The organism is Dokdonella sp. (genome assembly GCF_044227025.1).
In the GTDB taxonomy this organism is placed as follows: Bacteria; Pseudomonadota; Gammaproteobacteria; order Xanthomonadales; family Rhodanobacteraceae; genus Dokdonella_A.
This window is the reverse complement of sequence record NZ_JBGAFX010000005.1, coordinates 166,974-224,644: the sequence shown is the minus strand read 5'-3', so window position 1 is coordinate 224,644 and position 57,671 is coordinate 166,974. Positions and strand designations below refer to the sequence as shown.

The 57,671-nt window shown below is 66.3% G+C and carries 33 protein-coding genes, 3 tRNA genes and 1 pseudogene (1 of these 37 only partly in view); 15 read left to right on the top strand and 22 right to left on the bottom strand.

What is annotated here, in order from left to right; translation table 11 throughout:
* The 3 genes from ACILRJ_RS13500 to ACILRJ_RS13490 all read left to right on the top strand — a co-directional run.
* Positions 1–36, top strand: partial view of a hypothetical protein gene (locus ACILRJ_RS13500; RefSeq protein WP_395683716.1) — the 3' end only. The gene continues 450 nt to the left of window position 1, outside the view; only the last 36 of its 486 coding nucleotides appear in the window; its start codon lies off the left edge, out of view; the stop codon is at positions 34–36.
* 133 nt (positions 37–169) lie between these two features.
* Positions 170–2,086, top strand: coding sequence for a M2 family metallopeptidase (locus ACILRJ_RS13495; RefSeq protein ID WP_395683715.1), 1,917 nt, complete (start codon positions 170–172; stop codon positions 2,084–2,086).
* 97 nt (positions 2,087–2,183) lie between these two features.
* Positions 2,184–2,429 (top strand): hypothetical protein, encoded by a 246-nt coding sequence (locus ACILRJ_RS13490; RefSeq protein WP_395683714.1) that lies wholly within the window; start codon positions 2,184–2,186, stop codon positions 2,427–2,429.
* 74 nt (positions 2,430–2,503) lie between these two features.
* Here the strand turns inward: ACILRJ_RS13490 and ACILRJ_RS13485 are convergent, their stop codons facing one another.
* Both ACILRJ_RS13485 and ACILRJ_RS13480 read right to left on the bottom strand, forming a co-directional pair.
* A complete protein-coding gene (locus ACILRJ_RS13485) occupies positions 2,504–3,718 on the bottom strand; it encodes a multidrug effflux MFS transporter (protein ID WP_395683713.1) in 1,215 nt (404 codons plus the stop codon).
* 218 nt (positions 3,719–3,936) lie between these two features.
* Positions 3,937–7,239, bottom strand: coding sequence for a proprotein convertase P-domain-containing protein (locus ACILRJ_RS13480; RefSeq protein WP_395683712.1), 3,303 nt, complete (start codon positions 7,237–7,239; stop codon positions 3,937–3,939).
* 242 nt (positions 7,240–7,481) lie between these two features.
* Between ACILRJ_RS13480 and crcB the strand changes: the two genes are divergently transcribed.
* The gene (gene crcB, locus ACILRJ_RS13475) at positions 7,482–7,868 is read left to right on the top strand and encodes a fluoride efflux transporter CrcB (RefSeq protein WP_395683711.1); all 387 of its coding nucleotides are present in this window, start codon (positions 7,482–7,484) and stop codon (positions 7,866–7,868) included.
* Between the two features lie 74 nt (positions 7,869–7,942).
* Here crcB and ACILRJ_RS13470 read toward each other — a convergent pair whose 3' ends face one another.
* Together ACILRJ_RS13470 and ACILRJ_RS13465 are read right to left on the bottom strand one after the other, a co-directional pair.
* Entirely contained in the window at positions 7,943–9,475 is a 1,533-nt protein-coding gene (locus ACILRJ_RS13470) for a hypothetical protein (RefSeq protein ID WP_395683710.1), read from the bottom strand.
* Positions 9,465–11,918 carry a right-handed parallel beta-helix repeat-containing protein gene (locus ACILRJ_RS13465; protein WP_395683709.1) on the bottom strand — a complete coding sequence of 818 codons (2,454 nt, stop codon included), beginning with the start codon at positions 11,916–11,918 and terminating at the stop codon, positions 9,465–9,467. The genes ACILRJ_RS13470 and ACILRJ_RS13465 overlap by 11 nt, the downstream gene beginning before the upstream one ends.
* A 119-nt stretch (positions 11,919–12,037) precedes the next feature.
* Here ACILRJ_RS13465 and ACILRJ_RS13460 point away from each other — a divergent pair, with 119 nt between their 5' ends.
* The 3 genes from ACILRJ_RS13460 to ACILRJ_RS13450 are packed head-to-tail and all read left to right on the top strand — an operon-like array spanning position 12,038 to position 18,187.
* On the top strand, positions 12,038–14,608 hold the full coding sequence (locus ACILRJ_RS13460) for a protein kinase domain-containing protein (protein ID WP_395683708.1): 2,571 nt from the start codon (positions 12,038–12,040) through the stop codon (positions 14,606–14,608).
* Positions 14,609–14,657: 49 nt separating this feature from the next.
* Complete coding sequence (locus tag ACILRJ_RS13455; protein ID WP_395683707.1) at positions 14,658–15,224, top strand: ECF-type sigma factor; 567 nt, start codon at positions 14,658–14,660, stop codon at positions 15,222–15,224.
* On the top strand, positions 15,221–18,187 hold the full coding sequence (locus tag ACILRJ_RS13450) for a protein kinase domain-containing protein (protein ID WP_395683706.1): 2,967 nt from the start codon (positions 15,221–15,223) through the stop codon (positions 18,185–18,187). The genes ACILRJ_RS13455 and ACILRJ_RS13450 overlap by 4 nt, the downstream gene beginning before the upstream one ends.
* A gap of 42 nt (positions 18,188–18,229) precedes the next feature.
* Here the strand turns inward: ACILRJ_RS13450 and ACILRJ_RS13445 are convergent, their stop codons facing one another.
* Together ACILRJ_RS13445 and ACILRJ_RS13440 are read right to left on the bottom strand one after the other, a co-directional pair.
* The gene (locus ACILRJ_RS13445) at positions 18,230–18,703 is read right to left on the bottom strand and encodes a hypothetical protein (RefSeq protein ID WP_395683705.1); all 474 of its coding nucleotides are present in this window, start codon (positions 18,701–18,703) and stop codon (positions 18,230–18,232) included.
* A gap of 89 nt (positions 18,704–18,792) precedes the next feature.
* On the bottom strand, positions 18,793–19,635 hold the full coding sequence (locus tag ACILRJ_RS13440) for a hypothetical protein (RefSeq protein WP_395683704.1): 843 nt from the start codon (positions 19,633–19,635) through the stop codon (positions 18,793–18,795).
* A 560-nt stretch (positions 19,636–20,195) separates the two neighbouring features.
* Between ACILRJ_RS13440 and parC the strand changes: the two genes are divergently transcribed.
* A complete protein-coding gene (gene parC / locus ACILRJ_RS13435) occupies positions 20,196–22,436 on the top strand; it encodes a DNA topoisomerase IV subunit A (RefSeq protein WP_395683703.1) in 2,241 nt (746 codons plus the stop codon).
* Positions 22,437–23,100: 664 nt separating this feature from the next.
* On the opposite strand, the gene ACILRJ_RS13430 is transcribed toward parC, so the two are convergent.
* The 5 genes and pseudogenes from ACILRJ_RS13430 to ACILRJ_RS13410 form a co-directional block, all read right to left on the bottom strand.
* Entirely contained in the window at positions 23,101–26,169 is a 3,069-nt protein-coding gene (locus ACILRJ_RS13430; RefSeq protein ID WP_395683702.1) for a BACON domain-containing protein, read from the bottom strand.
* Between the two features lie 718 nt (positions 26,170–26,887).
* Positions 26,888–31,744: pseudogene (locus tag ACILRJ_RS13425) on the bottom strand (ExeM/NucH family extracellular endonuclease); the annotation flags it as partial.
* A gap of 983 nt (positions 31,745–32,727) precedes the next feature.
* On the bottom strand, positions 32,728–33,957 hold the full coding sequence (locus tag ACILRJ_RS13420) for a DegT/DnrJ/EryC1/StrS family aminotransferase (RefSeq protein ID WP_395683701.1): 1,230 nt from the start codon (positions 33,955–33,957) through the stop codon (positions 32,728–32,730).
* Complete coding sequence (locus ACILRJ_RS13415) at positions 33,938–34,330, bottom strand: DMT family transporter (protein WP_395683700.1); 393 nt, start codon at positions 34,328–34,330, stop codon at positions 33,938–33,940. Before ACILRJ_RS13415 ends, ACILRJ_RS13420 begins: the two co-directional genes overlap by 20 nt.
* Positions 34,327–34,683, bottom strand: a complete 357-nt coding sequence (locus ACILRJ_RS13410; RefSeq protein ID WP_395683699.1) for an EamA family transporter — start codon at positions 34,681–34,683, stop codon at positions 34,327–34,329. The genes ACILRJ_RS13415 and ACILRJ_RS13410 overlap by 4 nt, the downstream gene beginning before the upstream one ends.
* Before the next feature lie 147 nt (positions 34,684–34,830).
* Between ACILRJ_RS13410 and ACILRJ_RS13405 the strand changes: the two genes are divergently transcribed.
* The 5 genes from ACILRJ_RS13405 to ACILRJ_RS13385 all read left to right on the top strand — a co-directional run bounded on the left by ACILRJ_RS13405 (position 34,831) and on the right by ACILRJ_RS13385 (position 40,742).
* Entirely contained in the window at positions 34,831–35,094 is a 264-nt protein-coding gene (locus tag ACILRJ_RS13405) for an acyl carrier protein (RefSeq protein WP_395683698.1), read from the top strand.
* A 20-nt stretch (positions 35,095–35,114) separates the two neighbouring features.
* Positions 35,115–36,329: a beta-ketoacyl-[acyl-carrier-protein] synthase family protein gene (locus ACILRJ_RS13400; protein WP_395683697.1), complete on the top strand. Its 1,215-nt coding sequence runs from the start codon at positions 35,115–35,117 to the stop codon at positions 36,327–36,329.
* A 262-nt stretch (positions 36,330–36,591) separates the two neighbouring features.
* Positions 36,592–37,518, top strand: coding sequence for a sulfate adenylyltransferase subunit CysD (cysD, locus tag ACILRJ_RS13395; RefSeq protein ID WP_395683696.1), 927 nt, complete (start codon positions 36,592–36,594; stop codon positions 37,516–37,518).
* Complete coding sequence (gene cysN / locus ACILRJ_RS13390; RefSeq protein ID WP_395683695.1) at positions 37,518–39,416, top strand: sulfate adenylyltransferase subunit CysN; 1,899 nt, start codon at positions 37,518–37,520, stop codon at positions 39,414–39,416. Before cysD ends, cysN begins: the two co-directional genes overlap by 1 nt.
* A 111-nt stretch (positions 39,417–39,527) precedes the next feature.
* The gene (locus ACILRJ_RS13385; RefSeq protein WP_395683694.1) at positions 39,528–40,742 is read left to right on the top strand and encodes an NAD(P)/FAD-dependent oxidoreductase; all 1,215 of its coding nucleotides are present in this window, start codon (positions 39,528–39,530) and stop codon (positions 40,740–40,742) included.
* A gap of 48 nt (positions 40,743–40,790) precedes the next feature.
* On the opposite strand, the gene ACILRJ_RS13380 is transcribed toward ACILRJ_RS13385, so the two are convergent.
* Positions 40,791–40,877 (bottom strand) — tRNA-Leu (locus tag ACILRJ_RS13380).
* Between the two features lie 2,898 nt (positions 40,878–43,775).
* On the opposite strand from ACILRJ_RS13380, the gene ACILRJ_RS13375 reads away from it, so the two are divergent.
* A complete protein-coding gene (locus tag ACILRJ_RS13375) occupies positions 43,776–49,697 on the top strand; it encodes a GH36-type glycosyl hydrolase domain-containing protein (protein WP_395683862.1) in 5,922 nt (1,973 codons plus the stop codon).
* Between the two features lie 329 nt (positions 49,698–50,026).
* On the opposite strand, the gene ACILRJ_RS13370 is transcribed toward ACILRJ_RS13375, so the two are convergent.
* The 9 genes from ACILRJ_RS13370 to ACILRJ_RS13330 all read right to left on the bottom strand — a co-directional run bounded on the left by ACILRJ_RS13370 (position 50,027) and on the right by ACILRJ_RS13330 (position 55,613).
* Positions 50,027–50,100 (bottom strand) — tRNA-Cys (locus ACILRJ_RS13370).
* Positions 50,101–50,183: 83 nt separating this feature from the next.
* A tRNA-Gly gene (locus ACILRJ_RS13365) sits at positions 50,184–50,259 on the bottom strand.
* A 90-nt stretch (positions 50,260–50,349) separates the two neighbouring features.
* The gene (gene pgsA, locus ACILRJ_RS13360; RefSeq protein ID WP_395683861.1) at positions 50,350–50,910 is read right to left on the bottom strand and encodes a CDP-diacylglycerol--glycerol-3-phosphate 3-phosphatidyltransferase; all 561 of its coding nucleotides are present in this window, start codon (positions 50,908–50,910) and stop codon (positions 50,350–50,352) included.
* Between the two features lie 16 nt (positions 50,911–50,926).
* The gene (uvrC, locus tag ACILRJ_RS13355) at positions 50,927–52,828 is read right to left on the bottom strand and encodes an excinuclease ABC subunit UvrC (RefSeq protein ID WP_395683693.1); all 1,902 of its coding nucleotides are present in this window, start codon (positions 52,826–52,828) and stop codon (positions 50,927–50,929) included.
* A gap of 87 nt (positions 52,829–52,915) precedes the next feature.
* On the bottom strand, positions 52,916–53,116 hold the full coding sequence (locus tag ACILRJ_RS13350) for a CsbD family protein (protein ID WP_395683692.1): 201 nt from the start codon (positions 53,114–53,116) through the stop codon (positions 52,916–52,918).
* A gap of 43 nt (positions 53,117–53,159) precedes the next feature.
* On the bottom strand, positions 53,160–53,495 hold the full coding sequence (locus ACILRJ_RS13345) for a BON domain-containing protein (protein ID WP_395683691.1): 336 nt from the start codon (positions 53,493–53,495) through the stop codon (positions 53,160–53,162).
* A gap of 137 nt (positions 53,496–53,632) precedes the next feature.
* Positions 53,633–53,902 (bottom strand): hypothetical protein, encoded by a 270-nt coding sequence (locus ACILRJ_RS13340; protein WP_395683690.1) that lies wholly within the window; start codon positions 53,900–53,902, stop codon positions 53,633–53,635.
* A gap of 123 nt (positions 53,903–54,025) precedes the next feature.
* The gene (locus tag ACILRJ_RS13335; protein ID WP_395683689.1) at positions 54,026–54,757 is read right to left on the bottom strand and encodes a Crp/Fnr family transcriptional regulator; all 732 of its coding nucleotides are present in this window, start codon (positions 54,755–54,757) and stop codon (positions 54,026–54,028) included.
* A gap of 151 nt (positions 54,758–54,908) precedes the next feature.
* Complete coding sequence (locus ACILRJ_RS13330; protein ID WP_395683688.1) at positions 54,909–55,613, bottom strand: Crp/Fnr family transcriptional regulator; 705 nt, start codon at positions 55,611–55,613, stop codon at positions 54,909–54,911.
* Between the two features lie 388 nt (positions 55,614–56,001).
* Here ACILRJ_RS13330 and ACILRJ_RS13325 point away from each other — a divergent pair, with 388 nt between their 5' ends.
* Entirely contained in the window at positions 56,002–56,199 is a 198-nt protein-coding gene (locus tag ACILRJ_RS13325) for a hypothetical protein (protein WP_395683687.1), read from the top strand.
* On the opposite strand, the gene ACILRJ_RS13320 is transcribed toward ACILRJ_RS13325, so the two are convergent.
* The gene (locus ACILRJ_RS13320) at positions 56,200–57,444 is read right to left on the bottom strand and encodes an acyl-CoA desaturase (protein WP_395683860.1); all 1,245 of its coding nucleotides are present in this window, start codon (positions 57,442–57,444) and stop codon (positions 56,200–56,202) included.
* Positions 57,445–57,671: the final 227 nt, after the last annotated feature.

The following is a 57,671-nucleotide window of genomic DNA, read 5'->3' as shown; positions in this document are numbered from 1 at the left end:
TGGCTGGTCGAACGGGGCCTCTTGCCGCTCTCGTAGAACGCCGCCTGCTCCGCGGCTTTGCGTGGATGAGCCGAGCAAGCCCGGCTTGCGACGTCGCCTGCGGCATCGCACCTTGCGGCACGCACGACCCGACACTAGGCTCGCAGATTCGGCCTTCCGCGGAGCTCCCATGAAATTCCGTCTGCTGTCCATCGCCCTCATCCTTGCAACGGCCTCGATGGCGGCGTCTGCCGCGAAGACGAAAGGTGTCAAGGGAGCGACGCCCGCCGACGCGCACGCATTCGTCGAGAAGATGAATGCCGAGTTCAAGGCGCAGTACCTCCAGGCCAACGCGGCGGAATGGGTTGCCGAGACCTACATCACCGACGACACGCAGATGCTGACCGCGCGCGCGAACGAAGCGATGCTGAAGTGGCTGTCGGCGAAAGTGGACGAATCGCGCCGCTTCGAGAAGGTCGCCGGCATCGACGCCGGGGACAAGCGCGCGATCGAACTGCTGAAGCTGCAAACCGCGATGCCCGCCCCGAAGGATCCCGCGCACCTGACCGAATTGACCAACCTCGCTTCCAAGCTCACCGCCGCGTACGGTTCCGGCAAGTACTGCAAGGACGAGAGAGACCCGAAGAGCTGCCGCAACCTCGACGAGCTGTCGGAAGTGCTCGCCAACGACCGCGACTGGGACCATGCGCTCGACGCGTGGAGCGGCTGGCATCGCGTGGGTCGTGGCATGCTCAAGGACTACCAGCGCTTCGCGCAGTTGCTCAACGAGGGCGCCCGCGACCTTGGCTACGACAACGTCGGCACCATGTGGCGCGCCGGCTACGACATGCCGCCGGCCGACTTCGCGAGGGAAACCGATCGCCTCTGGAACCAGGTGCAGCCGCTGTACGGCCAGCTGCAGTGCTACGCGCGCAACAAGCTCGCCGACAAGTACGGCGAGCGCATGCCGAAGGACGGCACGATCCCTGCGCACATCACCGGCAACATGTGGGCGCAGGACTGGGCAAACCTGTATCCGCTGCTGCAACCGTACCCCGGCGCGGGCAACCTCGATGTGAACCAGCGCCTCGAAGCGCAGAGGAAGGCGCAGTACGACGGCCTGCGCAAGGGGTTCAAGGGCAGGCCGATGCCACTCGACGTCGCCGCACTCGAACACGACGCGGACATGAAGAACGCCGTAGCGATGGTGCGCCGATCGGAGGACTTCTATGCCTCGATCGGCTTCCCGCCGCTGCCTGGATCGTTCTACGAAAAGTCGATGCTGTTGCGGCCGCGTGATCGGGACGCGCTGTGCCACGCGAGCGCGTGGCCGATGGACCTCGGCAGCACCGACATGCGCATCAAGATGTGCATTAGGCCGACCGAGGAAGACCAGTACACGATCTATCACGAGATGGGCCACATCTATTACTACGTGGCCTACAAGGACATCCCGCCGATCTTCCAGGGCGGCGCCAACGACGGCTTCCACGAGGCGATCGGCGACACCATCCGCCTCAACATCACGCCGGCCTATCTCGCGCAGATCGGCCTCGCCGGCAAGGCAGGCAGCGACGACAAGGCGATCCTCAATGCACAGATGAAGCTCGCGCTGGAAAAGGTCGCATTCCTGCCGTTCGGCTTGTTGATCGACAAGTGGCGCTGGGGCGTGTTCGATGGTTCGATCGCACCGGACAAGTACAACGAAGGCTGGTGGCAGTTGCGCCGCAAGTACCAGGGCCTGTCCTCGTCGGTCGCGGCGACGCCGGCGGATTTCGATCCAGGCGCGAAGAACCACGTGCCCACCAACGTGCCGTACATGCGCTACTTCCTTGCGGACATCCTGCAATTCCAGTTCTATCGTTCACTGTGCGACGCGGCCGGCTACAAGGGCCCACTTTCACAGTGTTCGATCTACGGCAACAAGGAAGCCGGTGCGAAGTTCTGGAAGATGCTTTCGCAGGGCGCGCAGCAGCCGTGGCAGCAGACGCTGAAGGAGCTTACCGGCAAGGAGGAAATGGACGCGAGCGCGATCATCGACTACTTCGCGCCGTTGTACGCGTGGTTGCAGGAGCAGAACAAGGGCAAGACGTGCGGCTGGCAGTGAGCCCGGGAATCGGGAACCGGAATTTGTTAGACTCCCCGCGCAGTGTTCCGGATTTTTTCGAATCCCCGATCCCCGATCACCAATACCGGCCATCCCCATGCAACGCTGGATCAAGCTTCCCGATGGCCGTTTCATCGACGCCGGCGCGATCGTCTACATCAGCCGGCCCGAGACCTATGCACGCACCGACGAGGACGGTAACGACCTTGGCATCGGCTATTCCGTCAACATCGGAACGGGCGTTCAGCGCGACACGCAGATCACCGTGACCGGCAGCAAGGACGAGGTGTTCGCCGTGCTGCGCTCGATCCTCGGCCAGCAGAGCGCGCCGGCCGCGCTGTAGGCGCTACGCGCACAACGCACGTGCCGCTTGCGGTTGTCGTGGGTTGCGACTCACCGCGGTGCGGCTTGATCCGCCTATGAAGACCGGCTTTCGGTGCGCGCGATGCGCCGGAACACCAGCCACATGCCGGCACCCAGCGCGGTCGAAGCGAGCGCTGCGCCCGCGAGCCAGCCGGCATGGCGCGACAGCACCGGCGCCAGCAAGCCCGCGATCGTCGCGCTGATCACGAGACTGATGAACGCCTGGACCGACGAAACGGCGCCGCGGTGCTGCGGGAAACGATCGAGCAACAACAGGGTCAGGGTCGGAAAGTTCATGCCGATCCCGATCGCGTGCAGGCCGATCGGGATCACCGACCACGGCACGCGCGGCTGCGGCAACAGCAAGGTCACCAACACGTTGATCGCGGACGCAGCGAGCATGATCGTGTAACCGAGGCGCACCGTCGCCGCCGCGGTCATGCGCCCGGCCATGCGGCCGGACAGGAACGCGCCGAACATCATGCCGCTGATTGCGGGCACGAACAGCCAGGCGAAATGCTGCGCGTCGAGCTTGAGCAGGTCGAGCACGAACGCCGGCGCGGACGAGATGTACACCCACAGCGCGTTGAAGTTCAGCGAGCCGGCCAGCGCAAGCGGAAGAAACGCGCGATCTCGCGCGATCAGGCGCCAGGTCACGCCCAGTTCGCGCAGGGACAGCGGCAGGCGTCGCGCGCGCGGATGCGTTTCCGGCAGCAGCCGGACGCAGACCAGCCATAACGCAAGCGCGAAACCGGCGAGCAGCCAGAAGATCATCGGCCAGCGCGCGAAGCCGATCACCCAGCCGCCGACGATCGGTGCGACCGCCGGCGCGATGCCGAAGATCATCGATACCGTCGACATCAGCTTTTGCGCTTCGACGCCGTCGAAGCAGTCGCGGATGATCGCTCGCCCGACGATCAACCCCGCACCGGCGGACATGCCCTGCAAGGCACGGAACACGAGCAACGTCTCGATCGAACCGGCCCGCGCGCAGCCGATCGACGCGAGCGAAAACACGACGACGCCGACGAGGATCACGCGCCGGCGACCGAGCGCATCCGAGAGCGGACCGTGCAACAGCGACATGCAGGCGTACGCGATCATGTAGATGCTGATCGTCTGCTGCATCGCAAGCGGGCTTGCGTACAGGTCGGCCTCGATAGCCGGGAACGCGGGGAAGATCGTGTCGATCGAGAACGGACCGAACATCGCCAGGGCGGCGAGCAGCGGCGCGAGCAGACGGCGGGGATGCGAGGTGACGGCGGTCATCGGAGTGCGCGATGCGGTCGCACATGCTACATGGAAGCCGCGTACGCGTCGCGAGTGCGCGCGGGTTTTCCGACCGGAAGGCCGCAGGTCGCTTCCGACCGTTCGCGTTGGGCGCGGCGAACGCAGTCGAAACCCTTGCAGCGCCTTCGATCCCGAACGCAATTGCCCGGTGAAAGTGATCGGCCGGACCCGAGGGTCCGACCGATCACCGAAACGTCTTACGGTGTTTCGAATCCGTCCGCGAAGATCACGTCGCTGACGACGTTCGTGCAGGCCACGCCGACGTTGGTCACGTTCGCGCCGGCAATCGTGCCGCTGCCGTTCGTGATCGCGCAGGTCTGGCCCGCCGGCTCGGTGCCGACGGTGACCGCGTAGCCCGTGCCATTGGCGAGGCCGGTCGGGAACGTGAAGCTGCCATTCGCCGCGACCGGCAGGGTCTGTGAGCCGCTGTTGAGCGAGAGCACGAGGCCCGCACCCGACAGGCCGCTGACGTTGCCGCCGACGGTGAACGTCGTCGGACCCGCGCAGGTGACCGCGACGTTGGTGACGTTCGCACCGCTGATCGTGCCGCTGCCGTTCGCGACCGTGCAGATCTGGCCAGTCGGCTGCGTGCCGACCGTGACCGCGTACGGCGACAGGTCGGCGAGACCGGTCGGGAACGTGAAGCTGCCGTTCGCGGCGACGGGCAAGGTCTGCGCGCCCGCATTGAGCGAGAGCACCAGGCCCGCACCCGTCAGGCCACTGACGTTGCCGCCAACCGTGTACGTCGTCGGGCCGCCGCTGGTGGCCGGCACGAGGCACCACTGGTCGAGCGTGCCGGTGTCGCCGCCCGCGTTGTCGGAGGCATTCAGGGTCCAGGTGCCCGCGAGGGTCTGGCCGATGAACGGAGTCGCGAGCGGATTGTTCGGCTTGACGTTGCCCGACAGCGCCGGCGGGCTCGCGTTGCACTGGCCTTCGACCAGCACGCCCGAACCGTCGTCGATGACCACGTCGATGTTGTCGCCGCTGCAACCGAAACCGCTACCGGTATAGCCCGGACGGTCGATCACGATCGAGCTGCCCGCGCCCTTGCTGAGCGTGAACTTGAGGTCGCCCACCCAGGTGTGGGTCGCCTTGATCACGAGCTTGAGGTCGGTCAGCGTACCCGGACCTGCAGCGACCAGGCTGTCATTGATGCCTGCCGGAAGGTTGTCGGTGATCGCCATCGCCGGCGTGCTGCAGATCAGATTCGCGGTGGTGAAGCTGAAGGTCGGCGAAGCCGCACCGGCGCCGCAGGCGTTGGTCGGCGTGACGCGCCAGAAGTAGGTCGTGTTGGCACTGAAGTCGGTCGTCGGCGTGAACGTCGTGCCCGTTACGACCTGCGTCAGGATGATCGAACCGAAGCCCGCGTCCGTGGCCACTTCGAGCTTGTACGTATCGGTGTTGCTGCCACCCCAGCTGAAGACCGGACGCAACGCCACCCCATTCACGCCATTCGCGGGCGCAGTCAGCGTCACCGCACCGGGTTGGCCGGACGCGATCTGGACGTTGAGCGTGATTTCCTTTTCCGTCGCCGGGACCTGGTCGTCAATGCCATGCACGACCACCGGATGGCTGCCACCGCTTGCGCCCGCCTGCGTGCCAAGCGTCAGCACGGAGGTCAGGAAACCATCGGCCGGAGGCGTGACGGGATTGGGCGAGAACAGGCCGCCGCTGTACACCGCGCCGTCCAGCCCCGGGAGGCTGAGCGTGACCGGATGCGAATAGCCGCTGAGGGACGAAACCTTGATCGACACCGGCGTGATCGACGATCCGGCGCAGACGTACTGGACGTCGCTCGGCGCCTGCAGGGCGTAGTCCGGCCCCGGCGAATCGGCGAAACCGCCAATGCCCCATACGTCGCCGTTGTTGACGGCGCGGTTGTCGGTGTAGATGGCGATGATGTCGTTCATCGCCATGTCCATGCCGTTGTAGTCGCCCCACTCCATCGACGTGTTGATCTTCGGCGAGGTTACCGTCGTCAGGCGACGCGGCGCTTCCCATGTCTGCGCGCCGTCGAGCGACACCGAGTAGTAGAGATCCACGCCGGTACGCCCGCTGCTGTGGCGGGTGTCGTAGTAGACCACGTGCACGCGGCCCCACTCGTCGACCTTGAGCCATTGCTGGTAGCGATCGACGGTCTGGCCGTCGGCCGTCGGATGCGGCGTGGTGACGGTCCAGGTGGCGCCGCCGTCACGCGAGTAACCGACCTGCACGCGCGCATGGTTGTTGGCCGGCGTGCCGCTTTCCGGGCCGTAGGTGTCGGGCCATGCGACATACAGGCTGTTCGCGTAGGGTCCGTTGCTGAGATCTGCGTCCGCGGCGGCGTAGATGAACGCGTTGCGCGTCGACATCGACGGCAGCGGGAAATCGAACGAGGCCACCGTGTTCGCGACCGTCACGCCACTGGCGGCAAACGTCGCGCCGCCATCGGTCGACTTGACCACGCGGATGTTGCTGCCGGTCGTCGACGGGAAGAAGTAGTAGACGTTGCCCAGCTTGTCGGTCGTGATGTCGCTGCCGATGCCCTTGAACGCGGAATCGAGCGTCACCGGCGTGCTGAACGTCAGGCCCTTGTCGGTCGAGCGCGCGAACTTCTGCACGTTGCTCTGGTGCCACGACACGTAGATGTTGTCCTTGAACGGCGAACCGGCGAACGAATCGACGTGCAGGTATTCCTTGTCCGAGCCGCTCGCGACGAGACCGGCGGTACGTGTCCAGGTCGCGCCGTTGTCGAGCGAGCGGAAGAAGTCGACGCCGCAACCGGAGCCGCCGCAACTCATCAGCGACGAAGTGTAGGCAATCAGGCCATCGGTGGACCAGCCGACCGTGGCGTCGCAGCAGGTGGCACCGGGCAGGTTGATTGCACTGCTCCAGGTCGCGCCGCCGTCGGTCGAGCGCCACATCTTCTGGCCGCTGCCGGGGCCGTTGCTGCCGGCGATCACGTAGTTCGTGTTGATCGGGTTGACCGCGATCGCGGTTTCCTCGGCGCCGACCGGGGTGGTGATCTTGACTTCGGTGCCGAGGAATTTCGGCCAGCCCTCACCCATGTCCTCGAGCTCTTCCTCGTCGAAGACCTCGAAACGATTGCCTTCGATGCGGTTGATGCCGCGGTAGGTGTGGCCATCGATGCGGATGCCGTCGAAGCGCTGCAGGAACGTGTTGACGGCGCTGCGCGGATACTGCGCCGGCCCGCTGGTCGGCAGTGGATGGCCTTCGGCCATCGCGGCCTTGCGAGCCCAGACCCGGTAGAACGCGGGCAGCGGATCGCGCGCCTCGGTTTCCGCCTTCGGCAGAAAGGCAAGGTCGGCCGCGGTCAGTGCATAGTTGCGATCGTCCCACGGGCCGTATTCGACAAGCTGTGCATAGTCGACGCTGGCATCGACGCCCTTGGCCTGATGGATCTCGACATTGATGATTCGCGCCTCGGCGACACCGCCGACGGCGAACGCAAGCAGGAGAGCGAGCCCGCAAAGGGCCCGTTGCAGTTTGAACACTCGCATGATTACCCCAGTGATCGGTTCGGAAACGGTCCAGAAGGTGGCGCACGCCCCAGCGTCACGCCCGTCCAGTCCTTGATGCGGAGTACCGCATGCGCCCGCGGACGGAGCCAGGGCACTCCCGCCATTAAAACGGCATCCGCCGCAGGACGCAACCCGAAGGATGGTCGCGCACGTGGGACCGGCCGCGTCCGGCGCATTTCGGCTAGCATCGCCACCCGCTTCCGCGACGGGATGATCGTTGGATGAACCTCGTTTCCGTGCTCGCCGTCGGTTTTGGCGCATTCGTCGGCGCGATCCTGCGCTGGATGCTGGGCCTTGTACTGAATCCGCTGTTGCCGGCGTTGCCGCTTGGCACGCTCGCCGCAAACCTGCTGGGCGGTTTCATCATGGGCATCGCGATGGGAGCGTTCTCGCACTTCGAAGCGTTGCCGATCGCCACGCGCCTCGCACTGACCACCGGCTTCCTCGGCGGCCTCACCACGTTCTCGACGTTCTCGGCGGAAACGGTCACGCTGTTCCTGCGCCAGCAATATGCCTGGACCGCAGCGATCATCGCGACCCATCTGTTCGGATCACTGCTGATGACGCTCGCCGGAATCGCACTGATGCGCCTGTTGCTGCGCGCGTGAAGCCGAGACAAACCATTGTGCCTGGCGGCTATCGCGCTCCGCGCTGAGCGCGGACGCTGCCGCTGCCGTCGGCCTCAGTCGAAATCGTCCTCGAAGATCACGTCGAACGCGGGTGAGAATTCGCTCGTGTGCCCGCCCGCGTCGGTGGCGGTTGCGACGAACGGGATCGCGCGCGCGCCGGCCGGCACCAGCAGGGTGATCGTGCGTTGCTGCTGCGCGCTGGCTTGCGGGTAGGTGTCCTGGGTCAACCATTCGCCGCTGCCGCCCCGCACATCCGCGTAAAAGTCGACGCGCAACGGGTAGCTCGCATTCGCGAGCGCCGTGTCGACACGATAGGTCACGCTCAGCTGGTTGCCGATCTGGCTCGACGCGATGATTTCGGGCCAGTTCTGCTGACCGTTCGCTCCGCCATCCGCATCGTCGAGGTCGTTCGGCGTTGGCCCGAACGCGCCGATGTCGAGGTTTGCATGGCCGACACCGCGGTTGTGGTGGATTGCATTGGCGCGACTGTCGAACGCCTCGCCGGCGCTGTTGCTCGAGGCGAAGATGCCGGCTCCCCGGTTGTACGCGATCAGATTCGCCTCGCCCTGGGCGTATCCTCCGATCGGTATCGCGGTCGGATTGCTCATACCGTTCTGGATCTGGATGCCGCCACCGTATTGCGCTGCATTCGGGGCCTCGAATCCATTTGGTACCGGCCGGGTTCCACTCCAGTCGGTGCCGATGTAGTTGCCCTTGATTTCGAATCCGGTCGGAGCGCCGGAAGCGCCGAACGAAGCCCAGATTGCAATGCCCAATGGCCGGTTGCCGGAAATCACGTTGCGCGATGCCGAATCGGAGCCCCCGATGCGTACATCCGTGCGACTGCCGAGGACGATGCCGCCCCAGTTGGCAGCGATGCCGTTGGGAATCGCGGACGTGCCGCTCGCGTCGGTGCCGATCAGGTTGCCTTCGATGACTGCGGGGCCTCCAACCAGCACGCCCGCACCGCCATTGCCGGACAGCAGGTTGCGCTGCCACGCCTGCGTGCCACCGATCTGTGCGCTGGTGAATCCGCAACGCACGCCACTTGCGCCGTTGCCATTGCCGGGCAAGGCCGTACCGTCGAGGGCCGTGCCGATGAAATTGCCGTAGACACGCAACTGTGAGGCGTCCGGTCCGCCGCCATTGCCGGCGATCGCATCGCCGAAGCCGTGCAGCGCCAGCCCCTGCAGTGTCAGCGACGCATTCGCCTGCAACCAGAAGCCGACGCCGCCGTTGCCGACCAGCTCGACCATCAACTGCGTGTCGAGTCCGCCCTGCTCCGGCGTGTGCGTGTTCATCACGCTGCCCGGTTGGCTGTAGCCGTCGATCACGAGGCTGCCACCAATGCCCGGCAATGCGCTCGCAAGCGTGATGGTGTGCGGACCGGCGCCGCTGATCGCGAATGTGACCGTGTTGCTGCCGCCGGCCGCGTTGGCGTCGGTGATGGCTTGACGCAATGAACCTGGCCCATTGTCGGCGGCACTGGATACCGCGAACGTCGCAGCACTCGCAGGGGCAGCCGCCGCGAGCAGAACGACGAGCGCGATCGATCGATCGCGTCGCCGGTTGAAGTCATGGTGCACAGCTGTCTCCCTCTGCGTTGTCGTAACCGTTGCGGAAGATCACGTCGCACACGTACGGCTGGCTGAACGAGAACTCCGACGTGTTGCCGTTCGAATCGATGGCGGTCAACGCAAAGCGGCGCCCTTTCAGCGCGACGCTCGGGCTCGAGAACGCGATGCGGAAATTCGCGTGGCCGTTCTGCCCCGTGGGGGCACTGAAGATCGAGGCGAGGCCACTGCGCAGGTACACCTCGCCCTCGCCGTTCGGTTCGTTGTCGGCCAGCGCCGAGGTGAATACCTGGATCAGGTAGGAAGCGGGTATCGAGTCGAGCGAACCCTCGACCCAGCCGGCGTGGTTGCCGCCGTAGACGCGCGCAATGTCCGGATAGTTGACACCACGGTTCGGCTGGTTCTGCGCCGCGGGCGCGGCGTCGTTGTCGTTGAGGCCGGAACCATCGAGATCGATGCCGTACTGCGCGCTCTTGTACACGGAGTTCGCCGACAGCCGGTTGCCCTTGCCGCTGCCGCCGACCGAGATACCCATCTGCGCGCTGTTCCAGACACTGTTCAACGAAACGACGTTGTCGTGCGCGTCGCCGGCGATGCGCACGCCGTGGCGCAGGTTCGGCGCCGAGTCCGCGAAGCAATGCGGTACCGGGATCGGAATGCAGATCGTTTCGACCCGACCGATGCGGTTGCGCTCGATCGTGTTTCCGTTCGCGGATGCACCTTCCAGGTGCACGCCGTCGAGCGTACTGTTGACGATCATGTTGTCGCGCACCGTGTTGCCGCTGGTGCCGAGCCAGATGCCCGTGCCGTTGCCCGCAGCGATCGTGCCGGCGCCGTAGGCACCGATGAGGTTGTTGACGATCTCGTTGCCGGTCGACGAGAAGAAGCTCACCGAACCGGTCACGATGCCGTTGCCGCTCGAGCCTGCAATGACGTTGCGCTGCACGACCGCGTCGCCGCCGATCGATGCCGATGTCGCGATCGAGGTCAGCACGATGCCGCTGCCGTTGCCGGCCAACGACGTCGCACCGACCTTGCCGCCGAACTGGTTGCCCCACACGAGATCGTCGGTACCGCCGGACAGCCGCAGGCCTGCGCTCGTGAAACCGCCGATCGCGATTCCCTGCAACCAGAACTGGCTCGAACTCGCGCCGCCAAAGGCGAGGCCGGTGGCGACTGCGCCTCCTCCAGCGAGTATCACGCAGCGCGTCGCATTGTCGCCGGTGGCGTGCGTGTTCGCGACGCTGCCAGGCTGGGTGTAGGCGTCGATCCGCACACCCTGCGTGATCGTCGGCAACGCACTGGCAACTGCGATCGTCTGCGGACAGCCACCTGGAATGTCGAAGTTGATGAAACTGTAGTCGGGGTTCGCATTCGCATCGAGGATCGCCTGGCGCAGCGAACCGGTGCCGCTGTCGTTGGTGTTCGTCACCGTCAGCGTGGTCGGGATGGTGTCGTCGACCAGCGCCTCGTAGGCGCCTCGATCGGGCGCCGAACCGATCACGCGCGCGTGTCCGTCGAGGTCGACGCCCGCGCTCGGATTCACCGTCGCGCCCGAGTTGACGCCCGGCGATGCAGGTTTCAGGCGGAAATTGCTTGCGCCCACGAATTGCGGATCGTCGTGCAGCGTGCCGTACGAGCCCGCCCCTTCGTCACCGTAACGGTCGCCGTACAACATGTCGTAGTAGCGCGCTTCGCCGGGATTCCCGTCGGTGTCGCCGTCGATCCAGACATCGCGCGTCGGGTTGTTCCACACCACGTTGTTCGCCAGCGTATTGACGCCGTCGCTCTCGATGTAGATCCCGCGTTCGCCGCTGTTGACGATCGTGTTGTTGGCCAGGTACACGAACACGTTCGAGCTGTAGCCTTCCAGCGCGCCGAAGCCGTCGTATGGCGCGCCACTCACGAGGTTGTTGACGAATTGCACGTCGATGCCGTCGCCGTCGTAGCTGGTGGTGAAAAAGCCGATACCGAGGAATTCGTTGCTGAAGATGTGGATGTCCGAGTCTTCGGTACCGTCCCAGGTATCGATGAAGACGCTGCCGCCGTTGCCGCTCATGTTCTGGAAACGCAGACCCTCGATGCGGAGGTCGCCGTGCATGCGCAGGCCGTCCATGTGGCCGCCGTCACCGTCGATGATCGTGTTGGCGGGGCGCACGCTGCGATCCGAGCAATCGGCGTTGTAGCCACCGAGCCAGCGCATCGCGTTGTACTCGTGCCAGTTCATCAGGAACGAACCGCCGACGTGGTAGGTGCCCTGCTTGAGCTTGATCATGATCGTCTGCCCGGTCGGCGACGTCGCAACCGTCAGGGCGGTGGACAGCTCGTCGACCGAACCGACGCAGTACTCGATCGCCGCTGCCGCCGGTCCGGCCGCCAGGGCCAGGCCGAGGCCGAACAGCCAGCCAACCACCGCGGCACGCGCACGCGGCCTAGTCCGATCCGACGGCTTCATCGACTCTCTCCGGTTCCCATGTCCCAGGGAAACGCAACGCCGCGCGATTGCCGACAGCAGCGGCTGCGCTATGCTCGACGCCGCAGCGCGCCGCGCACTCGGCGTTCCCGGGGGGCTGGATGGATCACGACAAGGTGCCCCTGTTCGGGCCGGAACGCTGGCGCGACCTGCGCGCGCTGATCGCCGACCTCGAAGACCTGCTGCCGGCAGACCAGGCGCCCCGCCTCGAGCGCGTTGCACGCGAGGATCCCGAACTCGCCGCTGCCGCGCGTGCGCTGCTGCAACCGCCCGCCGCGACGACGGCGACCGAACGCATCGATGCGGTGCTGACGCGGATGCTGCCGCCCCTGTCCGCGGACATGCCGGGGCGGATCGGCCCGTTTCGCCTGCTCGCGCGAATCGGCGTGGGCGGCATGGGATCGGTCTACCTCGCGCAGCGCTGCGAAGCGGATTTCACGCAGCGGATCGCGCTGAAACTGCTCGATCGCAACACGCACGACGCCCCGGCGATCGCCGCGCGCGAGCGTCGCGTCCTCGCCAGTCTCGTGCACCCGAACATCACCGCGTTCATCGATGCGGGCCATGACGACGGCCGCCCCTGGCTTGCGATGGAGTATGTCGATGGCCAGCCGCTGCTCGAATATTGCCGCGAACGCGATCTCGGCGTTCGCGAACGCGTCGGATTGTTCGCGCAGATCTGCGCGGCGGTGGCCCACGCGCATGCGCAACTGGTGGTGCATCGTGACCTCAAGCCCGCCAACGTCATGGTCACGGGCGAAGGAACCGCCAAGCTGCTCGATTTCGGCATCGCGCAGGTGATCGAACCGAACGACACGGACGCGCCTGCAACGCGCGTCTTCACACCCGAATACGCTGCCCCCGAACAGTTGCGCGGCGAACGGGCGACGGCCGCGACGGATGTGCACGGCCTCGGATTGATCCTCTACGAACTGGTCGCCGATTGCCGCCTGCCGATGCTCGATCGTGCCGAGAACCCGCACGAATGGACCACCGGCGAACTGGCGCGCAATGCGACGCGCGTGCGCTCGGCATCGGGCAACGCCCCGACCTTGCCTCCGGCGCACGATGCGGTCGCGATGACGCGCGTCCTGCGCGGAGACCTCGGGCGGATCATCGTGCATGCGCTGGCACCCCAACCGGCCCAGCGCTACGTGTCGGCGGCGTTGATGCGCGAGGACATCCGCCGCTGGCTCGAGCATCGACCGCTCAGCATTGGCAGACCGGGCTTGGGCTATCTCGCCAGCCGCTTCGTGCGCCGCAACCGCGCGCTGGTCCTGCTCGGTGCGACCGCGTTTGCGGCCCTGCTTTGTCTGAGTGGCGTCGCGTTGTGGCAGGCGCAACGCGCGCGCAGGATGGCCGCCGACGCCGAGCATGCGCGTGCATTCCTGTCGAATCTGTTCGCGAGCGCGGATCCGTTCAAGGTCTCGAGTGGAGGCGGCAAGGCCGTCGACCTGCTGCATGCAGCCGCCACCCAGGTCGACAAGGAATTCGGCAATGCGCCGCAGATGCAGGCGCAGCTGCGCGCGACAATCGCCACCGCCCTGCTCAACTCGGGCGACCAGGCGCAGGCCCTGGCGCTGCTCGAACGCAGTGTCGCCCAGCTGCGCGCGCTGCCGCAGAGCGAACCCGCCCGCATCGGTGCGATCCTGACCCTGCTGGCGCGTGCGCGGGAGGACAACCGCGACATCGAGGGTGCGCAGGCCGCATTCACCGAGGCGCACGCGCTGCTGCAGGGGAGTGACGCGTCCTACCGCAACGATCGCATCGATGCCGTGACCGGCCTCGCCAAGATCGCGAACCTGCATGGCGACCATGCGAGCGCACGGGCGATGCACGAAGAGGTGCTGCGCGAGCGCATCGAGCGCGAGGGTCCGGACAGCCCCGACATCGCGATGGACCTGATGAACCTCGCGGCGGACAGGCTCTATGACGAGGACTTCGCACAAGCCGAGAGTCTCGCCCAGCGCGCGCACGCAATGCTCGAGCGAACTGCCGGCGCACGCCATCCACGCAGCATCTATGTCGACAACGTGCTCGGACTGGCGCAGTCCTATACCGGCCACTCGACCGAGGCGATCGCGACATTGCGTGGCGCGGTCGAGCTCGCACGCGCGACGCTGAAGCCCGGCGCCGGCATGATCGGCAACACGCTCTCGGCGCTTGGCTCCAGCCAATTTCGCGCGCGCGACTACCCGGCGGCGATCGCCACCCTGCGCGAGGCGCGCGCGCTCAATGCGAACAATCCGCGCCGCGGTTCGGGTGAGCTGGTACTCGGTCTGGCCGAGCTGCATGCCGATCCCGCTGCGGCGCGTGCCACCCTCGAAGAAGCCCGTCGTGCCCTGGCCCTGCCCGGCAGCGGCGGCGACATCCAGTACATCGCGTGGGCCGACGCGGCGTGGGGAGCCGCGATCGCGGCCGAAGGAAACCAGGCCGAGGGGGAGCGCATCGCGCGCGAAGCCCGCGAACGCCTGCTCGCCAGCCCGCGCGCGGACAGTGTCCGGCGTGGCGACATCGACCTGCTGCTGGCCGATGTGCTGGCGCGTGCGGGCAAGCACGCGGAGGAGCGCGCGATGCGCGAGGACGCGCTCGCGGTCTTCCGGCGTGTGTACGGTGAGAACCACCCCCAGACGCTCGACCTGGCCCGGCAGTTGTCCGCACCGGCACGCTAGCGCCTGCGCTATGCTGCGCGGCATCGCCTGACACGACGCGGGGCCGCCGGTGGACGAGCAGACTCCTCTCACCGAATGGTTGCGTGCTGCCGGCAGCGGCGACCGCGAAGCCGGTGGCCGTGCCTACGCCGAGATCTATGCGGAACTGCGCCGCGTCGCCGCACGCCAGCTCGGTCGTGCCGGCCCGCAGGCGACGCTGACCCCGACCGCACTCGTCAACGAGGCGTTCCTGAAACTCGCGCGCGGTCGCCTCGATTCGATCAACGACCGGCGGCACTTCTTCAACCTCGCAGCGCGCGCGATGCGCCAGACCGTGATCGACCACGCGCGCGAGCGCCTCGCCGAGAAACGGGGCGGCGACCTGATCCGCACCGAACTCGACGACAGCATGCCGGACGCGCACGCCGATGCGCAGCAGGCACTCGCGCTCGACCAGGCGCTAGGCGCACTTGAAAAGCAGGACCCTGAACTCGCCGAGGTCTTCGTTTGGCGCATGTTCGGCGGCCTCTCGGCACAGGAGATCGCCGACCTGCGCGGCGTGACCGAACGCACCGTGCACCGCGAACTCGACCTCGCGCGCAACTACCTGCGCCTGGCCCTCGGCGGGAAGCCGTGAGCGAAAGCGGTCGCGAGCCGCTGTTCGCCGCGCAGCGCTGGCGCGAAGTACGCGAGCTGATCGCGCGCGTCGAAGCGCTGTCGGCCGAACAACGCGAACGCGAACTCGATCGCATCGCGGGCGAAGACGCCGCGCTGGCCGGCGCCGCACGCGCCTTGCTGTCCGAAACCGCCAGCGCGCTGACCGATGCGCTTGGCGGTCCGGTCGAACGCCTGCTCGATCCCCATGACCAGCCGCCGACCAGCGTCGGCCCGTTCCGCCTGTTGCGCCAGCTCGGCGCGGGCGGCATGGGAACCGTGTATCTCGCAGAACGCAGCGGCGCGGATTTCACCCAGTTGGTGGCGCTGAAGCTGCTCGATCGCGGCGCCACTGGCGCGCCGCGCCTGGCCGCGCGCGAGCGGCGCATCCTCGCCGCCCTCGCCCATCCGAACATCACCGCGTTCGTCGACGCGGGCGTCGCGGAAGGACGTGCGTGGCTGGCGATGGAGTATGTCGACGGCGAGCCGCTGCTCGAATGGTGTGCAAGCCACGACCTGGACATTCGCGAACGCGTGCAGTTGTTCGACCAGGTCTGCGCAGCCGTTGCGCACGCGCACGCGCAACTGGTCGTGCATCGCGATCTCAAGCCGGCCAACATCTACGTGAACAGCGCCGGCGCGGCCAAGCTGCTCGATTTCGGCATCGCCCAGATCCTCGATCCGAACGACGAAAACACACCGGCGACGCGGGTATTCACGCCAGAGTACGCCGCGCCGGAACAACTGCGCGGCGAGCGCGTGACCACCGCCACCGACGTGCATGCGCTCGGCCTGCTGTTGTACGAACTGGTCAGCGGACGCCGCTTGCCGACCCTCGCGCGTGCACCCACCACGGAATGGAGCACGGCCGACCTCGCCCGCCACGCGTCGACCGACGTCGATGCAGCAGCACGAACCAGCGAAGGCACGAAGGCGGTAGAGCGCGCTTTGCGCGGCGATCTCGGCCGCATCATCGCGCACGCGCTCGAACCCGTTGCGGCGGAACGCTACGGGTCGGTCGCCTTGCTGCGCGAAGACCTCGCACGCTGGCTGGAACATCGGCCCTTGACGCTGGCGCGGCCGAGTCTCGCCTACGCGCTGAACCGATTCGTGCGGCGCAACCGCGTCGCCGTCGCCGTCGGATCCGCAGCCATCGTTGCCCTGGTCGTCGCGACCGCGGCCGCGATCTGGCAGGCGCGCGAACGCGCGAACGAGGCGCAGCGCGCGATCGAACAGGCGCGCCGCGCGGAGACGATGCAGCACTTCCTCGGCGACGTGATCCGCCAGGCCAATCCGAGCGAGAACGGCGGCGAGCCGATCACCCCTCGCCAGTTGCTCGAGAAGGGCGAGCAGCTCGCCGCCGGCTTCGACCAGCAGCCCGACCTGCAAGCCGAGATCCTGGCCCAGCTCGGCGAGCTGTACCTCAGCATCAGCGATACCGACAGGGCCGGCAATGCGCTGCAGCGCGCGCAGCATCTGATCGAATCGCCAAGGATTGCCGACAGCGTGCGCGCCCGCGTGCTGCTCGCGTTGACCCAGTGGGAAAGCGTGATGGCGAAGTACGACGACGCGCTGTTGCATGCGCGCGAGAGCCTCGCGCTGTTCCAGCGCATACCCGGCACCGAGGCGAAGACGATCGCCGAAGTCGACATCTCCATCGCTCAAGCGCTCGACGGCAAGGGCGACAGCGCGCAGACGGCGCAGTTCCTGCACGAAGCGCTCGCGCGCGACGTCCCGGCGCTCGGCAACCACGACGACTCCGTCGCCGAATTGTGGTTGCTGCTCGGCTACACGCTCGGTACACGCGGCGAACTCGACGAAGCGGAGCAGGCCTCGCGCAAGGGCGTCGAAGCCTATCGCGCCGTGTATGGCGACGATGGCTTCGAGGTGGCGCACGCACTGAATGAACTGGCACTGGTGCTGGCCTGGCGCAAGGACGGTCTCGGGGCCGCGGAGGATGCGCTGCGCGAAGCAGTTCGCATCTTCCGCAAGGTTGTCGGCGAAGAGCATCAGAAAACGGTGTCGGCCGAGCGCAACCTGCTCACGATGGTCGAACGGCGCGGCCACTACGCGGAGGCCTTGCCCGAACGCGAGAAGCTCGTCGCACGCGCGGAGAAGCCCGGTATTTCGACGCCGCGCGAACTGGCCACGCAGTACGACGAACTCGCGGTCGACCTTTCGCAGATGGGTCGTTTCGCCGAAACGGAGGCCGCCTTGCGACGCTCGCTCGCGCTCGGCGAACAGGCGCAGGGAGCGCGCAGTCCCGCGGACCAGCCCGCACGCCAGGACCTCGGCGAACTGCTCACCGCGATCGGCCGCTACGACGAGGCGGAGAAGATCCTGCGCGAAGCGATCGAGATCCAGCAGGCCGTGCAGCCACCGGAGCCGCTCAGGCTCAACCTGCTGCAGGCCTCGCTCGGAGATCTTCTGCGCCTGCAGCGTCGCTATCCGGAAGCCTTGAAGATGCTCACCGACGCCAACCAGTTTCCGCCGTCGGTGCCGGCGCACAACACCTGGCGGCCGCTCGCGTTGGCCCGTCTCAGCGAAGCGCAACTCGACGCCGGCGACGCGACCACCGCGGCAGCGACCGCGCAATCCGCGCTCGACTATTCGCAGCAGGCGTATCCGGCCGATCACCTCAAGAACGGCTTCGCGCGCTATGCGCTCGCTCGCGCGGACCTGGCCCTCGGCAAGCCTGCCGTCGCGGAGGCGTTGCTGCGCGATACCCTCAAGCTGCGCAGCCCGCCGCAACCGGCGACGCATCCGCGCGTGCTCGAGGCACGCGTCTCGCTCGTGCAGGCACTGGAGGCGCAAGGGAAAATCGACGAGGCGCGTGCGCTGCGTGGCGAGCTGGATCCGCAGCTCGCGTCGCCGTCGCCATACGCCGCGCAATTGCGCGCGCGCCTGGCCGAGCGAGAAGTCGTCGCCGTGTCGGCGCAGCGGTAGGCCGGAGCGGCATGCGCGCCGGCCCATCGCGACCTGCGCTCGTCAGTTGCGGTGCGCGTTGAGCACGAACTGTCCGCACATCGGATAGCTGTTCTCTATGTTTCCCGTCACGACGATCCAGTGCGTACCCCAGCTGGCCGGAACGGTGGCGGACTCGGGCAAGTTGATGCCCCAGTTGTCCGAGCCGTCCTCGCAGCTGTTCAACTGGTTGCCGACGCGCTGCCGGCACACCCACAATGAAGCGTCCCATCCGAACGGCTGCATCGTCAGCGCCCATGAGTGGATCAGCGGCGGGCGACCCATCGCCGGCGTCACGATGCGGTACACCGCGACCGGCGCGTAGAACGAGAACGAGCCGTACTCGACGTACAACGTCTCGCTCGGCAGGCTGCACGAGTCGAACGCGAAGCTTCCATCGTGGCTGATCGCCACCGGCGCCGACCACGTCTGCGCGTGGCCCGCGCCCGCGAGCAGCAGTCCTCCCACCAGCATCCAGCCCATCGCCTGTTTGCGCATCGCATCTCTCCCGGATTGTGGAAGGCGGGCAGGCCACGCTGCCCGCTCTACTGGAGATACGAAATCCGGCGCGAGCCCCGACATCCGCGTCAGTGCGTGTGCGTCGTCGACGATTCCTTGGAGAGCTTCCAGGCGCCGCCTTCGCGCACCATCGAGACATCGCTGGTCACGTCGTTCTTGTCGCCGTCCTTGCCGCCGTATTCGAGCGTCGCGGTGTCGCCCTTGCTGTTGCCCTTGACGTACTTGGGATCGTGCAGGGCCTGGCTCTGGATGAATCCGAACATCATCTTGAAATCCTTGTCGTTGCGATGCGCGAGCAGTTCGTCCGCACGCGCCTTCGTCATGAACTTGGCGAGCGCATCGATGTCGCCCTTCTTCAACGCCGCGAGATAGGCGAGGTAGGCCTTGCCGGCGTCGCCACCACCAGCGGGCAGCGCGGCGCCAAGATCGGGTGCGCCTGGCAGGTCCAGCGCGAACGTGAGGTCGTAGTAGCGGCCGCCCTTCTTGTCGGCCTCGTCGTTGCTCTGGAAATGCCCCTCGACGCGCTTGTCGTCGTTGTGCTTGAGCGAGAGCGTGTACCAGCCGCTGCCGCTCTGCGAGCCGCTGTAACCGTCCATGCTCAGGTTCACGTTCTGCACCGAACCGTCGGCCTCGAGATTGAGGTCCACGCGCGTCGCGCCGCGCAGCTGGTCGTCGATCGCGCTGTCGCGATCGTTCGCATCCTTGAGGGCTCCGGCGTCGATCGCCTTGTCGGCGAACACGACGCGGGTGATCTGTTTGCTCTTGTCGAATGGATCGGCCATGCGATAGGCATAGGCGCCTTTCAGCGCGATCGCCTTGCCTTCGTTGTAGAACGTGCCGGAGCCGTCGGCGAAGACGAGCCCGGATGCGAGTGCGAGACCGACGGGCAACAGGCGAAACGCGATATTCATGACGATACTCCCCGGTGAAAGGCGGTCAGGCCGCCAGCAACTGTGGAAACGGACTCGAACGGAGATCCCGACACACCCATCTGACTGCGGCCATGCCCAGCGGACGCGATCGACGAAGGCGCCGGCACGAGCGAGTACCCAAAATCGCCTCCGAGGAGAACCGATGATCCTCCGCAACCCAATCATGCTCCTCCGAGGAGGAATGCTGCGCCTCCCACAGGCAATCCTGCGCCTCCGAAGCGGGACGTCGCTCCTCGAAGGACCGACCCTGCACCACCGGAGATCAACGTCGCACCGGCCGGGACCAGCCATGCGCCTGCGGGGACGAGGCGAGCTCTGCCGAGGGGCAATGGTGAGCCTCCGGCGAGCAACCCCGCACCTTCGAGCAGAACGGCTGCGCCCGGCGAGGACGATCGATGCCCCTCCCGGGCGCATCGGTGCCCTTCCGGCGACCATCCACAACCTCGCTACCGGCGCAAGCTACCTGCGTCACGGTGCTTGCGGCACAATCGTCGATTGACGTTCGCGCTGGATGCAGCGCTATTTACGCCGGATTCCTGATGAACCTGCAATCGAACCACGAACAGATCCCGCTGAAGGACTACGCCGAGCGCGCCTACCTCGACTATTCGATGTACGTCGTACTCGACCGCGCCCTGCCCTTCGTCGGCGACGGCCTCAAGCCGGTGCAACGTCGCATCGTCTATGCGATGAGCGAACTCGGTCTCGACGCCGCGGCGAAACCGAAGAAGTCTGCACGCACGGTCGGCGACGTGATCGGCAAATTCCATCCGCACGGCGACAGCGCCTGCTACGAGGCGATGGTGCTGATGGCGCAGCCGTTCTCGTACCGTTATCCGCTCATCAACGGCCAGGGCAACTTCGGATCGCAGGAAGATCCGAAGTCGTTCGCGGCAATGCGCTACACCGAGTCGAAGCTCACGCCGATCGCCGAGCTACTGCTGCAGGAGCTCGGCCAGGGAACCGTCGATTGGGTACCGAATTTCGACGGCACGCTGCAGGAACCGTCGTGGCTGCCTTCGCGCGTGCCGCACGTCCTGCTCAACGGTTCGACCGGCATCGCGGTCGGCATGGCGACCGACATCCCGCCGCATAACTTGCGCGAGATCGCAACGGCGTGCATCCGCTTGCTCGACGAACCCGAAGCGAGCATCGCGGACCTGTGCGAGCACGTGAAGGGCCCGGATTTCCCCACTGCGGCCGAGATCATCACGCCGGCGAGCGAACTCGCCGCGATGTACGCGACCGGCAACGGTTCGGTGCGCTGTCGCGGCGTGTGGACGAAGGAAGACGGCAACGTCGTCGTCACCGCGCTGCCGTACCAGGTGTCGCCGTCGAAGATCGTCGAGCAGATCGCGAACCAGATGCGCGCGAAGAAGCTGCCGATGATCGAGGACATCCGCGACGAATCGGACCACGAGAACCCGATCCGCATCGTGCTGATCCCGCGCAGCAACCGCATCGATCTCGACGAGATGATGCAGCACCTCAATGCGACGACCGATCTCGAAAAGAGCTATCGCGTCAACCTCAACATGATCGGCCTGGACGGCAAGCCGCAGGTCAAGAACCTCAAGCAGATCCTGTGGGAATGGCTGCGCTTCCGCGCCGACACGGTGACCAAGCGCCTGCAGCACCGGCTGGCCAGGGTCGAGCGGCGCCTGCACCTGCTCGAAGGCCTGCGCATCGCGTTCCTCAACCTGGACGAGGTGATCCGCATCGTCCGCACGGAGGACGAGCCAAAGCCGGTGCTGATCGCGCGCTTCAGGCTGAGCGAGGAACAGGCCGACTACATCCTCGAGACGCGCCTGCGCCAGCTCGCCCGCCTCGAAGAGATGAAGATCAATGCCGAGCGTGACGAGCTCGAGGAAGAGCGCGCGCGCATCAACGTGATCCTCGGCTCGAAGGCGCGCCTGAAGACGCTGATCAAGGACGAGCTCAAGGAAGACGCGAAGAAGTACGGCGACGCGCGCCGCTCGCCGCTGGTCGAGCGCGCGGTTTCGCAGGCGCTCGACGACACCGCGCTGGTCGCGAGCGAACCGGTCACGGTGGTGCTGTCTGCGAAAGGCTGGGCGCGAGCGGCCAAGGGACACGACGTCGATGCGAGCGAACTCGGCTATCGCGAGGGCGACAAGTTCCTCGCGAGTGCGAAAGGACGCACGACGCAGCAGGCCGCGTTCATCGATTCGACCGGACGCAGTTATTCGACGCCGGCGCACACGCTGCCGTCCGCGCGCGGCAACGGCGAACCGCTGACCGGTCGCTTCGCGCTGCCGGCCGGCGCGCGTTTCGACGCAGTCGCGATCGCCGACGCAGCGACGAAGTTCGTGCTCGCATCGGACTTCGGCTACGGCTTCGTGACGAAGTTCGAGGCGCTGCTCGCGAACAAGAAAGGCGGCAAGCAGATCCTCAACATCGACGAGGACGCACGCGTGCTCGCGCCTGCACCGGTCGCCGACTCCGCGCGCGACCGCATCGTCGTGGTCACGAGTGCCGGCCACCTGCTGATGTTCTCGGTCGCGGAATTGCCCGAACTCGACAAGGGCGGCAAGGGCAACAAGCTCATCGAGATCCCCAAGGCGAAGCTCGCCGAGGGCGAGCGCGTCGCCGGCATCGCCGTCGTCGCCGAAGGCAAGGGCGAAGTCACGCTGTACGCGGGCCAGCGCAAGCTGATCCTGAAATGGAACGACCTGGTCGAATACGGCGGCAATCGCGCGACCCGGGGTTCCTTGCTGCCGCGCGGCTTGCAACGGGTGGAGCGGATCGAGACAAGCGCCTGAGTGGATGTGGAGGACGCCTGCGCGGGTGCCGGCAGCGCCACCGGGAAGTGCTCTCTGGCGCCGGGAGCGCCAGCGGGCACGGCATTCCGTCCATCCATGGACATGCCTGCAATTGCGTCCTGCATTCGACCCACAGGGATGTGGGGAGTGTTCGCGGATGTCTGGAACATCCGCGGACCGACCCACAGGGATGTGGGGAGTGTTCGCGGATGTCTGGAACATCCGCGGACCGACCCACAGGGATGTGGGGAGTGCCTGCTGGCGCCGGGAGCGCCAGCGGGCACAGCATTCGGGCCATCCATGGCCGTGCCGGAATTTGCTCCTGCAATTCGACCCACAGGGATGTGGGGAGTGTTCGCGGATGTCTGGAACATCCGCGGACCGACCCACAGGGATGTGGGGAGTGCCTGCTGGCGCCGGGAGCGCTCAGCGGGCACGGCATTCCGTCCATCCATGGACATGCCGGAATTTGCTCCTGCAATTCTCCCCACATGGATGTGGGAAGTGTCCCCCGGCGCCGGGAGCGCCGGAGGACCCGGCATTCGGGCCATCCATGGCCTGGCCGGAATTTGCTCCTGCAATTCCGGCGTTCCGTCCATCCATGGACATCAAAAAAAAGGCCTCCCCGGAGGGAGGCCTTGAGTTCATCCTGAAGCGCGGACAATCAATTGATGGTGCCGATGATGAGGTTGTCCATCGTGCCCCACGCGGTCACCGGTGCGTCCGGAGCGTCGATCGAGATGCTCGTGATCGGCGCCGCGGTGGTGAAGCCGCGGAAGTCCGTCGGACCGGTCGACGTGAACGTCTCCGTCGTGCCATCACTGAGCAGGATCGTCACGTCCGTTCCGGTCGGCGCGACGTTGATGTCGGTCGCCCAGAAGTTGCCGCCCACGGCCGTGACGGGTGCTCCGGTGAAGGTCACGACGATCGAGGCAGCCGCAGCGTCGGTCGAGATCAGCCCGGTGTCGTTGTACAGCGTGCCCGTGCTCGCCGACACCGTGTACGCCCAGCTGCCGCTCGTGTAGCTCAGCGACGCGATCGGACCCGGCACCGCGTCGGCGAACGGGTTCTCGTAGAACCCGGCCGCGACATGGGTGAGGAACGTCGTGCGGTCGGTGTACATGCCGGGACCGGCCGAACCGTCGAAGCCGTCCTTGAAGATGAGATCCGGCGGTACCACGGTCAGCGTCACCGGTACCGTGATCGTCGGCTGTGCTGCATCATTCGTCGCCAGGCACAGGTTGGCGCTGTACGGCCCGGGCGCAAGACCCGTACTGTCGACGGCCACCGTGACCGACGCCGGCGTTCCCGTCGGCACGCTGCCGGAGGTCGGGGTCGCGCTGAGCCACGCCACGTCGGAAGGCGTGGTGCAGGCACCCGGCGCTTCGGTGACCGTGTAGGTCAGGACACTGCCCGGATCACCGGAGTTGGTGATGGTCAGCGTGTCGCTGCCGGTGGAGTTCTCGCCGACGGAGAAATCGAACGAGCCCGGAGCTGTCGTGACCGCGGGGTTCACATTGCCGACCGTGAAGGCAACCGGCACCGGCACCAGTCGCGCCGCATTGTCGTTGCTGTTGACGCAGACGTTGGCCGTGTACAGGCCATCGACGAGCCCGGTCGGGTTCATCGTCACCACGACATTCACCGGCGCGCCACCCGTAACGACGGTGCCGCTGGTCGGTCCGACCGACAACCACGAGATGTCCTGGGGATTGGTGCAGTTGGTCAGGCCTTCGACGGCTCGCACCATCAGCGAGGTGTAGCTCGGGAACGAGTCGGCGGTAGGAGCGAACGCGGGGCCGGAGCCGGTATCGAACGAGACGAAACCACCGGCTGGCGGATTCGTGCCCGACTCGTCGGAGCCGATGTAGACGCCCGACTCGGTTTGCGGGTTGAAACGAACACCGATGTAGACGCTGCCCGACGCGATGTTGAGACCGAGCGCCGACACATCGACGCTGTTGAACACCGGCGTGCCGATGTCGGCGGAGACCACACCGGTCGTCGAAACTGCGCCAAGTTCGGCACCCGGGCCGCCGCCCGCGCCGGTATCGTCGTAGAAGACGACGTCATAATTGACCGACGTCGCACCCGCATTCGTCACGAACGACGTGCAGACACTGGTGAACGTGCCCGGATATCCCGAGGGCGTGAACTTGTCGACACCGATGAACGAGGACACGGTGCTCGGGTTGCCGCTGTAGCCGTTCTCGGGAACGCCATCGTCGTGGACGATGATGCCCGGAACGCTCACACCGCATTCGACACCGGCGGGAACCACGTTCGACGAGGTCGCGACGACCGGCGCCGTGGCGTTGCCGCGGAGATCGCTCTGGACGGGATGACCTTCGGTCAGCGCGAGTTTGCGCTGCGCATAGACGGCCTCGCGTTCCGCGCCCGTCAGGACGACCGCACGCTGCCCGCGGCGGTCATGCGACCCGGGCGCCTGCGGTGCGATTGCGTCGCCGGCAGATTCCGTGATCGACCAGATCAGGTCGCGATTGCCGGTGTTGGCGATCGACAGGTTGGCCGTCACCAGCGTCGTGCTGCCCGAAGGCGCGCTCGCATTGATCGAGGTCGGCGTCAGTCCGATGACCGGCGCACCGACATCGAGGCTGACGGTCGCGTTCGCGACAAGGATCGTCGCCGTGCCCAACGTCCACACGATCGACGATGGATCGGCATGCGGCAGGACCGTGTCGAACGAGTACTGGTTGATGATCGAGTTGTCGGCGTTCTGCAGGCCGATCGTCGCGCTGACGCCGTGGTCGAACGTCGCAGGCGTGCCGAACGTGGTGTTCAGGTACTGGAACGAAATCGAGCCGTTCTCGCCGATGATCGCCTCTACCTGCGCCCGACCCGAGGTTTCGGAACCGCTGTTGTAGTGGGCGCGGTCCCATTCCACGATCACGCTCCGGTTCGGCGCCACGCCATCGGTTCCCCAATAGACGTTGCCGGACGGCTGGAAGAAATCGTCCCAGAACGGCGCAATGGCGGCGCCGCCGAACGAGCCAGGCAACGCCCCATTCGTGAAGCCGACGCTGCAGGTGGAGACGCCGAACACGATCACGCCGTTGTTGCCGATGCACAACTGGGTCGACGAGACGCCGAAGAACGGCACCGCAAACGGGATCGTGATGCCGATCGAGCCGTCGTCACTCAGGCCGAGTCCCGTGCCCGTTGTGGTGATGTCGACGAACGTCGCCGGCTGCGTGTCGTTGGCGGTATAACCGGGCAGGATGTCCTGCGCGGTCCACGTCGAGACATGCGAGCTGCTGGTCGTCGCGGTGATGCTGCGGTGATAGACATAGGTGCCGCCGCTGGCCGCAATCGGAGTCGGCAAATGGGTGAAGATGTTGCCGTCCACGCTGTCGTCGAGCGTGCTGTACGCCATCGCAGTCGCGGAGCTGTTGGTGACCGTGTAGCAGAAGTCGATCGTGTCGCCGACATTGACGGTGACCGAGGTGGCCGTGCCGCACGTCGACCCGTTGCCACCTGGCGTCAGGCCAACCGTCAGTTGCAACGGGCTGCCATCCGGCTGGCTCGCTTTCACCGCGATGTTCGCGACCTGTCGTGCCGCCGTCTTCAGTGTGAGTGGATTCGCCGCGTGTGCGGCGACGCCCTTTGCCTGGACGTCTGCGGTCGAAAGGAATGCCCCCTGCAGGCCGATGAAGGCCGCGAGGGCCAATACAAGGGTGGGCTTGCTGCGGAAAATGCCAGTTCGTTGACTCATCGTTCGATCCCCATAGCGAGATGGTGCGAGACGAAGCGGGTCAATCAGGGAACCCGCTGATGAGGTTTGAAGCGTTGAAACGCGCTATCGCCAGCCGCGCGAGGTCGGCACTCCTGCGGGACATCCAACGTGTCGAACAGCGTTCGGCCCGTCCTGATCCCGGTAGTCCGCAGGAGAGCTCCGGAAACTATAGGCGCCCGCCATGGGCGCCACAACTGCGCTGTTCAGCTGCGCTACACGCTCGCGGTAGACGGTGCCGCTGTGAACCCAGAAGGCCTGTCCGGAAGTCGAAGCACCTTCCCTACCTCGATACCTGCCCTTGGATTCCGGCCTGCGGTCTGCGCTCAGGGTAAACGGAAACAAAGACCCAGCGCCGGGAGCGCCGGAGGACCCGGCATTCGGGCCATCCATGTCCTTGCCGGAATTTGCTCCTGCAATTCTCCCGACATGGATGTGGGAAGTGTCCCCCGGCGCCGGGAGCGCCGGAGGACCCGGCATTCGGGCCATCCATGTCCTTGCCGGAATTTGCTCCTGCAATTCCGGCATTCGGGCCATCCATGGCCTGGCCGGAATTTGCTCCTGCAATTCCGGCATTCGGGCCATCCATGGCCTGGCCGGAATTTGCTCCTGCAATTCCGGCATTCGGGCCATCCATGGCCGTCAAAAAAAAGAGGCCTCCCCGGAGGGAGGCCTCATGGTCATCGCGGCTTGAAGGCGATCAGTTGCCGGTGCCGATGATCAGGTTGTCCATCGTGCCCCACGCGGTCACCGGTGCGTCCGGCGCATCGATCGAGATGCTCGTGATCGGCGCCGCGGTGGTGAAGCCGCGGAAGTCCGTCGGGCCGGTCGAGGTGAACGTCTCCGTCGTGCCATCACTGAGCAGGATCGTCACGTCCGTTCCGGTCGGCGCGACGCTGATGTCGGTCGCCCAGAAGTTGCCACCCACGGCCGTGACCGGTGCTCCGGTGAAGGTCACGACGATCGAGGCAGCCGCAGCGTCGGTCGAGACCAGCCCGGTGTCGTTGTACAGCGTGCCCGTGCTCGCCGACACCGTGTACGCCCAGCTGCCATTCGTGTAGCTCAGCGACGCAATCGGACCCGGCACCGCGTCCGCGAACGGGTTCTCGTAGAACCCGGCCGCGACATGGGTGAGGAACGTGGTGCGGTCCGTGTACATCCCCGGGCCCGCCGCGATCGGGTCGAAGCCGTCGCAGAAGATCTCGTCGGCTCCGCCCGAGCACGGCACGAACGGCGCCGCCGTGACCGTCAGCGAGACCGGTACCGCGATCAGCGTCTGCGTCGGGTCGTTCGTCGTGATGCACAGCATGCCGGTGTAGCTGCCCGGGGCCAGGTTGTCCGCCGCCGGATCCGCCGTCACCGTCACGTTGGTGTTGGCGCCGCCGTTGACCGAACCGCTCGCCGGGCTCGCGCTCAGCCAGTTCACCGGGGCACCCGCGCAGGCCGTCGGTCCGCTGGTGCCGGTGCCGCGCACCATCCACACGCCGGCCAGCGTGCCGCCACTCAGTCCGCTCAGCGTGCCGATGTTGTCGTTGTTGCCGATCACATCGACGTCCGCGTCACCGACCGACTTCGCCGCCACCCAGCCCACGGCCGCATTGCCGTTCGTGTCCAGGCCCGCCGAGTACAGCGGCGGCTGCGTGCCGCCCGTCGCGAACGAGTCGACGAAGCCGAGGTACACATCACCCGCGGCCGGCACCACGAAGTTCGCCGGGTAGTTCTCGAACACCGTCGGTCCGTTGATCGTCACCGGCGTGTTGCTGCCCAGGCGCACCGCATCGGTCGGGTCGCCATCCGCATTCGCGTCGAAGTACGCGACGAGGTTGACTGTCTTGCCCGTCACGTCACCGGCTGCGGCCGTCGTGTTCGGCCACGCGATCGACACCGTGTTGATCGTCAGCGCACCCGTCGCGGTGTAGCGGTTCAGCCACAGCGCGGTGTTCTGCGTCGGCGTCGCTGCACCGTCCGTCCACGCGATGCCGTTCTCGATGCTGCCATCGTCGGCCTGGAACGTCACCGCGCCGCCATCCACGTCCACCGGCGACCACGGCGACACCGGCGTATGACCCGCCGTGCCCGCGTGCAGCGTCCGCGTGCCCGTGCGGCGCAGCAGGTCGCCGCCCGCCACGTCGCGCGCCGAACGAGTCGTTGCGTACGGGATCAGGCGCGCCCGCGAGGCCTGGCCGGTGATCGAGAACGTCAGCGGATCACTGCCCGCCGCATTGGCGATGTTCAGCGTCTGAGTGCCGGTCTGGTCTTCCTGCACCGTGAAGCTCAGCGTCGTCGGCGCCACCGTGGCCGAGGGCGGCAACGGATCCGCCGCGAAGTTCGCCACCACAGTGCAGTCCGCGGTGATCGCGCCGGTCGTGTACGTGTTGCCCGCCATCGAGCCCGCCGGGCAGGTGCCACCGATCGTGTCGAAGTGGAAGCCCGCATTCGCGGTCACCGTGAACGCTGCGGTCGCACCATCGTTCACCACCACGCTGGGCGGCGTGATCGTGCCCGAGGGCGTGCCGACCGACGAGGTCACCGTGTGTGTCACGACATCCGGCGCGAAGTTCGCCACCACCGTGCAGTCCGCGATGATCGCGCCGGTCGTATACGTGTTGCCCGCCATCGAGCCCGCCGGGCAGGTGCCACCGATCGTGTCGAAGTGGAAGCCTGCATTCGCGGTCACCGTGAATGCCGCGGTCGCACCATCGTTCACCACCACGCTAGGCGGCGTGATCGTGCCCGAGGGCGTGCCGACCGACGAGGTCACCGTGTGCGTCACGATATCCGGCGCGAAGTTCGCCACCACAGTGCAGTCCGCGGTGATCGCGCCGGTCGTGTACGTGTTGCCGGCCATCGAACCCGCCGGGCAGGTGCCGCCGATCGTGTCGAAGTGGAAGCCCGGGTTCGCCGTCACCGTGAACGCCGCGGTCGCGCCATCGTTCACCACCACGCTCGGCGGCGTGATCGTGCCCGAGGGTGTGCCGACCGACGAGGTCACCGTGTGCGTGACGATCGGGAACAAGCCGACCACGACCGGATCATGGTCGGACGCGCGATACGGGGTCGCCGGCTCGAACACGACGCGCGGCGGCGTCAGCGCCGATCCATCCGGCTTCTCTTCCTGCGCGGCTTCGCCGGTGTCGCGAATCTCGTCGTTGTAGTCGAACGACGGCACTTCGTCGGCATTGATGTGCCACGCGTCGGCACCGGCAATCTGCGATTGCAGGCTCGCATTCGCGAACGCGTAGTCGAGATGGCCAAGCTCGCCGTCGAACTGGTACGAGTACGCATTGGTGCCGTGCAGGACGGTTTCCAGGTCGGCGTAACCACCCGCTGCAAGCGTGGTGACTGGCGTTTCGCTCGCGTACGAGTTGAAGTCGCCAAGCATCAGCACGTCGGGATCGCCGGCGGCCGGGATCACGCTGCTGTTGATCCAGCTCAGCACGCGGGTCGCCTGCTGCGTGCGCTTGGAGGCCCAGCAACCCTGGCCGTCGCCCTGGTCCGCATCCGGGCCACTGCCCGGGCAGCTGCCCTTCGACTTGAAATGGTTGGCAACGACCGTGAAGCGCTTGCCGAATGCCGGGTTCGACGCATCGGACACGTCGAAGGTCTGCGCGGTCGGCGGACGGTCGTGGATCGGATCGAGGTCGACCAGCGGCGAACCCACCGGCGAGACGACGCCGGTGCGATAGACGATCTGCACGCGGATCGCGTCGGTGCCGAGCGTGCCGCCGGTGCTTGCCGCAGCGTACGGGTGCGGCGCGCCGCAGCGCGCGTTGACCGCGAGGAGCAGGTCGTTGATGGTGTCGCTCGGCGTCGTGTTCTCGAGTTCCATGAACGCGGCGACATCCGGATTGAGCGTGCAAATGACGATCGACGCGCGTTCGCGCTGGCGGATGAGTTCGGCCATGCTGTCGGCGCCGCGGCAATCGAGCGTGCCGCCGGGACCGCACGGACCCGAACTCGAGCTCGACGTCGTGTCGATGGTGGTGAAGTAGTTCAGCAGGTTCATGCCGACCGCGCGGATCGATCCACCGACATTCGGCGGCGTCGCCGGACGCGTGTTGACCGCCGTGAACGCGACCGGATGCGCGGTCGTCGGGCGGACGCGCCATGCGTCGGTCCCGGTCAGGCCCGCGAACGACCAGTCCAGCACGCCGGTGAGGCCGGATACCGTGTCACCGCCACGGAAGTAGTCGAGGCCCTGCGTGCCGACGCCGAAGCCGCCGTTCTGGTGCGGCCAGTACATCGCCTGCTGGCCATTCGGTAGTGCGAGCACGGAGTTCTGCACGTTGTTGTCGTCGTCGAGGATGACGCGACGGCGCGCGAGCCCATCCAGGTGCGCGGTGAGGCCGGCGACGCTGGGCGCGTTGTCTTCCGTGAACGTGCGCGAGCGGCCACCCTGCAGCAGTTCGATCTGGCCGTAGCGCGGCAATTCGAAGAATTCGGAAATGCTCAGCGTGTCGGCGAACGTGACGAGCATGCCTTCGCGCGCTTCGTAGAACGCATCGATGTTGCCGACGACCGGCAGCGACACGGTCGTCGCGGTGACTTCGGCAAGGTGGTTGCCGGCGTCGGTAACGACAACGGAGGCGGCAGGCGCCGTCAGCTCGGTCATGTTGAAGTGCTCACTGACCACGCCGGTCACGCGCACGCGCTGGCCTTCGGCAACCGAACCGGCGGCGCACGTGGGGCAGTACACGTAGATGCCTTCCGACGTGGCGGCATCCGCATCGGTGTCGACGTCTTCTTCCTGCAGGAAGAACGCGGAGAGCCTGGTCGAGCCGAGGAACTCGGCGGTGACCACGCCTTCGATCGTGACGGTCTGGCCCGGGATCGGCGTCGCCGCACCATTGCCCTGGACATCGTGGATCTTCGTGATCGTGATGTCGTCGTTGACGATCGTGCCGAGCGCCTGCGCGTCGTCGACGATCGCGTTGACGACATTGGTCACGTTGACGTTGAAGGTCTCGTTCGGTTCGGCGATGGCGTCACCGTTGACGAGCACCGTGAACGTCGCACTGGTGCTGCCGGCGACGATGGTCTGTGCGGTCAGCGACTGCGCGGCGTAGTCGGACGGCGCGGTTGCGCTGCCATCCGCCGTCGCGATGTCGAACGTGACGCCGCCCGGGCCGGCTGGCTGGGTCAGCGACACGGTGAACACGTAGCTGGTCGTGCCGGCATTGCCTTCGTTCTGCGACACGTCGGCGATGGTCAGGTGTGGCGCATCGTTGTCGACGATCGTGCCGAGGCCCTGGCCGTCCGTGACGGTCGCACCGGTGACGTTGGTGACGTTGACGAAGTAGGTTTCGTTCGCCTCGGGCAGCACGTCCCCGTTGATCGTGACGTTGAACATATAGGTCGAGCTGCCCGCCGGGATCGTCTGCGAGGTGAGCGCATTCGCGACGTAGTCGCTGCCCGCATTCGCGGTGCCATTAGCGGTCGCGATGTCGAACGTGACGCCACCAGCGCCGGCCGGCTGGCTGAGGCTGACCGTGAAGGTCGCAGTCGTGGTGCCGACGTCTCCTTCGTTGGCCGAGACGTCGTTGATGGCGAGGTTCGGCTGCGCAACCGCACCATGCGGCGTGACCGAGAAGTCGTCGATGGCCAGGCCGTGGTCGTTGCCGGAATCGTTGGCGTCCTTCCAGCGCAGCAGGATTTCGTCTCCCGGAGCAATGCTCAGGCCGGTGATCGTGGTCGAAAGTGCGAGCCGGTTGGCGGCGGCATTGCCATCGAGCGCAGCCGCCGTCGCAGTGGCGATCGGGCTCGGGAAGTCCAGCGCCGGGACCAGCGTGCCGGCTGCTGTCAGGTTCGTCTGTGGCGCCGCACCCGTCACGTAGGAGAAGACGAGGCTTTGGACGTTCGCATTGCCGCCGTTGCGCCATTGCTCGCCGGTATAGGCCACGTCCAGCGACGTGACCGTGGCCGCGGTGTTGTTTACGAAGCGCACGCCATAGAACTGGTCCGCCGAGCCATTGGATCCGGCCGAACCCAGTGCGCGCTCGGTAGCCGTACCCGTCCCATAGCTGTAGAAGGCGCCCGAATTGCTCGTTCCAGCATTCGCGGTCACCGTGAACGGCGGCGCCGGCGTGCCGGTCCGGGCGAGGTACCATCCAAGGATGCTTGAATTGTCGGTCCAGGTAATGCTGGCACTGGCCGGCAGGCTGTCGAAGCTCTGGGTATACGGTGTATTGAGCGTGGTCAGCGAAACCTGCGCGAGCGCCGGCGCAGCCACCGACAGCAGCAGCAACGCAAACGCAGCCCTGAGGGACGCAAATGCGGAAACGGAAATGCAAGGACTACCGGCTCGCGCATTCGGCGAGCGCATGGACTGGAACAGCATCACGATTTACCCCTGGATATATGGGTTGCAGGTCAACGCAACCGGCCAAGTCTACTGATCAGCACGCAAACGTATTGCCGCGACGCAGCAAAACGAGCCGGGCCGGCCATGCGGCCACCCTGCGGCGGGCAGCTTGACACCCCCATGAGACAGCTGAATGACGTTCGCGCGCGCCATTCGAACGGCCGCGCAGACCTTCCACTTCATGATCCGGCGGTTTTGGAAGTTGCTGCAACCTCTTGAAGGATGCCGCAAATTGCCTGGAAGGCCGCGCCGTCCAGCCACGCACTGTTCGACACCGTCAGCGTGGTGGCCGCGAACGCGCGCGCGTTCGGCACGTCCCACGCGCCGACGACGTCGCTCAGGTAGGCGTAGTCCGGCAACGCATGGATGAACAGGCGGCTGACACCAAGTCCCGCACCCCACAGCCGCGCAAGGGCCGCGTCGCGTTGTGCTTCATCGCGCAGGCGCAGCAGCAGGAATGGCCAGGTGCCCTGCCCGCCCGGCGGATCGCCGATGACTTCGACGCCGGCGATCGCCGCAAGCATGCCGCGTCGATGCTCGGCACGCCGCTCGCAGTCGGCGAGGAATCCCGGCAGGCGTGCGAATGCGTTCGCACCAACCGCGCGCCGCCAGCGCCCGAGCGTGTGCAGCGGAATGCGCGCGGAAAAATCGTCGCCGACCGCTCGAACCGGATCCCCCTCGCGCAGCGCGCGTCGCAGCGGCGCTCCATAGGCAAGGCCAAGCCATGATGGGCGATAGAACACGTGGTAGCCGATCAGTTCGATCGAACGGCGCAATTCCCAGCCGAGCCGGCGCGGCGCGAGGTCGCGGCTGACGCGGGCGAGCTCGCGGCGCAGCTCGACATCACGCGCGACCAGCAGTCCGCCCTCGAACGTGGTCAGCCCCTTGCCGACCGCAAGGCTGAAAAAACCGAGGTCGCCATCGAGCCCGACCGCGCGTCCATCGCGGCAGGCACCCAACGCCTGTGCCGCGTCCTCGATGACAAACGCTCCGCAGGCGCGCGCGATGGCGAGCGTCGTCGCCACGTCGGCGACGCGGCCGGCGAGGTGCGTCGGCACGACGGCGAGCACGTCGCGATCGCACGCCCGTGCGAGCGACCCGGCGTCGAAATCGATTCCCCCCGGCGCGAGATCGCACAGACGCAGCTGCAGGCCGCAATGCGCGACCGCGAGCGCAACCAGCGGACACGTGTAGGCGGGCACCACGACGACACGGCGACCGCTGGTGCGATTGAGCGTCGTCAGCGCGACGATGAGCGCCGCCGTCCCCGAGCACTCGAGCTGCACCGATTCGACGCCGAGGAACGTCGCCGCCTCTTGTGCAAGGCTGGTGCCCGCCCGCGGCAGCAGGTCGCGCCAGCGCGGCGGCAGGCCGGCGGTCGGCGGGACTTCAGTGCGGTTTGTCGCCATCGGTTTCGCTGACCGCGAGGCAGACGATGCCGGCGATGATGAGGGCGCTGCCGATCCACTGCGGCGTGCCGATGCGTTCGCCGAACAGCACCACCGAGAGCACCATCACGCTGATCACCTCGAGGTGCGAGGCGGCGAACGCGGGGCCGATCGGCGCATGTTCGAGCAGGGTCATCCAGGTCACGAATGCGCCGATGTAGCAGGCGATCGCGCAGTACACCCACGGCGAGGACAGCACGCGCAACAGCCATGCGATGCTCGCATCCGGCGGCAGCGCGTGGTTCGCGGTCAACTTGAAGCAGATTTGCGCGAACGTGTCGAAACAGACCAGCACGAGGAAGCCGACAAGGTAGAACCGGCGCAGATTGCTCATGCGAGCCCCACCACCGCGACGCCGCCGGCGATCAGCAGGATGCCGAGCGTGCGCAGCGGCGACAGCTTCTCGCCGAACAGCACGCGCCCGGCGACCATCACCGCGACGATGTTGATCGAACCGAGCAGGACGCCTTCCGACAACGGTACCAGCGAGAGGAATGCGAGCCAGACCAGGAACTCGCCGACATAGCAGGCGATGCCGCACCAGATCCACGGCCGCCGCGCCATCGCCTTCCAGCGCGCGACGCCCTCGCCCAGTCCCGTACCCGCGGCGGCGGCCTTGAACGAAAGTTGCCCGAAAGTATCGAGCAGTATGTTCGCCAGCCACAGCATGAAGACGTTTGCGGACATCGGCTTCCTTCCACCTTCAATGTGGCGCGGCGGCGCGCAGTATGCCAGCTCGAAGCGCTTGCGCTTGAACATCACGGCAGGCCCGGCGATCATGCCGGCTGCCCGCGTCGCCGCCGTCGATGCGCTTCGAATCCCAGGAGACGTGGAATGAGCAGCGTGCAGGACACCGTGTTCGACATCATCGCGAAGGAATCCGGGATCGATCGCAGCCGGATCACGCCTGACGCAACGCTCAAGGACCTCGAAATCCAGTCGCTCGATGCGGTGCAGATCATTTTCGAGATCGAGGACCACTTCAAGGTCACGATGCCCGACCGCGATCCGCAGTTCGACACCGAATCGGTCGGCGGCCTGGTCGCCACGGTCGAGAAGCTCCTCGCCGAGCAGACCACCCAGCCAGGCGTGTCCTGATCGAAGCTTTCGGGCAACGCATGCAGCGCGTCGTCATCACCGGCATGGGCGCGGTCACTCCGCTCGGCCATACCGCCACCGCGACCTGGTCAGCGATGCGCGAAGGCCGCGTCGCGATCGGCCCGATCACCAGCATGCCGCGGGACGGGCTTCGCTTCGGCATCGCCGCCGAGGTGCAGGGATTCGATCCGCTCGCGCATTTCGACGAAAAGAAGCTGATCCTGTTCGATCGGGTTTCGCAGCTCGCACTGGTCGCCGCGCGCGAGGCGGTCGCGCAGTCGGGCATCGACTTCGCCAAGGACGGTCTCGGCGAGAACACCGCCGTGATCATCGGCACCGGCATCGGCGGCGAGCAGACCCACGACGAGGCGTCGCGCCGGCTGTACGGCGAAAACAACCCACGCACCCATCCGCTGACGATCGTGCGCCTGATGGCGAATGCGCCCGCCTGCCAGATCAGCATCGAGCACAGGCTCACCGGCCCCGCGTTCGCGACGTCGAGCGCCTGCGCGTCGGCGAACCACGCGCTCGCACAGGCGTTCCACATGGTGCGCAGCGGTGTCGCCGATGCGGCGATCGCGGGCGGCACCGAAGCCTGCATCACGCTCGGCGTGATCAGGGCGTGGGAAGCGATGCGCGTCATGGCCGACGACACCTGCCGCCCGTTCTCCAGGCAGCGCCATGGCATGGTGCTTGGGGAAGGCGCTGGCGTCTTCGTGCTCGAAACGCTCGAGCGCGCGCGCGCGCGCGGCGCGACGATCCTCGCCGAGTTCGCTGGCGCCGGCATGTCGGCCGATGCAGGCGACATCGTGCTGCCGTCGGAGGCCGGCATGGCCAAGGCGATCCAGCGCGCACTTGCAGACGGCGGCCTTGCAGCGCAGGACATCGACTACATCAATGCGCACGGCACCGGCACTCCCGGCAACGACCCGACCGAAAGCAAGGCGATACGGCGGGTGTTCGGCGCGCACGCGGATCGCCTCGCGGTGTCGTCGACCAAGTCGATGCACGCGCACGCACTCGGCGCCGCCGGCGCGATCGAACTGGTCGCGACGCTTGGCGCACTGCGGGACGGCGTAGCGCCACCGACGATGAACTTCCTCGACCCCGACCCCGAATGCGACCTCGACTACGTGCCGAACGCGGCACGCGAGCTGCGCATCGACGCGGCGCTCAGCAACTCGTTCGCGTTCGGTGGGCTCAACGCCGTGCTCGCGCTGCGGCGCGCACCGTGACCTCCTGAATTCGCTGTCGAGGGTCGCGCAGGGCCTGTCGAACAGGGAGGGTTGGGCGGGGATGGTGTCGAGCTGGGAACATCGCGGCTCCCGCCGTTCGCACAAGGAAGGACTTCTACGCCAGCATGCCTTTGTGGGAGCGGCGGAAGCCGCGATGCTCTGCATGCCCGGCTGCGAGGCCTTTGGCACCCGCATCGAGTGGCACTTCGCCTATCCACATGCCACCGCGTCATGGCCGGCACGCGCGTGGCACCGTAAACTCATGCTTTTGGCCCCGCTCGCATTCATGACCGCCCTGACCCACCTGCAACGCCTCGAAGCCGAGAGCATCGACATCCTGCGCGAAGCCGTGGCCGAGTCCGAGCGGCCGGTCATGCTGTATTCGATCGGCAAGGACAGCTCGGTCATGCTGCACCTCGCGCGCAAGGCATTCTTCCCGTCGCGCCCGCCGTTCCCGCTGCTGCATGTCGATACCACATGGAAATTCCGCGCGATGTACGAATTGCGCGACCGCATGGCGAAGGAGTCGGGACTCGAACTGCTGGTCCACCGCAATCCGGAGGCCGAGCGGCTCGGCATCAATCCATTCACCCACGGCTCGGCGCTGCACACGGACGTGTGGAAGACGCAGGGCCTCAAGCAGGCGCTGGACCTGCATGGATTCGACCTCGCGTTCGGCGGCGCGCGCCGCGACGAGGAGAAGTCGCGTGCAAAGGAGCGCGTTTTCTCGTTCCGCTCCGCGCAGCACCAGTGGGACCCGAAGAACCAGCGCCCGGAACTCTGGCGCCTGTACAACGCGCGCAAGAACAAGGGCGAGAGCATCCGCGTGTTCCCGTTGTCGAACTGGACCGAGCTGGACATCTGGCAATACATCCTCGCCGAGGACATCCCGATCGTGCCGCTTTACCTCGCCGCCGAACGCCCGGTGGTGATGCGCGACGGCACCCTGGTGATGGTCGACGACGAACGCTTTCCGTTGCGCGACGGCGAAACGCCGGCGCTGAAGCGCGTGCGCTTCCGCACGCTCGGCTGCTATCCGCTGACAGGCGCGATCGAATCCGACGCCGATACCTTGCCCGCGATCATCGGCGAGATGCTGGTCGCGCGCACGAGCGAACGCCAGGGTCGCCTGATCGACCAGGACGCGGGCGCTTCGATGGAAAAGAAGAAGGCGGAGGGCTACTTCTGATGGCCACCCTTCCCGCCGACGACCTCCAGGCCTGGCTCGCCGCGCAGCAGGACAAGAGCCTGCTGCGCTTCATCACCTGCGGCAGCGTCGACGACGGCAAGAGCACGCTGATCGGCCGCCTCCTGCACGAATCGAAGTCCCTGCTCGACGACCAGCTCGCGGCGCTCGAAGGCGATTCGCGCAAGTTCGGGACGCAGGGCGACGCGCTTGATTTCGCATTGCTGCTCGATGGCCTCGGCGCTGAACGCGAACAGGGCATCACGATCGACGTCGCGTATCGATTCTTCGCGACCGAGAAGCGCAAGTTCATCGTTGCCGACACGCCCGGTCACGAGCAGTACACGCGCAACATGATCACGGGCGCATCGACCGCGGACCTCGCCGTGATCCTCGTCGACGCCCGCAAGGGGCTGCTCACGCAGACGCGCCGACACAGTTACCTGGTGTCCCTGGTCGGCATCCGCGACGTCGTGCTCGCGGTCAACAAGCTCGACCTGGTCGGCTGGTCGCGTGAACGGTTCGAGGCGATCGAGAGCGAATACCGCGCATTTGCAGCCCGCCTCGGCATCGAACGCATCACCGCCATCCCGCTGTCCGCGCTGCACGGCGACAACCTCGGCACGACCAGTGCTAACACCCCATGGTATGGCGGCCCGAGCCTCCTGCAGCACCTGGAGCAGATCGAGATCGATGCACAGGAGGAAGGGCCGTTGCGCCTGCCCGTGCAGTGGGTCAACCGCCCCGATCTCGATTTCCGCGGGTATTCCGGTCGCATTCTCGGCGGCCGCGTACGACCCGGCGATGCGATCCGCGTGCTGCCGTCCGGCAAGCAGTCGAGCGTCGCGCGCATCGTCACGTTCGACGGCGACCGTTACGAGGCGCAAGCCGGCGAGTCGATCACGCTCACGCTTGCCGACGAGATCGACATCAGCCGCGGCGACGTGATCTGCGCCGCCGGCGATCCGGCCGGGCTGGCCGACCAGTTCGAGGCAACGGTGGTGTGGATGGCCGATGCACCGATGCTGCCGGGTCGTCCCTACCTCGTGAAGCTCGGTGCGACCACGCTCGGCGCCTCGCTCGGGCAACCGAAATACGTGGTCGACGTCAACAGCCTCGACCACCTCGCGGCGAAGACGCTCGAGTTGAACGAAATCGGCGTCTGCAACCTGACGCTCGACCGCGCGGTCGCGTTCGATCCCTATGCGCAGAATCGCGACATGGGCAGCTTCATCCTGATCGACCGCTACAGCAACCAGACGGTCGGCGCCGGGCTGCTGCATTTCGCGCTGCGTCGCTCGCAGAACATCCACTGGCAGGCCGTCGAAGTCGACAAGCAGGCGCGCTCGCGGCAGAACGGCCACCAACCGTGCGTGCTGTGGCTGACCGGACTTTCCGGCAGCGGCAAGTCGACGATCGCCAACATCGTCGAGCGCCAATTGCACGCGCTCGGCGCGCGCACCTACCTGCTCGATGGCGACAACGTGCGCCACGGCCTCAGCAAGGACCTCGGATTCACGGATGCCGACCGCGTCGAGAACATCCGCCGCATCGGCGAAGTCGCGCGCCTGATGGTCGATGCAGGCCTGATCGTGCTGACCGCCTTCATCTCGCCGTTCCGTTCCGAGCGTCGGCTCGCGCGCGGCATGGTTGCCGAGGGAGAGTTCTTCGAGATCTTCGTCGACACGCCGCTCGAGCTGGTCGAACGCCGCGATCCGAAGGGGTTGTACAAGAAGGCGCGGCGCGGCGAACTCAAGAACTTCACCGGCATCGACTCTCCCTACGAGGTTCCGGAATCACCCGAACTGCACATCGACACCACGCGCCAGTCGCCTGAGGAGTCGGCGACCGCGATCGTGCAGGCGCTGGTCGCGCGCGGCATCGTGCGCCGGGCGGACTGAGCCAGGCAGCGCGATCGCGAATGCACGCCGCGGAGATCCGCCTCGAGGGCGGATCTTCGTTCATCTACCCGGGTGTACCGTGTTGCCACGCACGACGCGCAGGAACACTCCGTGGATCTCAAGAGCGGCTATCCCTATTGGACGGTCAAGAACGGCCTGCTCGCGAACTATCCCGCCTTGCGCGAGGACCTTGCCTGCGATGTAGTGGTGGTCGGCGCGGGCATCACCGGCGCATTGATCGCGGATCGCCTCGTGCGCGCAGGGTTCGAGGTCTGCGTGATCGATCGGCGCGAGGCCGGCTGGGGCAGCACGAGCGCGAGCACCGGCCTGCTGCAGTACGAGATCGACGTCGAACTCGCCGAGCTCAGTGCGCACACGGGCGAGGCGGATGCAGTACTCGTTTACCGGCAGTGCGAACAGGCAATCCCAGCATTGCTGCGACTGGCGAGGGAGCTCGGCAAGGTCGACGTGCGGCCGATGCAGAGCCTGTACTACGCGAGTCGCTGGCATCACCGCAGCCGACTGCTGAAGGAGGCCGCGCTCAGGCAATCCCACGGCTTCGACGTGCGCGTGCTGGATCGTGCGCAGATCCTTGATCGCTACGGCTTCGAGGCGCCGGTCGCCTTGTTGACCCGCCTCGCGGCGCAGGTCGACCCGTACCAGATGGCCCACCGCCTGCTCGCCCGCGTCGTGCGCCGCGGCGGCCGCGTGTTCGATCGCACAACCATGGCCTCGTTCGACGCTGGAAATCGTGGCGTCAAGGTGCGAATCGACAACGCCGGTTCGATCCGCTGCAGGCAGCTGATCCTCGCCGCAGGATACGAAGGCCAGCGATTGCTCGCACAGCGCGTCGCGCGCAACCGCAGCAGTTACGCGTTCGTCAGCGACCCTTTGCCGGATGGTCCCGGCCCTCTCGCCGATTGCCTGGTCTGGGAATCGGCTAGGCCCTACCTGTATGTGCGCAGCACGCGTGATGGCCGCGTCATCGTCGGCGGCGATGACGACCGGATCGACTTGCCGATCAAGCGCGACGCCCTGGTCGCGCTCAAGGTGGAAAAGCTTCGCAAGCGTGCGGCGAACCTGTTTCCGTCACTGCCGCTGGAGCCCGCTTTCGGCTGGGCCGGGACGTTCGCCGAGACGGAGGATGGCCTGCCATTCTTCGGACCGCACCCCCAGCATGGCTCACGCGTGCATTTCGCGATGGCCTATGGTGGAAACGGCATCGTCTACAGCCAGATCGGCGCCGAGTTGCTCTGCGCGAGGCTCGAAGGGCGGAAACATCCCTGCGACAAACTGTTTTCGTTCGATCGTTTGAACCGATCGTGACGTTGGCGCGCGTTCCAGCGCCCGTTCGCGCGGCGGATGCTGCTGGCGTGGTGCCCGGACCCGGGATCGAACCGGGATGACCTTGCGGTCGAGGGATTTTAAGTCCCTTGCGTCTACCAGTTTCGCCATCCGGGCCGGCGCACGCGATGGTAGCGATTCGACGCCGCTCACGCCAACCACGGGCCATCAATCGGGGCGCCATCGCCGACTGCGGAAACGAACGCCGCGATATCTGTCATTGTGCGTGCTTCACCGACCATCGGATCGAGCCGAACCTTCGCGTACGTCGCGGCCGCCGATTCTCAGCCGGCATTCAGTGACGGATCGCTATCTGAATGATTCGACGCGACGGCGTCGCGCCTCATCGCGCGTCTCGCCCCGCATGCACGAACCCACACGAGGCAAATAGTGCCATTCATCGGATCCGGTCGACGACGTCATGCCCCCACCGCCTTCGTGGTGGGCGAAGAACCCCTGCGTTCGGAGCTGCTCAACGCCGAGCAACTCGAGGAACGCGGCCGCGAGCTGGCCACTGAACACGCCGCGGAAACGTCACGCTCGAAGCAGGATTTCCTGTTGCCGCGCCTGGCGCAGAACGAACAGGTCATTCGCGACACCTGCAGCGTACTCGCCGAAGCGATCAAGGGCGGCAACAAGGTCACGCCGGCGGGTGAGTGGCTGCTCGACAATCTGTATCTGATCGACGAGCAGGTGCGCATGGCGCGCCGGCATCTCCCGGCGAAGTACAGCTGGCAGTTGCCGATCCTCACGCAGGGCATCTCCGAAGGCCTGCCGCGCGTCTACGACATGGCGCTCAATGCGATTTCGCACGGCGACGGGCGATTCGACGAAGGCTCGCTGCGACGCTTCATGCTCGCCTACCAGGAAACGACGCCGCTTACCCTCGGCGAACTGTGGGCGATACCGATCATGCTGCGGCTGGCGTTGATCGAGAATCTCCGGCGCGTGGCCGCGCGCGTGCGCTCCGACCGCCTCGACCGCGACGCAGCGACGCGCTGGGCCGAAGCGATGATGGAGGCGATCCGGCACGACCCCACGGACCTGATCCTCGTCGCCGCGGACATGGCACGCGAAAAGCCGCCGATGAGCGCCTCGTTCGTGTCGGAACTTGCGCGGCGCTTGCAGCCACTGGGCGAGGCGCTGTCGTTGCCGATGACGTGGATCAACCAGCGGCTCGCGGGTTCCGGCGTCACCAGCGAACAGCTGGTGCAGAACTCGCAGCACGAACTCGCGATCGACCAGGTATCCATCAGCAACTGCATCGGCAGCCTTCGCCTGCTGGATTCGCTTGACTGGAAGCTGTTCGTCGAGGCCGTCAGCGACGTCGAGCGCATCCTGCAGCGCGATCCGTCAGGGATCCATCCACGCATGGATTTCTCGACGCGCAATACGTACCGCGAAGCCGTGGAGCAGCTCTCGCGCAAGTCGGAGATCGGCGAATTGCAGGTGGCCGGGGCTGCCCTGGCGCTCGCCGAAGAACACGCGGGGCCCGCGGCACCGCATGACCCGCAAGCGCACGTCGGGTACTACCTCGTCGACGATGGAGTGCCGCTGCTGGAACGACGCCTGGGGATCCGTCCGGCCTGGCATCGGACGACATCGGCAGCATCGGGCAAGCTCCGGTTCGCCTGGTACCTTGCCGCGGTAGTCGCACTGACATCCTGCCTGCTGGTCGCTCCCGCAATGGAACTGGCCAGTGTCTCGTCGCCATGGTGGCTCGCCGGACTCGCCCTGCTGTGCGCGACGATTGCCATGAGCGACGTCGCGGTCGCGATGGTGAACCGCGTTTCCGCGCTGATGGTCGCTCCCCGGCAGCTGCCGCGGCTGGACCTGCGCACGGGCATTCCTGACGAGGGCCGCACGCTCGTCGTCGTGCCTACCCTGCTCACATCTCCCGACGATGCGTGGCGCCTCGCGGACGATCTCGAAGTCCGTTACATGGCCAATCGGGATCCGAACCTGCGCTTCGCCCTCCTCACCGACTTCGCCGATGCACCGGACGAATCCGCACCGTCCGATACGATCATCCTGGAGGCCGCGCTGTCCGCCGTGCGACAGTTGAACGAGCGCCATGCCGAACGGCCATTCTATCTGCTGCACCGCGCGCGCCGCTGGAATGCCTCCGAGCGCTGCTGGATGGGCTACGAGCGCAAGCGCGGCAAGCTCGCCGATCTCAACGCGCTGTTGCGCGGCGATGCGGGCGGACGCTTCGCCACGACGGTCGGCGAACTCGATGACCTGCGTGGCATCCGCTACGTGATCACGCTGGATACCGATACGCAACTGCCACGCGATTCGGCGCGGGCGCTGGTCTCCGCCATGCTGCATCCGCTCAATCACCCTCGCCGCAGGTCGACGGACGCTGGCGCGCGGGCCGGCTACGCGATTCTCCAGCCTCGCGTCGGCAACGCACTTTCGCCGGAAGGCGCATCGCAGTACGCATCATTGTTCGGCGGCGAATCCGGCATCGATCCCTACACGCGAGCAACGTCTGACACCTACCAGGACCTGTTCGACGAAGGCTCCTTCATCGGCAAGGGCATCTACGAAGTCGACACGTTTTCCGAGGCGCTGGACGACCGCTTTCCCGAGAATCGCATCCTCAGCCACGACCTGCTGGAAGGCTGCATCGTCCGCTCCGGCCTCGCCACCGGCATCGAAGTCTACGAACACTATCCACAGGGATACCTGGTCGACTCCAAGCGCCGGCATCGCTGGGTCCGCGGTGATTGGCAGATCGCCGGATGGCTGCTGCCACGCGTACCGGGCCCGGCAGGATCGGTACGCAATCCGCTTTCGGCGCTCTCGCGCTGGAAGATCTTCGACAATCTGCGTCGCAGCCTCGTCCCCGTCGCAACCCTGGCCTTGTTGCTGATCGCATGGTTCGCTTCGACGTCACCGGCCTTCTGGACGGTCGTCGTCCTCGAAGTCCTGCTGCTGCCTGTCCTGTTCGACACCGCGCTCGCGCTCGGCCGCCCGTTCGGCGAGGCGTCGTTCGCATTGCATGTACGCATGGCGTGCGCCGATGCGCTTCGACGCATCGCGCAGGTGACATTCTCCGCGGCGTGCCTGCCGTTCGAATCCTGGCAAAGCCTCGATGCGATCCTGCGAACGCTGTGGCGCATCCATGTCTCGCGGCGAAAGCTGCTGGAATGGACCACGAGCGGTACCCTCGAGCGCCTGGATCGCAACCGGTTGTCCGCGACGTTCCGCGCGATGTGGCCAGCGCCCGCCGCGGCGATCGCGATCGGTTGTGCGCTGCTTCCGCACGGAACGCTGCCGTTCGCCGTCGCATGGCTCGTGCTGTGGGCGGGTTCACCCGCGTTCGCGTGGTATCTCAGCAGGCCACCGACGCGCCCGGACGAGGTACTCGACGCCGACGAGCTTGCCTTCGCGCGCGGCGTGGCACGCCGGACATGGAATTTCTTCGATCGATTCGTCGGCGCCGAAGACCATTGGCTGCCGCCCGACAACCACCAGCAACAGCCGATCGTCCGGACCGCGCATCGAACATCGCCGACAAACATCGGCATGTACCTGCTGGCCGCCCTCGCGGCACACGACCTTGGTTACCTATCGCTGGGCCAGTTGATCGAGCGTATGCGCAAGACCTTCGACACGATGGCACGCCTGCCACGCCATCGCGGTCACTTCCTCAACTGGTACGACACCACGAACTTGCAACCGCTTGCACCCGCGTACGTGTCGACGGTGGACAGCGGCAACCTGGCCGCGCACCTGCTGACGCTGCGGCAGGGACTGCTCGAATGCATCGACGCGCCCGTGGTGGGTGGCCACTGGATCGATGGCATTCGCGACACGCTCGCGGTCGCGCGCGAAGCGGCACCCGGCGAGCATCCGTTGTGGACACGCCTTGCGGCAGAACTCGACTCAGTCGACACGGCCGAGTCTTCCTCGCCACGTGCCATGCATGCCGCTCTTGTCAGGCTCCGCACCGCGCTGGAGTCGCGCATCGACGACTCCGTCCCGCCGGCGCGCGATTGGCACGATGCGATCTGCCGGCAAGTCGACGCACGGCTCGCCGACCTGGTCGCATTCGTCCCGGCGGAACTGCTGTCCGGCGCCGTCGACGCCGCAAAAGCCGCGAGCCTGCGCGACCTGGCGCGTTCCGATTCGGAATGCGGCACGACATGCCGGGCCGCGATCCAGGCCGTGGAAGCACTGGTCGCGCAGTGTGCGGAGTTCGCGCGCGCGGATTTCGAATTCCTGTTCGACCCTGCGCGCTCGCTGTTCACGATCGGATACAACGTCGACGACCGCCGCGCCGACGCGGGCTTCTACGACCTGCTTGCCTCCGAGGCACGCCTCGGCGTTTTCGTGGCCATCGCGCAGGGCGCGGTGCCGCAGGACGCGTGGTTTGCGCTCGGCCGACTGCTCACGTCCGAGGCGGGGCGCCAGGTGCTGCTGTCGTGGAGCGGCTCGATGTTCGAATACCTGATGCCGCAACTCGTCATGCCGACGTTCGCGCGCACGCTGATCGACGAAACCTGCCGCGCCGCGATCGACCGCCAGATCGCCTACGCCCGCGCGCACGGCGTTCCGTGGGGGATTTCCGAGTCGGGCTACAGCGTCACCGACGCCGCGCAGAACTACCAGTATCGTGCATTCGGTGTCCCCGGCCTCGGACTGCAGCGCGGACTCTCGCAGGAACTCGTGATCGCGCCGTACGCAAGCGCGCTCGCGTTGCCGTTCGCACCACGCACCGCGCTGTCCAACCTGCGCGAGATGGCATCGAGCGGCTGGCTTACCGAGTGCGGCTACTACGAGGCGATCGACTTCACGCCCGCCAGGCTTCCGCGCGGCGAGACCAGCGCGATCGTGCGATCGCACATGGCGCACCACCAGGGCATGACCCTGCTGGCGATCCTGCAGGTCGTCTGCGACCGCCCGATGCAGCGACGGTTCCGCGCCGACGCGCAGTTGCAGGCTACGATGCTGCTGCTGCAGGAGCGCATTCCACGCGCCGCGATCGACTGGGCGAGCGATCCGGCGATGGTCGACATCCGCAGCGCCGAAGACGCGCCGCAAACGGCGATGCGCGTCTTTTCCCAGGCGGACCTGCCCCGCCCTGCCGTCCAGCTGATGACGAACGGCCGCTACCACGTGATGGTCAGCAACGCCGGGGGCGGCTACAGCCGATGGCAGGATATCGCCGTCACGCGGTGGCAGGAGGACGCAACACGCGATGCGGCCGGGGTGTTCTGCTACCTGCGCGACTGCGACACGGGCAAGGTATGGTCGACTACGCATCAGCCGACGCTGGCGCCGGTGGATTTCTCCGAGGCGGTGTTCACCGAATCGGCGGTCGAGTTCCGCCGGCGACTCGACGATATCGAAGTGCACACGCAGATCGTCGTGTCGCCGGAGGATGACATCGAGCTTCGCCGCATCCGCATCACCAACCGCGCACGTACGGTTCGCACGATCGAAGCGACCAGCTACACGGAGATCGTGCTGGCTCCGGCCATCGCCGATGCGCTGCACCCGGCCTTCAGCAACCTGTTCGTCGAGACGGAGATATTGCCCGACCGCGCCGCGGTGGTGGCCACCCGCCGCCGCGCTTCAAGCGACCAGCCGCAACACTGGATGATGCACGCGCTGTCGCTGCACGGCGCCGACAGCCTGGATACATCGTTCGAGACGGACCGCATGGCATTCATCGGCCGCGGCAACGCGCTCGATCACCCCGCCGCGCTGCGCACGGCGGGGCCATTGAAAGGCAACGCCGGTGCCGTACTCGACCCGATGGCAGCAATCCGGCATGCGGTAGCACTCGCGCCCGACCAGACCGCGGTACTCGACCTCGTGCTCGGCGTCGCAGCAACGCGCGAGCAGTGCCTCGCATTGGTCGACAAGTATCGCGACCGCCACCTCGCCGATCGCGCGATCGACATCGCCTGGACGCACAGCCGCATCGTCCTCGGGCAGATCAACATCAGCGAAGTCGAGGCGCAGACCTACGGTCGACTCGCCGGCGCGCTGCTGTACGCCGATCCGGCGCGGCGCATTTCCGCAGCGACGATCGCCGCCAACCGGCTCGCGCAGCCCGGGCTGTGGCCGTTCGCGATCTCGGGCGACCACCCGATCGTGCTCCTGCAGATGTCGGGCGCGCAGAATCTCCTGCTGGTGCGGCAACTCGTCGGCGCCCATGCCTATTGCCGCGCGAAAGGACTGACGTTCGACCTCGTCATCTGGAACGACGAACGCATCGGATACCGGCATGCGCTGAACGACGAAATCCTTTCGATCCTCACGACCGGTCCGGATTCCGCGATGCTCGAGCGGCCGGGCGGCGTGTTCGTGCGCTCGATCGACCAGCTCAACCACGAGGACCGCGTGCTGATGCAGTCGGTGGCGCGCGCGGTGTTCAACGACGCCAACGGATCGCTGGCCGAGCAACTGGCGAACGACCGCACGCTGGCGACGGAGATGGTCGTGCCGCGGTTCGTCCCGACCCGCAACCGCGACGACGCAAGGACTCCGACGGAAATTCCGCCTCCGCCAACAATGCTCGACAACGGCCTCGGCGGATTTTCCGCGGATGGGCGCGAGTACGTGATCCGCATCGACGGCACGCGACGAACGCCGCTGCCGTGGGTCAACGTGATCGCCAATCCGCGTTTCGGCAGCGTCGTGTCGGAGGCAGGGTCGGCCTACACGTGGATGGACAATGCGCACGAGTACCGCCTGTCGCCGTGGAGCAACGATCCGGTCTGCGACCCGGGCGGCGAGGCGTTCTACATCCGCGACGAGGAAAGCGGGCACTTCTGGTCGCCTACGCCGGGCCCTGCGGGCGGGGACGGCGCGTACGTCGTCCGACACGGCTTCGGCTACAGCATCTTCGAGCACGTCGAGAACGGACTCTCCAGCCACCTTCGCATGCACGTCGATCCGGATGCGCCGGTGAAATTCTTCATGCTGCGCGTGCGCAACCAGTCCGGCCGCACGCGCAGGCTGTCGATCACGGGATATGTCGAATGGGTGCTCGGCGACCTGCGCGAAAAAACGGCGATGCACGTCGTGACCGAACTCGATGCGAGCGGCGCCCTGCTCGCCCGCAACGCCTACAGCATCGAATACCCCGACTACGTCGCGTTCTTCGACGTCGACAATCCGCAGCGCACACTGAGTGGCGACCGCGCCGAATTCATCGGCCGCAATGGATCGTTGCGCAATCCGGCGGCGATGGGCCGGCAGACCCTGGGCGGGCGCCTGGGCGCGTCGATGGACCCGTGCGGCGCAATCCAGTTTCCACTCGAGCTCGTTGACGGAGAGACGCGCGACATCATCTTCCGCCTGGGTGCGGGCCGCGACAAGGCGGAAGCGGTCGCATTGATCCGGCGCTTCCGCCAGAACGGAACCGCGCGTGCATCGCTCGATGCCTGCCATGCGCGCTGGCACCGGCTGTTGGGAGCGGTGCAGGTGCGCACGCCCGATCCGACGCTCGACGTGCTCGCGAACGGCTGGCTGCTCTACCAGGTCATCTCGTGCCGACTTTGGGGACGCAGCGGCTTCTACCAGTCGGGCGGCGCGTTCGGATTCCGCGACCAGTTGCAGGACGCGATGGCCGTCGTGCATGCCGATCCGGGCCTGTTGCGCAACCAGATCCTGCAGTGCGCTTCGCGTCAGTTCATCGAGGGTGATGTGCAGCACTGGTGGCATCCGCCCGCCGGGCGCGGAGTGCGCACCCGATGCTCGGACGACTACCTTTGGCTCCCGCTCGCGGTGGCCCGCTACCTGGAATCGACTGGCGACACGACCATCCTCGACCAGTCGATCGGGTTCCTCGACGGGCGGCGCCTCAAGGAAGGCGAAGAGTCCTACTACGACATGCCGCTGCGGTCGTCGCAGAGCGCCGACCTGTACGAGCACTGCCGGCGCGCGATACGGCACGCGTTGCATACGGGCGTGCACGGTCTTCCACTGATCGGCTCCGGCGACTGGAACGACGGCATGAACAATGTCGGCCGCCTGGGCAAGGGTGAGAGCGTGTGGCTGGGGTTCTTCCTGCACGAGGTGCTGGAGAAATTCCGCAGCGTGTCCGAGCTTCGATCGGACCACGCCTTCTCGCAGCTATGCGGCCAGCATGCGGAGCGGCTCGCCGACGCGATCGAGAAGAACGCCTGGGACGGCGAATGGTACCTGCGCGCCTATTTCGACGACGGCACGCCCTTGGGTTCTGCCCGCAATGCAGAGTGCCGCATCGACGCGGTCTCGCAGAGCTGGGCGACGCTTTCCAAAGTCGGTGCGGCGGACCGCGTCACGAAGGCGCTGGATGCGCTGGATGATCAGCTCGTCGACGAACGATCGGGCCTGATCCGCTTGCTCACTCCGCCTTTCGACGTCAGCGAACCTGATCCGGGTTACATCCGCGGTTACCTCCCGGGCGTGCGCGAGAATGGTGGCCAGTACACGCATGCGGCGATCTGGACGGTCATGGCGTTCATCGATGCCGGACGCACGGACCGCGCCTGGCAGTTGTTCGACCTGATCAATCCCGTGCGCCACGGCATGTCCGCATCGACGATCGACACCTGGCGCGTGGAGCCCTATGTGGCCGTCGCCGACGTGCTCTCGATCGATCCGCACCAGGGACGCGGAGGCTGGAGCTGGTACACCGGATCGGCCGGCTGGATGTATCGCCTGATCCTCGAATCCATGCTCGGCATCCGGCTGGAAGGCTCGCGGTTGCGGATCGAGCCACGGATCCCGTCGCACTGGGACGGCTTCTCGGTTACCTACTCGCACGGGAATGCGCGTTACGAGATCCAAGTCGAGCGCACCAGCGATCTGCCCGAGACTCCGGAACAGGAACAGTACGTACCCCTGGCGCATGCCGATTCTGCCGGCGAGCTCGAACATGCATTCAGCTCGAATGGCCATCGGGTCAGCGTGCGCAGGCTCAAGCCGTAGGCTACGGTTCGCCGCTGCCGGAAATTGCTCCTGCATTTCCGATCCGCATGGATGTGGGAAGTGTTCGTGCACGCCGGGAGCGTGCGCGAACCGGCATTCGGACCATCCATGGCCAAGCCGGAAATTGCTCCTGCATTTCCGACCCACATGGATGTGGGAAGTGTTCGTGCACGCCGGGAGCGTGCGCGAACCGGCATTCGGACCATCCATGGTCGTCAAGCCGGAAATTGCTCCTGCATTTCCGGCATTCGGACCATCCATGGTCGTCACAAAAAACCCGCATTCCTGCGGGTTTGGTGGATGGCACTAGATGCCATCGGACGACAATGTGGAGGCTTGGGTCGGAATCGAACCGGCGTACGCGGATTTGCAGTCCGCTGCATGACCACTCTGCCACCAAGCCAGTGGCTGTCGCACCATCAGTGCATCTTGCGATGTTCCGCAGAAAAACAAAACCCCGGCCGAACCGGGGTTTCGTCTGCAATCTGGAGCGGGAAACGAGACTCGAACTCGCGACCCCGACCTTGGCAAGGTCGTGCTCTACCAACTGAGCTATTCCCGCGTGGGACGCGCATATTACTGTGTGGCGCTCCGGTGTCAACCCCGGGAAGCGCTTTGGGCATGATCGATGCAGCAAGCACCCGCTTGCGCCTCAACGCTGCTGGCGCAGCACCGGCCAGGCGGCGCGCACGTATTGCAGGCCGGACCAGATGGTCAGCGCCGCGGCGACCACCAGCAGGGTCTCGCCGACGTAGAACGGTCGCAGGCTCTCGAGATCGTGCTGGTACAGCAGCACCACGATCGCGACGATCTGCATCACGGTCTTGATCTTGCCGACGCTCGCGACGCGCACCGTTGCGCGCTGGCCGATCTCGGCCATCCACTCGCGCAGCGCCGAGATGCTGATCTCGCGCCCGACGATCACCGCGCTGGTCACCGCGAGCAACGGCGTCGGGTTCTCCTGCACCAGCAGGAACAGCGTCACCGCGACCATCAGCTTGTCGGCGACCGGGTCGAGAAAGGCGCCGAACGCCGAGCCCATGTTCCAGCGCCGGGCCACCCAGCCGTCGAGCCAATCGGTGATCGCGGCGGCAATGAAGATCAGCGCCGCGGCGATGTTCGCGCCGCGGAACGGCGCGTAGAACACGATCACCATCACCGGCAGCAGCACGATGCGGAACAGCGTCAGCGCGGTAGGGATCGTGATGTACACGGGTTTGCGGGCTGCGTCATCCATGGAAGGTCGCGTAGATGCGTTCGGCGAGTTGTCTGTTGATCCCGGTCACCTGCATGAGTTCCTCGATACCCGCTTTCGACAGCCCGCCAAGGCCGCCGAAGTGTTTCAGCAGGGCCGAGCGGCGACGCGCGCCGACGCCGGCGATTTCCTCCAGCGTACTCGCTTCACGCGCCTTTTCTCGCCTGCCACGATGGCCGGTGATGGCGAAACGGTGCGCCTCGTCGCGCACCGCCTGCACCAGGTGCGAGGCCGGCGATTCCGGGCCCGGGAACAGGGTGCGGCCGGAGTGGCCGACGATCAAGGTCTCGTCGCCGGCGCGACGCGCCTCGCCTTTCGCCACGCCGACGATCGGCACGCCCTCGATGCCGAGTTCGTTGAGGACGTCGAGCGCCTGCTGCCGCTGGCCCTTGCCGCCGTCGATCAGCAGGAGGTCGGGCAGGCGTGCCATCAGGGGCGGCTTCGCTGTCGCAGCGGACGCATCGGCCGCCCGCGCTGCATCCGCAGCCGCTGTAGCGGCAGCGCTGGCGGCATCGTGCCGGAAACGCCGCTGCAGGGCCTGGCGCATCGCCGCATAGTCGTCGCCGGGCGTGATCCCCGTGATGTTGAAGCGACGATACTGGGATTTCTCCGGCCCTTCCGGTCCGAACACGACGCAGGACGCGACAGTCGCCTCGCCCATCGTGTGGCTGATGTCGAAGCACTCGATGCGCTGTGGCGTCTCGTCGAGCCCGAGCAGGTCGCGTAGTGCCTCGAACCGCGCGAGCAGGGTCTGCCGGCTGGCCAGGCGCGAGGCGAGCGCAGCTTCCGCATTGCGCCGCGCAAGGTCTAGGAAGCGCGCGCGATCGGTGCGCACGCTGGACTTGATCTCGACCGTGTGGCCGGCGTGCCCGGTCAGCGCCTCGGCCAGCGGCACCGCATCGGCCGGTGCGTGGCTCACGATCAGTTCGGCCGGAACCGGCCGCTCGAGGTAGTACTGCGCGATGAACGAGCCGAGGACCGCGCCTTCATCGGCCGCGCCGGCGAGGCGCGGGAAGAAGTCGCGCGAACCGAGACTGACGCCATTGCGGAAGAACAGCACGCTCACGCAGGCAACGCCGCCGCGCATCGCGCAAGCGATCACGTCCATGTCGGCGCTCGCGCCCTGCACGTAGTGGCGCGCCTGCACCCGTTTGACCGCGGCGATCCGGTCGCGGATCGACGCGGCGCGCTCGAACTTCAACTCTGCACTGGCGCGCTCCATCGTCGCGACCAGTTCGTCCATGACCGCGCCGGCGCGGCCATCGAGGAACATCTCGGCGTGACGCACGTCGGCGGCGTAGTCCGCAATCGTGACGAGTCCGACGCACGGGGCGGTGCACCGTCCGATCTGATGCTGCAGGCAAGGTCGCGAGCGATTGCGGAAATAGCTGTCCTCGCAGTTGCGGATGCGGAACAGCTTCTGGATCAGGTCGAGGCTCTCGCGCACCGCACCGGCGCTGGGAAACGGCCCGAAATACCGCCCGCCGCCACCGCGCGCGCCGCGATGGAACGCCAGCCGCGGGAAATCGCCGGTCGTGAGGTGGATGTAGGGGTAACTCTTGTCGTCGCGCAGGACGATGTTGTAGCGCGGCTTCAGGCTCTTGATCAGCTGCGCTTCGAGCAGCAGCGCCTCGGCCTCCGTGCGCGTGACCGTGGTTTCCATGCGCGCGATCTGGGCGACCATCGCGGCAATGCGCGGGTCCATCTTCGGCTTCAGGAAATAGCTGCCGACGCGCTTCTTGAGGTTGCCGGCCTTGCCGACATAGAGCAGTTCGTCGCGCGCATCGAACATGCGATAGACGCCGGGCGCCCCGGTCAGGTTGCGAACAAAGGTTTTACCGTCGAAGTGGACGGGCGCAGGGAGCGGTTCGGACATGCCGGAATAGTAAGGGAACGACGCCCGCAACCGGCGCCGAATTCCCGCCGCCCGACGCGGTGCGGCGGTCGGGCCGCGTCGGCAGTGCTACAGGTTGCGACCGAACTCCTCGACCTGGCGGTTCGCTTCGTCCTTTTCCAGACCGTAGCGTTCCTGGATCCTGCCGGAAAGATATTCACTGTTGCCATCGGCCACCTTGAGGTCCTTCTCGGTCAGCCTGCCCCATTTCGTCTTGAGTTTTCCGGTGAGCTTGTTCCACTGGACCTTGACCTGGTCTTCGACGTTCATGACCGTTCTCCTCGTGCACAAGAAATCCTGGTGAAAGCGGCGTTCAGTCCCTGGACTTGAGACCGGCCGCACGAACCATCCTGACGCCAGCCACGCTTTCCGCCGCCGCGACGGCTTTCCTGACCGCGGCGTCGTTGTCCAGCAAGCCGGCCAGGGTCACGACTCCATCGTTCGTCCTGACGCTGATATCGGCCGTCCTGATGCCTTCCTGGTTCGCCAGTTCGGTCCTGACCCGCGTCGTTATCCGATTGTCGACACGTGGCTGATCGAGGACCGCCTTCATTCCGCCACCGGAGGAAGCCGCTTGCTGGGCGAGCGCGATTCCAGCCGATCCGAACACGAGGATCGCCGAGAGAACGAGTGTCGACAGGGTTGGCATGTTCACGGATCACCTTCGGGAAAGAGCACCCTCACCGGGTGCGGCGGCGTTGCAGCAGCGGGTCGCGCCCGGGTCGGCAATCGCGCGGGAGACGTGCATGCCGGCCCAACGCGGAGCGCGGAAACCGCGAGGTCACGTCAGAAGACGATCGCACCCGCACAACGTTCGTCCCTGAATACGAGCAGGTCCTGCTGGATATCGGCGACTTGCGTACCGATTCCGTAGGTGCCGAGCAGATATTCGGCCGAGAGGTTCGGCGCGCTGCCGACGTCGCTGCAGACGACGTCGGTGGTGGCATTGAGCCACACCGTGACGTCGCCCGCCTCGCGCGCGCGTCCGATGGCATCGGCCAGCACGCCGACGTCGCTGAACAGCGATCCGATCCTTCGATTCCCGTGCAGGCGCATTGCGTGTCTCCGCTGGGCGCCTCTCGATGACGCGCTACGAAGACCAGCGTAGCGGCGCAACGTGGACCCGTCCGTGCGCTGGCGCACGTCGCGACCCGGGCCGCAGTTGTCGGACTTCAACGGTCAGCGCGAGTCCCTCTGCGCCGGGGCCGCCGAGGTCAACTCGCGCCGGTAGGTTTCGATGTCCGACCCGTAGCATGAGCATGCGGCAGCGGCGAGGCGTTCGCGGTCGATGATCGTCACGAGGCCGCGCTTGTAGCGGATCAGTTGGCGCGATTGCAGGATGCCGGCGGCCACGGTGACGCCGACCCGCCGCACGCCGAGAACGAAAGCGAGGAATTCCTGCGTCACCCGAAACGTATTGGACTGCGTGCGGTCCTGGGTCATCAACAACCAGCGCGCAAGCCGCTCCTCGACGACATGGAATCGCATGCAGGCCGCGGTCTGCGCGAGTTGGCACAGCAGCACCCGCAGATACCGGTCCAGCAACGGTCGCAACGCCGGCAAGTCGCGCAGATGGCGGCGGAATGTCGCGGATTTCATGCACCAGGCGGCACCGCCGTCCTTGACCGCCACGCGCAGGGGGAACGCCGCGCTGTCGCCGAGGATCGATGCGTACCCCCACATGCCTTCGCTTCCGATCATGCCGGTCTCGAGCGAACAGTGGCCATCGATGACGATCACGGTGGAGACGACGCAGCCGGTCGGGAAGTAGACGTTGCGCACGCGATCGCCCGGCTCGTGGAGGACCTCGCCGTGTACGAGTTGCACCGGTAGACAGTCGGCGGCGAAGCGGGCGCGCTGCATGGCCGGCAAGGCAGCGAGCAGACGATTGACGCGGTGCCCGGCTGGCATCGGAGTCCCGAGGTCATGTCACGGCGCACGTGTCGGCGCGGGGTGCCCGGTTCGTCGGCGGCCCTCGGGTCGTCGGACGCTGTACGGACGCCGGGACATTGCCTTCAATTGCAGGCGCCGTCGGTCCGGCAGCACACACAGTGACGGCGCGCTACGGCAGCAGGCGCAGGAATTCCTTGCGGACCACTTCGTAGCATTCGCATGCCATGAGTTCGAGGCGTGGCCGGTCGAGCACGCGTATGCGACCGCGGTTGTACTGGATGACGCCAGCGCGCTGCAGCTTGCCCGCGGCTTCGGTAACACCCTCCCGCCGCACGCCGAGCATGTTCGCGATCAATTCCTGGGTCATGGTCAGCTCGTTCGACGACAACCGGTCCAGGCTCATGAGCAGCCAGCGGCACAGTTGCTGGTCCACGGAATGATGGCGATTGCACACGGCCGTCTGGCCCATCTGCGTCAGCAATGCCTGCGTGTAGCGCAGGAACAGCTGTTGCACCTTTCCAGCCATGATGAACTCGTCGCGGATGAACTGGGCGCGCATGCGGAACGCATGGCCCGCACTCTGCACGACCGCGCGGCTGGGCGTCGTTCCACCGCCCATGAAGAGCGAAATGCCGACCAGCCCTTCGTTGCCGACGATTGCAATCTCGGCGGACGATCCGTCTTCCATCACGTACAGCAACGAGACGATCGAATCGGTCGGGAAGTAGACGTACGGCTGCTCGCTGCCCGACTCGTAGATGACATCACCGAGGCGCAGTTGTACGGGCGCGAGATTTGTCGCAAAACGCTCCCATTCCGCCTCGGGAATCGCGTTGAGCAGGTGGTTCTGTCTCGGATGGAGTGTCGCCGACATGGAAGACTCGACACGAGGAGGAGAGTTGGACTGCGCGGCGAATGCCAGCGCACTGTATGGTACCGCACATGCCATTCACACAACTTCATCTCGCGCAATCGATCGCAGCGCATGTGCGAATCGTCGGTGATCCGCGAAACCCGAATGGTCCCGGTGGCCGTCGGGATCCAGCACGGACACATGGTAAGGCCCGGCAAACACCGCAATCCGTACGTTTTCGCACATATCGCGACGGCGACACCGGCCTTTCATCCGCATCCGTTTTTCCCGCATCCACCTGGCTCGCCACCCTGCGTGCGCCATCGCACCGAAGCGGGTCGACCTAACGTGCATGATGAGCCCTAGCTCCGGCGCCTGCCGTGATGCGAATTCCTCCTGGAGCAAAAGCATGATCGTTGAATGGATCGCCAGTTCACTCGGGCTTCCGCACGAAGGCGAGCCGATCGAATTCTTCCTGGATGGGCGCGACGTGGCGCTCGAAGGCACGTATGTCCGGCAGATCTTCCAGACCCGCTGGAACGGCTACGAGGTCGACCGCGTGAGCACCTGGCGACCTTCCGAGGCGCGGACGCGAATTGCCGCCTGATCAACCGGCCGTGAGCGGTATGTGCGTTGCGCCCGGCCGGCCAGCCGCCGCACTCGTGCGATCCACATCCGGCGTCGCATCGCTTTGCAGGGAAATGGCGAAGTCCCGCAGCAAGCCGATGTTGCTGGCCTTGGCGGCATGCCGCCATTGCGAAAATTCTTCGGACGTCACGCGCAGGCGCCTGTCCATCAGAACCGCAAGCTGCGCGCGGAACTCGCACAGCAAGCGCACGACCGGACGCGAGTCGATCCAGGTTTCCAGCCGCTCGCGCTCGCCGGCCGCCAGCCAGCGCCCGCCATCGGCGAGGGCGCGACGCAACGGACCGGACAGCGACTGCCGGTCGCCACTGCCGTCATGGTCGCGCACGACCGGCAACATCACCTTGTTGTAGAAGTCGGTCATCACTTCGACGCGCGGAGCCAAGGTGGCCACTCGTGGCCGCCTCGCGTGGGCGTTCGCGCTCGCAGCCTCTCCGTTGGCGCCGACTGCGCAGCGGACGTCGGCCATGCGGAGCTTGTCCAGAACCCGTATCAGGAACCATCCGAGATCGAACTCGAAGCGGTGTACCGAGAATTTCGCCGACGCAGGAAAGGCATGATGATTGTTGTGCAATTCCTCGCCGCCCACCCACACGCCCCAGCGCACCAGGTTGGCCGAGCGATCCGCCGTCTCGAAGTTCCGGTAGCCGCGCCAATGGCCGATGCCATTGACGACGCCGGCACCCCAGAACGGAATCCAGATCATCTGCAACGCCCAGATCGCCATGCCGCCGACACCGAACAGGGCCAGGTTCACGAAGGCCAGCAACGTCGGCCCCCAGTTGCAATGCGGGGTGTAGACATGGCGCTCGATCCAGTCGTCGGGCACGCCGCGACCATACTTCAGCAGCAAGCGCTCGTCCGCTCGCGCATCGATGTACAACTCCGCGCCCTGCAGCAGGAGCTTGTCGACACCGAACACATGCGGGCTGTGGGGGTCCCGCGCGGTATCGCTGTATGCGTGGTGTTTGCGATGAATCGCGACCCATTCCCGGGTCACCATCGCGGTCGTCAACCAGATCCAGAACCTGAACGCATGTGCGAGAACCGGATGGAACTCGACCGCACGGTGGGTCTGGCTGCGATGCAGATACAGCGTCACCGCGATCACGGTGACTTGCGTCGCCGCCAGGAAATACGCGAGCCGCCAACCGATACCCGGCCCGGCGAAGCCGTGTGCCAGGAGATCCAACGAAGAATCGAGCATCGACAGACGATGCGTCGTCGCGCCCGAGCCTGTCTGTGCGATAGCGAACACAAGGGTTCTCCGGCGAAGCTGTCCGGCTCGAATTGCGATCCGCACAGGGGATCATTGTTTGCTACCGCACCGAGTCGCCGCGGGAAACCGTCCACACTGCGCGCGACGGCGTTGTGCCGTAATCGGATGGAATGAAATGGTTGGGCGCAATACTGCTGGTGGTACTGATCCCGCTG

Coding starts and splice junctions, on each gene's coding strand:
- ACILRJ_RS13495 (WP_395683715.1), top strand. CDS start 170: ATGAAATTCCGTCTGCTGTCCATCGCCCTCATCCTTGCAACGGCCTCG.
- ACILRJ_RS13490 (WP_395683714.1), top strand. CDS start 2,184: ATGCAACGCTGGATCAAGCTTCCCGATGGCCGTTTCATCGACGCCGGC.
- ACILRJ_RS13485 (WP_395683713.1), bottom strand. CDS start 3,718: ATGACCGCCGTCACCTCGCATCCCCGCCGTCTGCTCGCGCCGCTGCTC.
- ACILRJ_RS13480 (WP_395683712.1), bottom strand. CDS start 7,239: ATGCGAGTGTTCAAACTGCAACGGGCCCTTTGCGGGCTCGCTCTCCTG.
- crcB (WP_395683711.1), top strand. CDS start 7,482: ATGAACCTCGTTTCCGTGCTCGCCGTCGGTTTTGGCGCATTCGTCGGC.
- ACILRJ_RS13465 (WP_395683709.1), bottom strand. CDS start 11,918: ATGAAGCCGTCGGATCGGACTAGGCCGCGTGCGCGTGCCGCGGTGGTT.
- ACILRJ_RS13460 (WP_395683708.1), top strand. CDS start 12,038: ATGGATCACGACAAGGTGCCCCTGTTCGGGCCGGAACGCTGGCGCGAC.
- ACILRJ_RS13445 (WP_395683705.1), bottom strand. CDS start 18,703: ATGCGCAAACAGGCGATGGGCTGGATGCTGGTGGGAGGACTGCTGCTC.
- ACILRJ_RS13440 (WP_395683704.1), bottom strand. CDS start 19,635: ATGAATATCGCGTTTCGCCTGTTGCCCGTCGGTCTCGCACTCGCATCC.
- parC (WP_395683703.1), top strand. CDS start 20,196: ATGAACCTGCAATCGAACCACGAACAGATCCCGCTGAAGGACTACGCC.
- ACILRJ_RS13430 (WP_395683702.1), bottom strand. CDS start 26,169: ATGAGTCAACGAACTGGCATTTTCCGCAGCAAGCCCACCCTTGTATTG.
- ACILRJ_RS13420 (WP_395683701.1), bottom strand. CDS start 33,957: ATGGCGACAAACCGCACTGAAGTCCCGCCGACCGCCGGCCTGCCGCCG.
- ACILRJ_RS13415 (WP_395683700.1), bottom strand. CDS start 34,330: ATGAGCAATCTGCGCCGGTTCTACCTTGTCGGCTTCCTCGTGCTGGTC.
- ACILRJ_RS13410 (WP_395683699.1), bottom strand. CDS start 34,683: ATGTCCGCAAACGTCTTCATGCTGTGGCTGGCGAACATACTGCTCGAT.
- ACILRJ_RS13405 (WP_395683698.1), top strand. CDS start 34,831: ATGAGCAGCGTGCAGGACACCGTGTTCGACATCATCGCGAAGGAATCC.
- ACILRJ_RS13400 (WP_395683697.1), top strand. CDS start 35,115: ATGCAGCGCGTCGTCATCACCGGCATGGGCGCGGTCACTCCGCTCGGC.
- cysD (WP_395683696.1), top strand. CDS start 36,592: ATGCTTTTGGCCCCGCTCGCATTCATGACCGCCCTGACCCACCTGCAA.
- cysN (WP_395683695.1), top strand. CDS start 37,518: ATGGCCACCCTTCCCGCCGACGACCTCCAGGCCTGGCTCGCCGCGCAG.
- ACILRJ_RS13375 (WP_395683862.1), top strand. CDS start 43,776: ATGGCGTGCGCCGATGCGCTTCGACGCATCGCGCAGGTGACATTCTCC.
- uvrC (WP_395683693.1), bottom strand. CDS start 52,828: ATGTCCGAACCGCTCCCTGCGCCCGTCCACTTCGACGGTAAAACCTTT.
- ACILRJ_RS13350 (WP_395683692.1), bottom strand. CDS start 53,116: ATGAACGTCGAAGACCAGGTCAAGGTCCAGTGGAACAAGCTCACCGGA.
- ACILRJ_RS13345 (WP_395683691.1), bottom strand. CDS start 53,495: ATGCCAACCCTGTCGACACTCGTTCTCTCGGCGATCCTCGTGTTCGGA.
- ACILRJ_RS13340 (WP_395683690.1), bottom strand. CDS start 53,902: ATGCGCCTGCACGGGAATCGAAGGATCGGATCGCTGTTCAGCGACGTC.
- ACILRJ_RS13335 (WP_395683689.1), bottom strand. CDS start 54,757: ATGCCAGCCGGGCACCGCGTCAATCGTCTGCTCGCTGCCTTGCCGGCC.
- ACILRJ_RS13330 (WP_395683688.1), bottom strand. CDS start 55,613: ATGTCGGCGACACTCCATCCGAGACAGAACCACCTGCTCAACGCGATT.
- ACILRJ_RS13325 (WP_395683687.1), top strand. CDS start 56,002: ATGATCGTTGAATGGATCGCCAGTTCACTCGGGCTTCCGCACGAAGGC.
- ACILRJ_RS13320 (WP_395683860.1), bottom strand. CDS start 57,444: ATGCTCGATTCTTCGTTGGATCTCCTGGCACACGGCTTCGCCGGGCCG.